Here is a 53,408-nt window from a genome sequence, read left to right as displayed (position 1 = left end):
CCACCAGCGGAATCGAGCAGCGCCCGGAGCTGTGGAAATCGGCGGTCGCGGTGGTCGACGCGAATCTCGGTGAGCAGCTGGGCAAGCTGTATGCGGCGAAATACTTTCCGCCGCAGGCCAAGACGCGGGCCAAGGAACTGGTCGACAATCTGCTCGCCGCCTACCGCGAGAACTTCCGCAACTCCTCGTGGATGTCGCCGCGAACCCGCGAGGCCGCGATCGCGAAACTGGACAAGATCACGGTCAAGATCGGCTATCCGGACAAGTGGGTGGACTATTCGAAGCTGAAGGTCACCCGCGGCCAACTGGTCGAATCCCTGCTCGCCATCGAGGCTTTCGAGGCGAAGCGGTCGATGGACAAGCTGGGGACGCCGGTGGACAAGGCCGAATGGGGCATGTCGCCGCAGACCGTCAACGCCTACTACGAGGCGACCTCCAATTCCATCAACTTCCCGGCCGCGATCCTGCAGGCCCCGTTCTTCGACACCGGCGCCGAACCGGCGGTGAACTACGGCGCGATCGGCGCGACCATCGGCCACGAGATCGGCCACGGCTTCGACGACCAGGGTTCGAAGTACAACGGCGACGGCAATCGCGAGGACTGGTGGACCCCGGAGGACCGGGCCGCGTTCGAGGCCAAGACCAAACAGTTGATCGATCAGTACAACGCGCTGGTGCCCGAGGGACTGCCGCCCAGCGATCACGTCAACGGTCAGCTGACCGTCGGCGAGAACCTCGCCGACCTGCGCGGACTGATGATCGCGCTGGCCGCCTTCCGCATCGAGGAAGCCAAGAGCGGCCGCAACGCCCCGGACTACACCCCGATGTTCCAGTCCTGGGGCCGCAATTGGCGCGAGAAGCAGACCCAGCAGTCGCTGGAACAGCAGGTCGCGACGGATCCGCACTCCCCCGGCGAATTCCGCTGCAACCAGGTGGTGCGCAACCTGCCGGAGTTCTACGCGAGCTTCGGCGTCCAGCCGTCGGACAAACTCTTCCTTCCCGAGGATCAGCGCGTCGCTCTGTGAGCTTCGCGCGACCGGTCAGTGGGTGATCAGTCGCCAATCCTCGGGAAGGTTGGCGGCCGTCACCTGCTCGCCGTCCACCGCCAGATCCACCGCTGTACCGCCGAGGCGCAGATCGGTGAGCTCTACCCTGCCCCAGCGCGCGGGGACGTGCGGCAGGACGGTCACCGTGCGGTGCGGCACATCGGGTTCGAGTCCGAGGAACGAACGGACCAGCAGCAACGGCGCGGCACTGGCCCAGGCCTGCGGGGAACACGAGGTCGGGTACGGCACCGGCGCCGAGAACCGAGAACGCTGGAAGCCGCAGAACAGCTCGGGCAGGCGGCCACCGAAAGCGGTTGCGGCGTCGAGCAATCCGTTGGACAGCCGGGTGGCCAGTCCGACCGCACCCGGGATGTGACGGTAACGCAGCAGACCGGCGACGGCGATGGCGGTGTCGTGCGGCCAGACCGAACCGTTGTGATAGCTCATCGGGTTGAACGCGCCCATCCCGGAAGACAGTGTGCGCAAACCGAATCCGGAGTCCATCTCGGCGGTCGCCAGATGATGCACCAGCTGTTCGGCATGTTCGTCGGTCACGATGCCCGACCACAGGCAATGCCCGACATTGCTGGTGAGCGCGTCGACGCGGCGTTTGTTGCCGTCCAAAGCGACGGCGTACCAGCCCTTTTCGGGAATCCAGAACGCTTCGGAGAATTTCGTCCGCAGTTCGGCGGCGTGTTCGCGCAGCTTCTCGGCCTTGTCCGACTGCCCGAATTCCTCGGCCAGTTCGGCGCGGGCCAGGATCGCCGCGTAGACGTAGCTCTGCACCTCGCACAGCGCGATCGGCGCCTGGGCGAGATGTCCGGCCGCGTCGTTGATGCCGTCGAAGCTGTCCTTCCAGCCCTGATTGATCAGGCCACGGTCGGTCGCGCGCTGATATTCGACGAAGCCGTCGCCGTCGCGGTCGCCGAAATGCGACATCCAGTCGAGGGCCGCGTCGGCCGCCGGCAGCAGCGTCTGCACCGCCTCCGGCGAGGCACCCCACCGCCGGGTCTCGGCCAGCAGCATCACGAAAAGCGGTGTGGCGTCGACGGTTCCGTAGTACACCTCACCGCCCAGGGCCAGTCCACCCGCCGGACCGCGCCGGATCTCGTGCATGATCCGGCCCGGTTCCTCCTCGGTGAGGGCGTCGACCTGCTGACCCTGCATTTCGGCCAATTGCTGCATGGTGCCCAGGGCTAGCGAGGAGTCCAGCGGCAGCGCCATCCACGCGGTGAGCAGCGAGTCGCGGCCGAACAGCGTCATGAACCACGGGGCGCCGGCGGCGACGAAGGTGCGATGGCGGCGTTCCTCGCGAATCTGCAACGCCCCCAGGTCGCTTTCGGTGCGCTGCAGAATGGCGGTGAGCTGCGGATCTCCGGTGGTGAGTTTGGTGGCGGTGTCACGCCACGCGGCCATCTTGCGGCCCGGTTCGCTGCTGCGGTAGTGCTCGCCGGGGCGTAACGCGACATGCACCCGCTGATTGGCCACCGTCGGCTGGGCCAGGATCTCGGTCTGCCAGCGCCCGGTGGCGGGCACGACGATGCGCCAGGTCAGCGAGCCGGGCAGCACAATCGGCAGTTCCGAGGACGAGACCGCCAGGCCGCGTGCGCGATCGGAGCGGTCGTTGAGCAGCAGTTCGTTGTCGGTGACCAGTATCTCGGCCCGGCCGTGCCCGGCGCGGCCCTCCTTGACGGCGAACAGATCCACGAAGTCGGCGTCGGCGCGCAGTTCCAGCACCACGGCGGTGGGTTCGCGGCCGAGATTCTCCAGGATGACCGTCTCCCGCATACCGTCGGCGACGAGGCGTTCGCGCACCACCAGCAGACTGGAATCGGCGGCGCCCGACCGCGGCGGCCGCCGCAGGATGAACCGCGCGGTGAAGGCCTCCGGACTGAGCACCGACAGCGGTTCGAGCCGCTGTCCGTCCACCCGCAACTCCCACCGCGACACCACGCGAGCATCGCGATAGAACAGGCCCTGCGACGTTCCCGATTCCACATCGCCGACCCGGTCGGACAGGCAGAAGGTGCTGCCCTCGACCAGCGTCACCGAACCGTTGAGCAGGGCGGGTTCGCCGCCGTTGAGAGGTGAGGGCCCGGTCATCGCGCATCACCCCCTCGGGGGTGTCGCGGCGCCGCGGCGGGCGCGGTAGATCGTTTCGTCGACTCGAACATCACCATCGCGAACGGCTCCTCCCTGATCACCGGCGACAACCGATCCGGCTCGAGGTGTGCGTGGGCCTATCCGACAACGTTCGTGCGAGAACGTCTCGATCATCGAGAGTAACCGCTGGACCGTGTTCGGCACGGCCGATCCCTCGACCACGTCACAAATCCGTGCTGCGGCCCAGCAGGGTGGATCGCGGACGGGACTCAGCGCGCGCGATCGCCGGCTCCCTCGACGGGCCGTTTGCGCGGCGGTTTGACGTTGACCAGGCTGCGGTCACCTCCGTAGTGGTCCAGCACCCGGGGATCGATCACCGCGCGCCACAGCGGCGGCACCGCGGCCAGCAGGACCATCCCGGCATAACCCATCGGAAGCTGTGGCGCCTGCTCGACGCTGCGCAGGGTCTGGTAGCGGCGGCCCGGATTCGCGTGGTGGTCGCTGTGGCGCTGCAGATGGAACAGGAAGATGTTGGTGACCAGGCTGTCGCTGTTCCAGCTGTCGCGCGGCGAGCAGCGCCCGAATGTGCCGTCGGCGCGCCGCACGCGCAGCAGGCCGTAGTGCTCGACATAGTTCACCGTCTCGAGCAGAAGGGCGCCGATCAACGCCTGCAGGGCCAGCCACGGGATCACCCGCGGGCCGAAGCACAGGATCATGGCGCCGAACAGCACGACGCTCATCGACCAGGCCTGCAGCAGATGATTCTCGTAGCTGAACCACCGCTTGTTCCTGCGTGCCAGCCGGTCCCGTTCGAGCCGGAACGCCGAGCGGAGCCCGCCGAACATGCTGCGCGGCAGAAACACCCACAGGGACTCGCCGAAACGGGCGCTGGCCGGGTCATCCGGGGTCGCGACGCGGGCGTGGTGGCCGCGGTTGTGCTCGACGAAGAAGTGCCCGTACGCGGATTGCGCGAGCGCGATCTTCGACAGCCATCGTTCCAGATGCTCGGACCGGTGGCCGAGTTCGTGGGCGGCGTTGATCCCGATGCCGGACACCACCCCGAGGGTGACGGTGAGACCGAGTTTGTCGACGAACGAGAGCGCGGTGTCCGCCCACAGAAAACCCGCGACGAGCAGGCCGAAGAATTGCATCGGCAGGAACAGGTAAGTGCACCAACGGTAGTAGCGGTCGTTGGAGAGCGCTTCGTAGTCCTCGTCGTGCGGGTTACTGCCGTCGTTCCCGATCGTCCAGTCCAGCAACGGAATGACCACGAATACGATGATCGGCCCGATCCACCAGAACACCGGCGATCCGGTGAGGACCACCAGCGGGCCGGGGAGCAGGGCACAGGCCGGCGCTATCAACCCCAGCATCCATAGGTAGCGCTTGGGGTCGCGGGCTCGGGATTGTTCGAAGATCGCCATGTACTTCTCGCTGTCCAGGAGTGACACCAGATCGAGAATGCGGCCGCGCGAAGCGGCGCCGGCCTGAAACATGAAGCGGCGTAGGCCTGAAACATTCAGAGTAGCCGTTCGTGCCAGGCTGTCCAGAGATCACCGAAAAAGACCTATCGACGTGCAGATACCCCGAAATCGCCAGGGTATGACAGCATTTTTCGAGGCGTTTTCCGATCCGAGACGACACGACGCCGCCCACCCCGGTCGGCGGGCGGCGTCTGTCGGGCTCGCTACGGCAGGGCGGCGCAATTACTCGGCGCGGGCAGACCCGCCAGCCGATCGGTCATCCATGAATTCGCGGTCATCAGTGACGGGAAATAGGCCAGGTCGTGGGTGCCCACGACGCCGGTGACAGCGGGCAGCTGCGGATTCGCGTCCAGCTGAACCGCAGTGCCACCGGCGCACCAGCCGGCGGCCACTGCGCGAACCGGCGGATACGGCGTGCCCTCGTCGTTCGCGGCCGAGGCGATGAGCACCGGCATCGAGGGCGCGATGGTTCCGATGCGCTGCTCGTCGAATGCCGCTTTCAGCGCCGGCGACCGGTCGATGACCGCGGTGAGAGGTTCTCCGCTATTGGTGATTTGGGTGATTCGCCGTATTTGAATGTCCAATGACGCCGCAATGGCGCACTTGCCCAGAGCGTCGTTCATCAGTCCTTTACCGGCATCGTTGATTTCGGCATCGAGAATCGGACGCGTTTCGGGATAGTCGGCGGCGATACCGTTGAGGGTGAACGGCGCGGAGGATCCGACACCGTGCTGGCCGTAGTTGTAGCCGATGAAACTCTCCGGGTCGACGATGGGCCCGCCGATGTAGGCGCCGCGCACGTTCAGTTCGGGCGCGTACTTCGATTGCAGTTCGGCGGCGCCGGCCGAGGCCATGCCGCCCTGGGAATAGCCGAACAGAATGACCGGCGAGTTCGGATTCAGCCCGGTGCCCGGAAGCTGCAATGCGGCACGCGCGGAGTCGAGTACGGCATACGCCTGCGCTTTCCGGTTCAGGAAGTCGTGCACATCGGGTGTGCCCAGCCCGTGATAATCGGTCAGCACCACGGCCATACCGCGCGCGAGCAGCGACGTCAGCGCGATGACGTCGTATTCGGCGATGAGGTCGTACGGCGGCTGGAACTGAGCCAGCTGCGGCAGCACCTTCGACGGCGCGCACTGATCGCCTTGCCCCTGCGAGCCGACTCCGTAGGCGACCAGCGGACGTTCACCCGGGCCGGTCCACGGCAGCGTCGGCTGCAGATAGGTCGCCACCACCGCGGTCGGAGCGTCGTGAGTGTCGCTGCTGATGTACATCATTCGCGTCGACGCCGCCGGCACGACACCCGGCTGACCGGGCGCCGACATCACCAGCGCTGCCGGTTGGGCGCGAAGGATCGCGCCCGGGGGCATCGGCGGTACCGGCGGCGGCATGTAGAAATCATCGGCGGCGACCTCCGCGGCCGGTTGCGGCGACGCGGGTGGCGCGGAGATCGCCGCGCCCGCGATGACGACGAGCGAGCCGAACAGAACTGCGTTCCATCTGCGGATCAAGCCCCTCACGATCGATCCTTCCCTGCGTTATCAGCGGATAGTTGTCGAGCGTCGGGCCGCTACGGCAGCGCGGCGCAATTGCCGGCCGCGGGCGCGCCCGCGAGCCGATCGGTCAGCCACATCTGCGACGCCGCCAGCGACGGGAAGAACGCGAGATCGTGGGTGCCGATGACACCGGAAATCGGTGGCAGCTGGGAGTTCGTGTCCATCTGCACCGGCACGCCACGACTGCACCACGCGGCGGCCACATCTCGGATGGGCGCGTACGGCGCACCCTCGTCGTTCCTCGCCGAGGCGATGAGCACCGGCGCCGACGGCGTGCCGCCACCGACGCGCTGATCGGCGAAGGCCTGGCTCAACGCCGGGGACCGGTCGATCACCGCGGTGAGTGGCTGTCCGCTGGAGGTGAACTGGGCCGTCTGCCGCTGCGGATTGTCGATCGATACCGCGATGGCGCATTTGCTCTCGGCATCGCGCAGCAGCGCCTTACCCGCGTCGTTGAGTTCGGCGTCGATTTCCGGGCGAGTGTCGGGATAGTCGGCGGCGATGCCGTTGAGCGTGAAGCCGACCGCACCGGAAAGACTCGGCTGCCCCTCGTTGAAGCCGATGAAGTATTCGGGATCCACCACCGGCCCGCCGATGTACGCGCCACGCATATTCAGCTCGGGCGCATAGCTCGGTTGCAGTTCGGCCGCACCGGCCGACGCCATACCACCCTGGGAGTAGCCGTACACGATGATCGGCGGCCGCGGCCCCAGGCCGTTGTTCGGCAACTGCTCTGCGGCCCGCGCCGAATCGAGTACCGCATAGGATTGCGCTTTCCGGTTCAGGAAGTCGTGCATTTCCGGTGTGCCCAGCCCGTGGTAATCGGTGACCACGACGGCCATCCCACGCGACAGCAGCGAATACAGCGCCAACACATCGTATTCGGCGATGACGTCGAACGGCGGCAGGTATTGGGCGAGCTGCGGGAGCAATTTCGAGGGCGCGCATTGATCGCCCTGCCCCTGCGTGCCGACCGCGTACGCGACCAGTGGGCGTTCACCGGGTCCGGTCCACGGCAGCATCGGCTGCAGATAGGTGCCCGTCACCGCGGTCGGCGCGTCGTGCGTGTCGCTGCTGAGATACATCATGCGTGTCGAGATCGCCGGGACGACGCCGGGTTGCCCCGGCGCCGAGAACAGCAACGACGCAGGCTGAGCCCGCACGATGGCACCCGGAGGCCCCGGGGGCAACGGCGCCGGGGGAACGTAGAAATCATCGGCGGCGGCCTGCGCCGGCGGCTGCGTCCAGGCATGCGGCGCCGAAACCATTCCGCCTGCGACTGCGATGAGAGCTCCGAACAAGACAGCGGTACAACTGCGAATCCGGCTCCGCACGATTCGTCCTTTCCTGAGCTTCGGGATGCCTATCGGAACGAACAAACGGATCTCGACAGTACCGAAAAAGACGTATCGATCTTCGGGGAATCAGAATGACGGTCGGCGTGTCTCGCTAACGACTGGCTAACGAGTTGTCCGGAGGCGCGGACCGGTCAACTCTGAACGGCCCGCCGATAACCGCGAATGGCCATGGCGCCGAAAACCACGATCAGCCCTGCCGACCATGCGACGGTCTGCAACACCGGCACCAGGAGCGGACCACCGAGGGTGAAGTTGCGCATCGCCTCGATGGCGCAGCTCATCGGCTGGGCCCGCACGACCGGCTGCAACCAGCCCGGATAGTTCTGCACCGGCACGAATCCGGAATTGAAGAACATGCCGACCAGCACGACGATCGCGAACAACTGCACGACTTTGTCGCCGGCGCTGCTCACCCCGACCGCGACGACCAGTGGCGTGAATCCGGCGATCACGATCACCGGCACCAGCAGGACGCCGATCGCACCGGCCCAGCCCTGCTGGAAACGCAGGCCCAACGCCATACCGACGGCGACGACCACGATGGTCGCCGCGAGCGCGCGGGCGCATTCGGCGGCGAGCCGGCCGGACAGTCCGGCCCAGCGATGCGTCGGGAGCACCCAGAACCGGCGCAGCAGACCGCTTTCCCGCTCGGCGTACAACGACATGCCGGTCCCCATCGCGCCGTACATGGCTCCGGCGACGGCGATCATCGGCACGAAACCGTAGATCGGGTCGGCCCCGCCGGTGGCGCCGAGGGATTTGTCGAGCACCAGGTCGTACATGAGCAGCAGCAGAATCGGCAGCACCAGGGTGCTGGTGATCACCTCCGGCTGCCGCGACCAGCGCCGCAGCAGGCGACCGGTCTCGACCAGGGTCTGCGATCCCAGATCGCCGATCCGGTTGCCCAGCACGGGAGAATCGCCCATCACCACCTCGCTCATCCCCGGCGCCCTTCCGCTCGCACCGCGAGAACCGCGGCCACCACGAACAGCCCCGCGATCCAGATCGCCGCCACGCCGAGTTCGGAGGTGTACTCCCCCGCGGCCAGTCCGCGCAGCGCGTCGGTGATCCGGGAGACCGGCTGATTGCGCACGTACGGCTGGATCCAGCCCGGAAAGCCCTGGACCGGAACGAATCCGGTGGAGGTCATCACCAGCAGCAGCTGGGGGCCGAACAAGACGGTGCCGCTGAGTTCGCTGTTGCGGGTGATGGTGCCGAGCGCATCGGTGGCGATCACCAGGGTGGCGCCGAAGGCCAGGACCACCAGCACGAAGACCAGCGCGGAATCCGCGCTGTGGAATCGGAATCCGAAACTCGTGCCGATGACCAGCGCCCCGGCGAAGGCGGCGACGGCACGCGCCAGATTCGCCGACATCCGCGCGGTCACCGGAATCCACGGCGGCACCGGCATCGCCCGCAGCCGCGTGGCCATGCCGCCGAGGACCTCCCGCGCCGCCCGGTCACCGGCGAACATGGAGGTGAAGAACATGGCGAAGACCGCGATCAGCGGAAGCAGATACTGGGCGTAGTCGATACCGCCGGCTTCCATCGAATGCCGCAGCGGCACATAGAAGCAGACGAAGAACACCACGGGCGCCGCGAAGGCCAGCACGAGATCGCCTTCGCGCAGGGCGCTGCGAATCATGCGCCCGCTCAGGGCGGACCACTGCAGACCGGCCGGAACCCGGAACAGTTCCGCCGTTTCGGTGGTCGCCGCGGTCATGCCGATACCTCTTCGGCCGGTTTGGTCAGCTGGATGAAGACCTCGTCGAGGGAGGGGCGGCGCAGCGCGATGTCGATCAATTCGATTCCCGCGGTGTTGATCCGGTCGAGCGCCTCCGACAGCGTCACCGCGCCGCCGGGCGCCGGCACCGACACCCGGTCCTGCGATTCGGCGATCGTGACCTCGCCCAGGTTCGCCAGCGCGGCGGCCACGGCAGGCACATCCGCTGCGTCGACCGGAACGACCTCGCAGTAGCTGTCGCCGGAGCGGGCCTTGAGCTGATCGGCGGTTCCCTCGGCGATCACGGTGCCCTTGTCGACGACGATGATGTTGTCGCTCAACGCATCCGCCTCCTCGAGGTACTGGGTGGTGAGCAGGATCGTCACGCCCTGTGCCTTGAGCGAGCGCACCAGCGCCCACAGGCTCTGGCGGCTGACGGGGTCCAGGCCAGTGGTCGGTTCGTCGAGGAATACGACGCGTGGCGGGCGGACCAGTCCGCAGGCGATGTCGATGCGCCGGCGCATACCGCCGGAGTACTGGCCGACCCGTCGTTCCGCGGCCTCGGTGAGCGCGAACTGTTCCAGCAGTTCCTCGGCGCGCCGCGCGGCGGCCTTGCGCCGCAATCCCATCAGCCGGGCGAAGAGCACCAGATTCTCCCGGCCGGTGAGCATTTCGTCGAGCGCCGCGTACTGCCCGGTCAGCATGATCGACGACCGCACCTGCGCGGCCTGGGTCACCACGTCGAAGCCGGCCACCAGCGCACTGCCGGCATCGGGCCGGATCAGCGTCGACAACACCGACACCGTGGTGGTCTTCCCCGCGCCGTTGGGCCCGAGCACGCCCAGCACACTGCCCGCGGGGGCGCTGAAGCTGATACCTCTCAGCGCGCGCACCGCGCCGAAGGTCTTCTCCACGCCGTCGACGACGATCGCGTCGTCCGTATCCGCCGGACCACCCATTGAATTCGACACCATGCTCTCCGTCCGAGCGCCCACCCGTTTACTTTGGTAAGGCTAACTTGATTTTTCGACGAACTCCACCGCTTCGACATCAGCCGAGCAGCGCCACCACCTCGTCCAGGGAGGCGCCGCCGAGGATGGCGGTGACGGGGAGGTCCCGCCGCAACTCGGCCTCGACCCGCTTGCGCAGATCGAGCGCCTGCAGCGAATCCAGGCCCAGCGCCACCAGCGGAACCGAGCCGTCGACGGCTTCGTCCGGCTCCAGCCCCATCACCACGCGCAGCGCATCGCGCACGGAGTCGGCGACGTCGGGTGGCACGGCCGGATCTTCGGCGGCCGGCTCGGGTTCGGCGGCGGGTTCGGCGGCCGACGGCGCAGGTTCCGGCTCGTCGTCGGGTAGTTCGGCGAACAGCGGCGCGAAACCGAAGACCGAGAACAGGTCTCGGATCCGTCCCCACTGCGCGGCGGCGACCAGAACGTTGGCCGCGCGCGGCGCGAAACCGGCGGCGACCGCCACCGCCGGGTCCATCGGCAGCAGTCCGGTGCCGCTGATGCGGGCCAGCGCTTCGGCGTGGTCGGCGCCGACCGCCCGCCACAGACCCCACTGCACCGACGAGCATCGGATGCCCTCGGCCCGGTAGTGCGCGGCCTGCGCGTCCAGCATGCGGTTGACCGCCGAATAGACCATGTGCCCGCGCCCGCCCAGCGTGGCCGACAGCGAGGAGCACACCACGATGCGGGCGTCGTCGGCGCGCGGGAAGATGCGCGTGAGATTGTGCAGCACAACGAATTTGGCGGTCGCCGCCGCGCGGATGGCGGCCGGGTCCGGATCGGCGGCCGCCGCCTCGTAGTCCACGGCGGCGTGCACGATCAGGGTCGCCGGACTCGCGGCGTATTCCGCCGCCAGGGCGCCGAGCGCCTCCCCATCGCCGGCGTCGCAGCGCCGCAAGACGACCTCGGTGTCGTACCGGGCTCCGATCTCGGCGATGCGCGCCCCGGCGGCCGCCGTACCGCCGGATCTGCTGATCAGCGTGATCCGGCCCGCGCCCGCGGCGGCGAACTGCGCACAGAAATCCAGGCCCAGTTTGCCGGTGCCGCCCACGATCACGACCTCGCGCAACTCTTCCGCACGCAACGGGGCGTCGCCCGCGGTGTCGTCGAGAATCAGCCGTTTGGCGTAGAAGCCGCCGTCGCGCACGGCCAGTTCGGGTTCCGCGGCGATGTGGATCGCCCCGAGCAGCGCTTTGGCCGCCACGGTGGCGTCGACCCCGGCGCCCAGATCGGCATGCCGGAAGGCGACGCCCACGTGTTCGGCTGCCAGACAACGAAATCCGGCTTGCACGGCGGCATGGAACGGATCCGGCAGATCGGATTCGACGACCTGTTCGCCGCCGCTGGTCACCAGCCAGATATCGCCGATACCGTCCAGCTCGTCCAACCAGGTTCGGACGCCGAGGAATTCGGCGACGTCGTGCACGGGTCCGTTCGCCGACGACGGCGGGACCAGCACCACCACGGTGTCCGGCCTGGTGCCGGAACCCGGCTCGACGACCGTGGCGCCCTGGCGCGGCGCGGCCGCGCGGACGGCCGCCGCGAGATCTTCGTTCGCGCCGGCCGGGTCGATCACCACGAAGGTCCGCGGCGGCACCATCGTTCGCCGCTGCAACCGGGTCCAGGTCTCCACCACCCGTTGCGGGGCGACCGTCGAGCCGCCGGAATCGCTGTCGGCGAGCGGCTTGTGCGCGGCGCGTGCGTAATCGAACGGCGCCCACAGCGATTTGGCGCTCATCTGCGTATTGGGGAAGTCGAGCAGCGGCAGTGCGGGCACACCACGCTCGCCTGGTTCGCGCAGCGCCTCCCATCGATAATTCGCGTCGTGCACCGCGACGGTCGCCAGATTGCGGGTGAATTCCCGCAGATCCTCGGCGGTGCGGCGCGAGGTGCCCAGCGCCTGGAATTCCCGCTGCCCCGAAATCTCTCCCAGATTCTCTTGCATCGCCAACATCAGCGTCGGATGTTCGGAGATCTCGAGGAAGGTGGTCGCCCCGGCGTCCGCGGCTTTCCGGATCGCCAGGTCGAAGCGCACCCGGTTGCGCAGATTCAGGTACCAGTAGTCGACGATCGACAGACCCGAATGGATGCGGTCGCCCATGGTGGCGCCGATACAGTCGATTTCGGTGTCGGCGAAGGCATGGTTGTCCATCTCCGGACCGACCGTGGCAGACAGCAATTCGCGCGCCGTACTCACGTAGGAGGTGTGCGCCGGATATTGGACGCGAATTTCCTTCGCGAATTTCCCTGCGGCGTTCAGTGTTTCGACGATGCCCACGACCGCGTCGCGTTCGCCGGAGATCGCGATGATGTGGCGGGAGTTGATCACCGACAGCTCCACGAAGCCGGCCTGCCGCGCGATCAGGTCCTCGCACTCGTCGCGATCGATGCCGAGCACCGCCATGGAATAGCCGCTGAGCTCGCGATCGTCGACGATCTGCGCCCGGGTGGTGACGATCCGCACCGCGTCCCGCAGGGTCTGGGCCCCGCTCACACAGGCTGCGGCGATCTCCCCCTGCGAATGCCCCACCGTCACTCCCGGGGCGACCCCGGCGGCCTGCCACATCGCGGCCACACCGATCATCTGCATGAACAGTGCCGGTTGCACGGTCAGCGCCTTGTCGTCGGCCTGCCGGTCGGCCTCGAGCAGATAGGCGCGCGGCGACCAGCCGTAGAGATCGTGAAAGACCTTGTCGCACTCGTCGACTGCGTCACGGTAGGCCGATGAGTGCTCGTAGAGCATCGCGCCCATGCCCGGGCGCTGGCTGCCCTGACCGGGAAAGACGTATGCCACGCGCTGCGCGGTCGCGGCGCGCTCCGATCGCACCACCGCCGCATGCGGGCGGCCGTCGGCCACGGCGCGCAGCGCGGCGATCACGTCGGTCTGCGCATCGGCCATGACCAGGGCGCGGTGGCGGCGCGGCGATCGGGTACGAAACAGCATGTCGGCCACGCGATCCGGCGACACCCCGGGATGGCCGACGAGGTAGTCCGCGATCGCGGCCGCCTCCGATCCGAGCAGATCCGGGTTGTCGCTGGACAGCAGGATCGGAACGCTGCCGTCGGGCAGGCGGTAGCTAGACATGACTCTCCTCTTCGGCCGGAACGGCCAGCAGCGCATGGGCATTCGTGCCCGAGACGCCGAACGACGACACCGCCGCGTAGCGCACACCGTCGTGCGGCTGCCAGTCCTCGAGCTTCGCGGCCAGCCGCAGGCCGGTCGCGTCCCAATCCACCTTGCCGGTCGGATTGTCGGCGAAGCGGGTCGGCGCGATCTGACCGTGCAGACCGCTGAGCAGCACCTTGATCAGGCCGAGCATGCCCGCCGCCGCCTGGGCGTGGCCCAGATTCGATTTCACCGAGCCCAGGCGCGCGGAGCCCGAACCGTAGACGCGGTCCAGCGCCTCGAGTTCCAGTGGGTCCCCGACCGCGGTCGCGGTGCCGTGTCCCTCGATCATGCCGACGACCTCGGGCGCAATACCCGCTGCCGCCACGGTCGCGCGGATCAGCCGCTCCTGCGCGCGGCTGCTCGGCACGGCGATCGGTGCCCCCGCGCCGTTGTGATTGACCCGGGTGGCGAGCACCCGGGCGTAGATCCGGCGACCGGCCGCACGGGCCCGCGATTCGCGTTCCAGTACGAGAACGCCCGCGCCCTCGCCCCACAGCGTGCCGTCGGCGGCATCGGAATACGGTTTGCACTGCCCGTCCGCGGCCAGCGCGTTGTTCTTGGAGAATTCGAAGAACGCGGCGGGCGAACCCATCACGCACACGGCCCCGGCCAGCGCCCAGTCACATTCCCCGGCGCGGATCGCCGCCGCCGCCATATGCACCGCCGACAGTGACGAGGCACAGGCGGTGTCGACCACGATCGACGGGCCGCCGAGACCGAGACAGTTGGAGATCCGCCCCGCCACCGCCCCGAGCGCGGCACCGGCCGCGCGATAGCCGGAGTAGTCGTTGACCTCGGCGCCGTGCGGACCGTATTCGGTCGGTGAGGCGCCCATATAGCAGCCCACCTCGTCACCGTCGACGGCCGCGGGATCGATGCCGGCGTTCTCCAGCGCCCGCCAGGCCACCCGCAGCGCCACCCGCTGCTGCGGATCCATCGCGACGGCCTCGCGCGGGGTGATGCCGAAGAACATCGGATCGAACTCCGCTGCGCGAGCGAGGAATCCGCCGGCGTCGCAGACCGCCGCCCAGCCTTCGTGGCGCGCCAGGTTCAGCAGTTCGGCCAGCGGCCAGCCGCGGTCGCGCGGGAACGGCCCGGTCAGATCGCGTGCCTGCGACAGCGCCGCCCAGTACTGTCCGGGCGTCTCGATGCCACCGGGCGCCTCGACGGCGAAGCCGCTGACGACGATCGGATCCGCGTCGCTCATGATGTGGTCTCCATTTCCGCGACCAGCAGCTCCGCGATGCCCTCGACGTGGTCGTGCAGATAGAAGTGGCCACCGTCGAACATCGACACCCGCAGGTCCGATTCGGTGTGCTGCTGCCAGCCGTAGAGGTCGCCCATGGTGACGTAGTCGTCGTCGCTGCCGCCCATCGCCTGGACGGGGGCCTGCACGCGCACGTCCGCCGGGCAGGAATAGCGGTCGAAGGCGGCGTAGTCGGCCTTCAGCGCCGGGAGCGCCATCCGCATCAGCTCACGATTGCCGAGCAGATCCGATCCGGTGCCCTCCAGCCCGGCCATATGGTCGAGCAACTGTTCGTCCTCGGTCGGATGGTTCGGCATCTCGGCGACCCGGCCCGGGGGAACCGCACCCGAAACCGCGAGCAATCGCACCGGAACTCCTTCGGATTCGGCGATGCGCACGAATTCGAAGGCCACGATCGACCCCATGCTGTGGCCCAGCACCGTGATCGGCTCGTCGCGATTCCACGGCGAGAGCGCGAATTCGTCGAAGGCGCCCTCGGCGATCTCGGGCAACGTCTGCAACGCGGCCTCGCGAGCCCGGTCCTGACGGCCGGGATACTGCAGCACACCGACATCGAAATATTCGCGCAACTGCTTCGAGAAGGGCCGGTAGGTCGATGCGCCGCCGCCCGCGTGCGGGCAGATGATCAGCGGTGCGCTCGCGCCGCGCGGTGCGTGGAACTGCCGGATCCAACCGGGTGCTGCTGCCATGCTCGTCTGACTCCTCATGTCTGTCACTGCCACATCCGCCGCATCACCAGCAGGCCCTGATCCTCGTCGTCGATCACGGTGGTGTCGGCGACGGCGCGGTCGGGCTGTTCGGCGATGGCGCGCAACGTATTCCGGAAGGCGGTCTCGACGATGCGGGCATCGTCGGCTTCGAAGCTGTCCTCGGCGTAGAACACCACGGCCTGCACGGCGTCGCCGGGCAGCAGGGAATTCGCCGGGAAGATCATCAGCAGCAGGGCGTTGTCGGTGGCGCCGCCGCCCTCGAACGACACCAGCTCCAAACCGCCCTCGCGCAACGAGGTTTCCAGCTCGTCGCGCCCCGGCGGATAGGACTGGAAGACGAACATGCTGTCGAACAGCTTGCGCGCCGCCGGGCCGGATCGTCCCGCCGCCCGCATCGCCGAGGTGAGCCGGTACTGGTGGTACTCCATCAGTTCCACGCGATGACGTTGCATCTCGGCGAGATGGTCGCGCCAGGTGCGGTCGCCGGCCAGGTCGATCGCGACCGGGATGGTGTTGGCGAAACAGCCGACGGCATGGTCGACGCCGTCGAGATCGGCGGGCCGGCCCGACACCACCTCACCGAACACCGTTGCCTGCTCGCCGGTGACGTACCGCAGCGCGTTCGCCCAGGCGAGCTGGCAGACCAGGCTGAAGGTGGCGCCCTGCTCCGCGGCCAGTTCGGTGGCGCGCGCGACCGTGTCGTCGTCGAGGACGAATGTGCGCCCCTCCGGGACACCGCCACTGCCGGGCGTGCGGGCCGGGGCGACGAGGCACGGTCGCACATCCTCGAGATAGCTCTGCCAGGCCGCCTCGGTGGCCTGCTCCCGATCCCGGGTGAGGCGCAGGAAGCGCGCGAAGGTTTCCGGATCGCCGAGCGGCTGCCCGCCGCGACCGGCGTATTCGGCGAAGATCTCGCGCGGCAGCAGCTGACCCGACCAGCCGTCGGTGAGCAGATGGTGCGAGGTCAGTACGACCATGTGGTGGTCGTCGGGAAGATGCACCACCGTCACCCGCAGGAGCGGTCCGTGCGTGAGGTCGAAATGCTCGGCCTGATCGGCGCGGAAGAACTCCCGCAACCGCTGCTGCGCGTCGGGCAGGTCCGCGAAGTCGATCTCGCGCACCGGGATCCGCATGTGGTCGGCGACCACCGCGTACGGCTGTCCGGCATGGGACACCGAAATCGATACGCGCAGGTTGGGATAGCGGTTCAGGACGGTGTCGAAGGATGCGGCCAGCAGCGGCAGGTCGAGTGCGCCGCGCACCCCGATCAGCGTCTGCACGTTGTAGACGTCGTTGCCCGCGGAGCCGAGCGCGGTGAAGTACAAGCCGGCCTGCAGCGGCGCCAGCGGATAGATGTCCACACAGCCGCGATACAGCGCCTGCCAGCGATCCAGGTCCAGCTGGGATACCTCGTCGGCGACCACGTCGCTGGGCGTGAGGCGGCGAACAGGGTTGTCGCGCACCGTCTTCACGAGTTCACCGAGGCCCTCGGTCCACAGCTGGGCCAGTTCGCCGGCGTCGTCGTCGGACAGCGGTCCCGCCGGGAAGCGGAAGGAGGCATGCAATCGCACGCTGTCGCCGTCGGCCAGTGCCACCGTGTTGATGTCCAGCAGGGCGGGGGCCGGCATCGCCGGATCCGCGTGACCGCCCATATAGCCGAATTCCGTTGCGGCATCCCAGGTTCGGACCGATTCGCGGTCGGCGGCGCCGGAGGCGGCGAAGCGGCCCATGTAGTTGAAACTCACCTGCGGCGAGGGCGAACCCGCCAGCTCGGCGCGGGTGCCGGGGTTGAGCCGGCTCAGCAGTCCCCAGCCGATTCCCGATTCGGGCACCGCGAGCAGTTGCTCCTTGACCGCTTTCACCGCGGATTCCACCTGCTCGCCCGCATCCGGGATACACAGCGACACCGGATAGGTGGTGGTGAACCAGCCGACGGTGTTGGCCAGATCGACTCCGCTGAACAGGGTTTCGACCCGGCCGTGCCGTTCCATCGTCACCGCCACCGCCTGCGCGTCCCGGTCGCGGCGGCGGCGGAAGCGATGAATCGCCACGGCCAGCGAGGCGACCTGGATGTCGAGGAAGTCGCAGCCGAAAGCCGTGGTGGCCGTGCTCATCAGGAACGCGGTGTCGTCCGCGTCGAGGGTGGCGGTGACCTCGCGGACGGTCGCGACGGTGTCGACGGCGGGGTCCAGGGCGCGGCTGCCGAGCAGCGGATCCACCGCCTCGGCGGCCGCGCGCCAGTACGGCAGCGTCGCGAGTACGGCGTCGCTGTTCGCCACGTGCACCAGGCTGGTGTTCCAGGTCTTGACCGAGGTTCCCGGCTGCGGTTCGACCGTCGCGGCCGCGACACCCCACAGGCCGCGCAGATCGTCGTGCAGAACCCGCCAGGACACACCGTCGACCACCAGGTGGTGGACGACCAGCAGCAGCCGCCCCTGCGTTCCGTCGGCGGAGTGCACCCAGGCGGCGGCGAGCATGCGGCCCGCGGCGGGGTCCAGCTGCGCGCTCAATTCGGCCAGCTGCTCGTTCAGGCGCGCACCCGCGGTGCGATCCCAGTTCTCGTCGCCGATCACGATCTCCGCGACGGTGGGCGCGGCGGCCGGCTCGTCCGGTTCCGGGACGTAATAGGCCGTGGCGCCCTGTGGATCGGTGCCGAGCCGGGCACGCAGCATCGGATGACGTGCGGCCAGCGCCGAGACCACCTCGGCGATCTGCTCACGTGTGCTGTGTGCGGGGGCTACGACCGCGGTGGCCTGGGTGTAGGCGTGGTAGTCGCCGGATTGTTCGGTGAGCAGGGCCGCGATGGGGTTGAGCGGGATCCAGCCGGCCGGGCTGTCCGCCTCGACCAGTGCCGGGCCGCTGCTCTCGACGATCGGCTCGCACGCCGCGGCGATGCGGGCGATCGTGCGCGCGTCGAACAGGGCGCTGGTGGTGATCAGCAATCCGTACTTCTTCAACGCCGACGCCATCCGGATCGCGCTGATGGAATCGCCGCCCAGCGCCAGGAAGTCGTCGTCGGCCGCCAGCGCGGTGGTATCGCCGAGGTGCAGCACCGCGCGCACCACCTCCGCGACCGCGGCTTCGGCGCCCGCGCGCAGTTCCCGGCCGTGGCCGGTGCTGCCACCGAGATCCGGCTGCGGCAGTGCCCGGCGGTCGAGTTTGCCGTTGGCGGTCAGCGGCAGTGCCGCCAGTTTCACCAGTGCCGTGGGGATCATGTATTCCGGCAGGCGTTGTGCCAGTGCGGCTTTGATGCGCTCGGTGTTCTCGGCGTCACCGCCGGTGGCGAATTGCGAATTCGCTTCGGGCACATAGTAGGCCACCAGCGCCAGGTCATGGCTCTGCGCATTCTGCGGCACGGTGATCGCTACGGCGGAGGCGATCCCGGGTACGCGACGCAGCACGGTGCCGATCTCACCGAGTTCGATGCGATGCCCGCGCACCTTCACCTGATCGTCGACCCGGCCCAGATATTCCATGCGGCCCTGCGAATTCCAGCGCACGATATCGCCGGTGCGATACATCCGGGCCCCGGGCTCACCGGCGAACGGGCACGCCACGAAGGCTCCGGCGGTCAGATCGGGGCGGCGGTGGTAGCCCTGCGCGAGTTGCACGCCGCCGAGGTAGAGCTCACCGATCACGCCGGGCGGGACCTGCCGCAACCGCTCGTCCAGCACGTAGACGGACGAATTCCATTCGGGCAGGCCGATGAGCGCCGGTTCGAGCGCAGCGCCGGCCGTGGCTTGCGTGGTCGTGCGGCCGGCGAAGTCCTCGTGCATGAGGTCCATCGAGCCCTCGGTCGGGCCGTAGAGGCCGAGCACCGTGCCGCCGAAGAAGCGGCTCGATTCCTCGACCAGCGCCGGCGGTACCGCCTCGCCGCCCAGGTACACATAGCGCATGGACTGCAGCCGCGCCGGATCCGGTCCGGCGTCGATGAAGGCGCGAACCACGCTGGGTACCAACGAGATCTGTGTGATGCGATGCCGGTGGATGATCTCGGCGAGTGCCTCCACGTCGGCCTGCCACCACTGCGGCGGCGGCAGCACCGTCGCCGATCCGGTGCACAGCGCGTTCACCAGTTCGAAGACCGAGACGTCGAAGCCGATCGGCGCCTTCTGCAGGATGCGCTCCTCGCCGAAGCCGAGATAGTCGCGCATCCACTGCACGTGGTTGGCGATGCCGCGGTGGTGGATCACGACGCCTTTGGGGCGGCCGGTGGTGCCGGAGGTGTAGAGCAGATAGGCGGGGTCGAGCGGATGCAGAGGCCGCTGCAGCGCGGCAGGCGACAGCTCCGAGCCGTCGAGGGCGGACAGGCGTTCGATCACCTTCGTGTCGGTGAGATCGATTGCGGGCACAACGGTTTCGACGCTCAGCGCCTTGTCGGCCGATGTCAGCAGCAGCGCCGGTTCGGCATCGCCGAGCATGTACTCGATGCGGTCGATCGGGTAGCTGGGGTCGATCGGGAAGTACACCGCGCCGACGCGCAGTACCGCCGCGAACGCGATCGGCAGCCGCTCACTGCGTTCGGCGTGGACACCGACGCGATCACCGGGCCGCACCCCGTCTTCCAGCAGCAGTCGCGCGAGCCGGTTCACCCGGGTATCGAATTCGCGGTAGGTCAGTTCGATATCGCCGAACACCACGGCCGTGCGGTCCGGGTGGGTGCGCGCGGAGGCACGGATCATCGCGTCGGCGGTCTCCGCCTCGATCGGCACCGAGGCGCCGTGCGACCACTGCGCCAGCGCCGCGCGATCGGTCGCCGACAGGGTGGCCAGCTCCGATACCCGCCGATCGGCGGTCGCGGTGGCGAGCACCAGATCGATGTACTCGTGCAGGCGATCGATCGTCACGGCGTCGAAGAGGTCGGTGCGATACGTGATCTGGACGTCGGTCCGATCACCGTGCATGAACGTCTCCACCACCAGCGGCAGCAGGGCGGCGCCGTTGCCCATCAGCTCCCAGCTGGTGGTGACCCCCGGCAACTGGGGGCCGTCGATCTTCTGGTGCAGGAACAGCACCATCGTGTCGAACAGATTCGAGCCGACGTTGCCGGTCGCGGCGTTCACCGCGCGGACGATGCCTTCCTGCGGGAAATGCTTGTGCCCGAACGCGTCGGTGATGACGCCGCGCACCTGTTCGACCAGTTCGGCGAAGCGCTGGTCGTCACGGCCGGCGATGTGCAGCGGGAGCATATTGCTGAGATTGCCGATCAGCAGCTCCATCCCGGACTCTTCGCGGTTGGCCACGGTGGTGCCGATGACCATGTCGCCGCGCCCGGTCATCTCGCGCAGCGCGAGGTAGTAGGCGGCGAGGAATACCGAGAACGGGGTGGTGCGCAGTTCGGCGGTGAGGCGGCGCAGCGCGGTGTCGGCGGCCGCGCTCAGCGGGCGATCGCAGCGGGCACCGCGTTCGGTGGCCGCCACCGGACGGCGATCGTAGGGCAGTTGCAGTTCCGGGAGTTCACCGTCGAAGCGGCTCTGCCAGAAGCGAATATCCTCGGCATGGTCCTCGGCGGCGAACCGGTCGGCCTCCCATTCGGCGAAATCGGCGACCTGCAACCGCAGCGGCTCCACCGTGACCGGGCCGGTCAGTGCCTGCCGGTAGAAGTTCTCCACATCCCGGGAGAGCGCGGGCAGCGTCATCCCGTCCCATGCGATGTGTTGAATCACGACCACCGCGACCAGTTCGGCGGCGGATATCCGGACGAAGGTCACCCGCAGCGAGGATTCCGCTGTCAGATCGAAGGTTTCGCGGGCCGCGGACTCGGTCAGCTCGCGCAACCGCCGCCGGGCCTGCTCCTCGGCGAGACCGGACAGATCCTCCTCCCGCAGCCGGGGCGGCAGGTCGGCGTGGATCCGCTGATAGGGCTCACCGTCCTCATCGGTGTGATAGGTGGTGCGCAGCACCTCGTGCCGCTCGACGAGCGCGGCGAAGGCCGTGCGTAGCGCCGCCACATCGACCGGCTCGGCGTCCACCGCGCCCTCGAAGGTCAGCGCCAGGCACAGGTTGTAGGCGGAGCTGCCGGGCGAAATCTGCTGATGCGCCCACACGTAACGCTGACCGAACGACAACGGCGCCCGCTGCGGATTCCGGCGTACCGGCACGGCCGCGGCGGTGGCCAAACCTTCCTCGGCGAGCCGAGCCGCCATCGCTACCTGCAGGTCTTCCAGCGAACGCATCTGACGAACCAATCTGTCTACAACGAAAACTCGGGGCCCGGGGCTGCGGTCAGTTCCCCGATGGAACGAGGGCCGAATTAGTCTGGGGCACAGGCACTTCGGCCAGCTCCAGCAGAATTCGCGACACCTGCGCCAAGCGCCCCGGGGTGGTCCCGTCTGCCTGCAGCTGCGCGGCGATGCGGCGCACGGTCCGTCCGCCGAACACCGCGGTGACTCCGAATTTCTCGACCGCGAGCAGTCCGCGCACCTTGGCGGTGAGCGTGGTGGCCAGGATCGAGTTGCCGCCGATCTCGAAGAAATCGGTTTCCACACCGACCGTCTCGACACCGAGGATCTGCGCCGTGATATAGGCCAGCGCCGCCTCGATCTCGTTCGCGGGCGGCACCGCGGACGCGCCGGCATCGGGGGCGCCGGCCTCGACCAGCCGCCGGATCGCGGCCCGGTCCAGTTTCCCGTTGGGAGTCAGCGGGATCTCGGTCACGATCTCGATCAGGTCCGGGATCATGTGGGCGGGAAGCAGATCCCGCAGGTCTGCCCGCAACTCGTCGGTGGTGACACCGCCGGCCCGCACCGCGGCGGCCAACCGGCCGGAATCGGTCACCAGGGCGACGGCCTGCTGGACGGACGGCAGTGTGGTCAGCGCGGTTTCGACCTCGCCGAGTTCCACGCGGTAGCCGCGGATCTTGACCTGATGGTCGGCGCGACCGAGGAAGTCGACGGTGCCGTCGGGCAGATAGCGGGCCAGGTCGCCGGTGCGGTACCAGCGCAGGCCGCCGTATTCGACGAAGCGCTGCGCGGTGCGTTCCGGGTCGCCGCGGTAGCCGTCGGCCACACTGGTTCCGCCGATCCACAATTCGCCGACGACCCAATCGGGGCAATCCTCGCCGCGCTCGTTCACCACCCGCATCGCCACATTCGCCAGCGGCGTGCCGTAGGGCACGGTGGCACGGTCGGCCGGGAAGTCGTCGGTCACTTCGCAGACGGTCGAGTGGATCGCGGCCTCGGTGGCTCCGCCGAGTCCGGCGAAACGCAGGCCGGGCACCGAGGCGCGCAGGCGATGCGCGAGTTCGGCGTCGACCCGGTCGCCGCCGGTGACGACCACCCGGAGTGTGCGCAATGCCGCCGCGTCGGCGGCGTCCAGCAGCATCCCGATCAAGCCCGGCGCGCAATTGAGCACGCTCACTTCGTCTTCGGCGATCAGCCGGGCCCACGCCTGGGCGTCCCGCTCGATCTCGGCGTCCACGCACACCAGCACACCGCCCAGAGCGAGCGGAGCGAAGATGTCGAAGACCGACAGATCGAATTCCAGCGACGACAGGCCCAGCAGCCGAGCGCTCGCATCCAGGCCGAAGGAGGCGGCGAGGGCGTCGATGGTGTTGGCGGCGGCGCGATGGCTGACCTCCACACCCTTGGGCTCACCGGTGGAGCCGGACGTGAACAGCACGTAGGCGACGGCGTCCGGATCACTGGCGTAGGCGCGCTCGAGGCGACGGCCGGCCAGCGCGGTGGTCAATTCGACGGCGGTGACATCGGCCGGGAGCTCGAGGGCCGCATCGGTGAGCGCGACCCGGGCGCCTGCGCGTGCCAGAATGCGGTCGCGTCGCGCCGGCGGCTGACCGGTGCCGATCGGCACATAGGCCGCACCCGCGGCCAGCACACCGAGGACGGCCGGAATCTGCCGGTGGCCCTTGGGAATCACCACCGCGACGGTGTCGCCGGGCCGCACGCCGGCATCGGTGAGCGCGGCGGCCACCGCGAGCGCCTGATCGGCCAGATCGCCGTAGTCGCAGGCACCGCCGCGCCAGCGCAGGGCCTCGGCCTCCGGCTTGCGCCGGGCCCGGCAGAAAAACTCACCGTGCAGCGTGCGGGCCTGCCAGTCGGTGAAGGTGTCGTTCACCCGCTCGCGCACCGCGCGCTGCTGCGCCGGCAGCTCGATCGACAGCGGGACGTTCCAGTCCGCACCCGGCTCGGCGAGAGCCAGCAGCAGGCGGCGGAATTCGGCGAACATCGCCGCGACCACCCCCTCGGGCATTGCGTCGCGGCGCACATCCCAGTTGACCAGCAGACCGCCGCCCAGTTCGGCGACCTGCGCGTCGAGATCGACCTGCGGGCCCTGCGACAGAATCCACACCGGCTCGCCGAACAGCGCGGTGACCCGGTCGGAGAAGAGCTCACCCAGGTCCAGGCCCGAGGTGAAGACCACCGACGGCGTCACCGGAGCGCCGCGCAGGCGGCCGAGATCACGCAGCACATCCAGGCCCTCGTACACCGAATGCACAGCGCAGGTGTGCAATTCGCGTTGCAGGCGCTTGGCGCGGGCGACCATCGATTCCGGCGCGCGGGCGTCGACGTCGACCAGGACCGAATTGGTGAAGTCGCCGACCACACGGTCGATGTCGTCGTGCAACGGCTCCCGGTCGAACAGCGGGACGTTCAGCAGGAAGCGCTGCCGCGCGGACCAGCGCGCGATGGCCTCGGCGAACACCGTGGCCAACGCCACCGCCGGAGTGACACCGTGGCTGTGGGCGAGCTTGTCGAATCCGGCCTTGGCCTCGGGTTCGAACCAGTGGTGCAGCCGGATGCTGCGGCTCGGGTCGGCGCGCTCGTCCTCGGCCAGGACCGGCAACGACGGGATATCGGGCAGGTCGGCGAGTCGCTGCTCCCACCAGGCCTGGGCCGCTGAGTTGTCCGGCATCTGGCGCGCTCTGGCGTCGAGATATTCCCGGAAGGTGTAGCCGACGGTATCGGCCGGATCGGCGTCGCCGTCGTAGAGCGCGGCCAGATCGTCGAGAATTCTCCGGTAGCTCAACGCATCTCCGGCGAGCATGTCCACGTCGACGTGCACGCGGTGGGCGTCGTCGGGCAGCAGGGTGAGGGTGATGTCGACGACCTGGCCGGCCTCGACATCCATCCGCTGATGACTCTTGGCCTGGCGCAGGCGTTCCAGTTCCGCGTCCGGATCGGCGGCCGCGCGCAGATCCTCCACCCGGAACACCGGGAGCAGCGGCTCGGGCAGCACGCGCTGCGTGCCGGCATCGGTGAATTGCACGCGCAACTGGGGATGGCGCCGGACCAGGCGTTCGACCGCACGGCCCATGCGCTCGGCATCCAGGCCGCGGCCGTCGAATTCGACGTAGAGATGGGCGGCGACGCCGCCGAGCCGCTGATCCTGGCGGCGGCCCACCCAGTAGGCGTGCTGCATGGTGGCGAGCGGAAATTCCTCGCCGTCGGCGAATGTGGCACCGGCTTCGGGCGAGGCAGGGGTGGCGGCGGGCGCGGGTTCGGGAGTGGCGCCGAGCAATTCGGCCCAGGCGGAGATCGTGGGCGCGAGCGCGAGTTCGGAACTGCGGACCTCGTGGCCCTGTTTGCGCCAGCGACCGGCGAGGCGCATCAGCTTCATCGAATGCATGCCCAGACCGACCAGATCGTCGTCGTATCCGATCGCCTCGGGTCGGATCCCCAGCTCCGCCGCCACGATGTCACGAACGTCAGCCTTGCCGAGCATCAGACAAACTCCTCACCGGCCGGAAATCGGGCCTCACCACCTACTTCAAAGGCTAGGCTTGCCTAACCTCCAAGCATAGTAGCCCACCCGACCCCGACTGCCGTAGGGATGTGGTTTGGCTAACCTAACCCAGCTACCCTAGCCCCATGGGCAAAGGCATCAACGGCGTCATCCTCAAGGCGCTGCGCGCGGACGACTACCGGCTGACCGTCACCTCGGTGCGGCAGATCGGCGACAAGTACCTGCGGCTCGGCTTCACCGGTGGCGGCCTGCTGGCCGACCATCCTGTGCACCCCACGCAGTGGATCCGCATCTGGTTCCCCGATGAGAGCGGCACTCTGCAACAGCGCGGATACACCCTCGTCGACCCCGATCCCGGCAACGACGCATTCGATATCGAATTCGCACTGCACGGCGGTCCGGCCTCGCAGTGGGCCGCGCGCGCCGCGGTCGGCGACGAGATCGACGCCACCGTCATGGGCTCGAAATTCGCGGTGCCCGAACCGGTTCCGTCGGAATTCCTGATCTTCGGCGACAGCGCCTCGCTGCCGGCGATCAATTCACTGCTGGATGCGATCGGTGAGACGCCGGCCCGGGTGTGGCTGGAATGGCAGGAGGAGTCCGAACAGTCGCTGCCGGTGCGCACCGGACCGAAAACCGAGGTGACGTGGGTGCAACGGGTGAACTACGGCCAGTTGCTGCGGCAGGCGGCCGACTCGGTGACCTGCTCCCCCGACGCGTTCGGCTGGGCCGCCTGCGATGCCGCCACCACGCGCGCGATCACCAAATCGCTGAAAGCCAAACTGCCGAAACACAATATCGCCACCCGCGGCTACTGGCGGTGACCCGTCCGGCGCGAAAACCTCAGGCCGACACCAGATGCCAGCCGGTCGCGCGGGACCGCTCCGACCAGAACCCGGCATAGCGGCCGCCGAGTTCGAGAAGTTCGGCGTGCGTGCCCCGTTCGACGATCCGGCCCGCCTCCACGAACAGAATCTGATCGGCATGGGCGATGGTGTCGAGCCGATGCGCCACCACGACGACGGTTTTGTCCCGTGTCAGTTCGTGGATGCCGCGCACCACCGCCGCCTCGCTGTGCGGGTCGAGCGCGCTGGTCGCCTCGTCGAGCAGCACGATCGGTGCGTCCTTGAGCAGCGCGCGGGCGATCGAGACCCGTTGGCGCTCACCACCGGACAGGGCCGCGCCGCCCTCGCCCACCGCCGAATCCCAGCCGTCGGGCAGTTGGCCGACGATCTCGTCCACCCGGGCGATCTCCGCGGCCCGGCGCACCTGCTGGGCAGTGGCGTCCGGATTTCCGATGCGGATGTTGTCGGAGATGGTCTCGTCGAACAGGTAGACGTCCTGGAAGACCAGCGACACCTGGCGCAACAGGGTTTCCGAGGGCTGCCGGCGCACATCGTGGCCGCCGACGGTGATGCTGCCGGATTCGACGTCGTAGAACCGCGAGGCCAGCTTGAGCAGCGTGGTCTTACCGCCGCCGGAGGGGCCCACGATCGCCGTGGTGGTGCCGCTCGGCACGGTGAAAGACACACCGTCGACGACCTTTTCACCCGGACGGTAGCCGAATTCGACATTGTCGAAGACGATCTCGGGCGCACCGGGGGTCACCGGTTCGGTGGCCTCGGCCAGATCGTGCTCGGCGAGGAAGGCCGTGATCCGGTCGGCGGCGTCGCCGGCGCTGCGGATCGCGGTGCTCAGCTGCGCGGCGCGGTTGATCGGTTCGATGAACCGGGAGGTCACCGCGATCAACGCGATCGTGGCCGGAATGGAGAGGTCGCCGCCGGTCCCGCGGGCCACCACCACCGACACCACGATCAGGAAGACGATCTGCACGCACAGTGCGAACACCATCAGCCCCGGCACACTGGCCACGATCATGCGCTTGGACGCGGCCTCCTGGTCGCGCAGTGCCCGGGTGAGTGCCCGGTTGCCCGCGCCCACCGCACCGAAGGCCCGCAGTACCGGCTGCGCCTGCGCGAACTCCACGACCCGCGAATTTGCTTCTACCGCAGCGGCATCGAGCCTGCGGTCGGCCCGGGTGTAACTGTTGTTGGCCCAGCTGCTGACCAGCAGCAGCACCGGCAGGCTGACCAGCATGACCAGCGCGATCCGCCAGTCGATGAAGGCGACCCCGATCGCGACGCCCACCGGAACCAGGACCGCGGTCAGTACCGGTGCGAGCAGATAGTTGACGACGCTGAGGATTTCGCGCACGCCGCCGACCACCATGCGGGAGAGGGATCCGGCGTCGGCGGTGGCGAACCAGCCCAGCGGCAGCGTGCTCAGGTGGTCGCCCAGCCGCGTCTGCACGCCGCGCAGCATGCCCACGCCGATCCGCAGACCCACCAGCAACTGCTGATACGAACAGACCGAGGCGACGACCACCGCGAGCGCCAGCCAGGCGGTCCAGCGCCAGGCGCGTCCGAAATCACCGTCGAACAGCGCCTGCAGCACCGGAATCAGCAGCAGATAGGCCGCGATCTGGCCCAGCGCGCCCGCGCCGATGAGGGCCAGATGGCGCGGCACGTAGCGGCGCAGTTCCGGCGGAATGAGGGCGAAGATCTTCCTGATCACCGCAGTTCTCCTTCGGAGTCGGAAACGCCCAGCACGACCACCGACGCTTGATTCTGTTCCCAGAGGCGCTGATAGAGCCCGCCGGCCACCGACAGCGTCGCGTGGTCACCCGTTTCGGCGAGTTCGCCGTTGTCCAGCACCAGAATTCGGTCGACGCCCGTGATGGTGTGCAGCCGATGCGCGATCACCAGTACCGTGCGCCCGGCGACCAGGACGGCGAGCGCGTCCTGCACCGCGGCCTCGGATTCCGGGTCGGCGAAGGCCGTGGCCTCGTCCAGCACCAGCACCGGGGTATCGGCCAGCAGGGTGCGGGCGATCGACAGGCGTTGCGCCTCACCACCGGACAGCACCGCGTCGACACCGATTTCGGAGTCGTAGCCGCGCGGCAGTTCCAGAATCCGATCGTGGATCTGGGCCGCGCGTGCGGCTCGCTCGACGGCGGCCGCATCCGCGTCGGGCCGGGCGAGCGCGATGTTGTCGCGGATCGTGCCGCGAATCATCCGCACGTCCTGCAGGACGAAGCCCACGGTGCGGTAGAGCTGGGCGGTCGAGTACTGCCGAACATCCTTGCCGCCGATCGTGATCCGGCCCGCGGTCACGTCGTAGAAGCGCGGCAGCAACCGGGCCAGGGTCGACTTTCCGGAACCGCTCGGGCCGACCAGGGCGGTGATGGTCCCGGGCGCGAGTTCGAAGTCGACCTCGCGCAGGACGGTGCGGTCGGCGCGATAGCCGAAGCTCACCTGTTCGAACCGGACCGCGAGTCCCGTGGCGGCAGCGTCACCGTCCGCATCCGCATCGGCGGCCTCGTCGCCGTCGGCCCGCACCTCGAGTTCGGGTGTCTGCTGCAACTGGTGCAGGCGCAACGCCGCGGCACCGCCCTCGCGCAGCGCCTGTCCGCCGAAGCCGATGCCCAGCAGCGCACTGCCCAGGCCGATGCCGAGCAGCAGGAACGGCAGGATGTCGACCGGATCGGTCCAGCCCAGGTCGGCGAAGCCCACGCCGGCCACCACCACGACCAGCATGAGCAGCGCCGGGGTCAGCAGGATCTCTGCGGCCGACTGCAGTTTGGTCATCGGCGTCTTCCACGCCAGCAGGCTCTCGGCGGTGTTGTCGACCGCGCGCTGGAAGGTGCTGTGCGCCTTGCGGGCCCGGCCGAACGCCCGCACCACCTGGATGCCGTCGACGAATTCGATGATGGACTGTTCGATGGCGCGTTCGTTGGCGTCGAAGACGGCGAAGCGCTCCTGATGCGCCTTACCCATCATGGCCGCCAGGCCGCGGGTGTAGAGCACCAGCGGCACCAGCAGGATCAGCGTCAGCCGCCAGTCGACGGTGAACAGGTAGATCAGCGCCACCAGTTGCACCGTCACCGCACCGACGAATTCCAACCGCGCGTGTGCGACCAGATAGTGCAGGGCCTCGACATCGTCCTGCAGGAACTTCTTCACCTCGCCGGAGCTGCGGTCGGTGAACCACCCCAGCGGCACCCGGGTCAGCTTGGCCGCCAGCAGTTGTCGCAGGGTGAGCTGGAATTTCGCGTCGACCATGTGGGTCCAGACCAGCGCCGCGGCCTGCAGCAGGCCGCGCAGCACCAGCACCACGACCGCGGCGATCACCAGCGTCCACACCCGGTCCTTGTCGATCGGCGTGGACAGCAGTTCCCGGCAGGCCTCGACGATCAGGATGAACGGCACCACCGCGCAGATCGAGGAGACCACGACGACCAGACTCGCCAGCGACAGCGCGCCGTTCACCGGCGCGAGCACCTGTTTGCGGGCCAGGCCGTCGGCGCGGCGCTGCTGTTTCAGCGCGACCCGGTCGGGTTCCAGCGGTGCGTCGGGCGTGCTCGGCGGCACCTGCCGCGCCGCCTCCGGCTCGGCCGGATCAACGGTCTGAACCGTCATCAGTCCTTCCCTCCCATAGCTGTCACCCTGCCTGTCGCTGTGCACCGAATTCGGACATTCCGGCGGCGAAATCACACAGTATGGTGCGCCAGCGCTCGGCTCGCGCGTCGGCCCCGGCCTCGTCCAGCACCGCCGAGTTCACGTCGATGTGCGCGACCAGAACCGGACGCGCCTCCTTCGACACCACCGCGGTGTTGAGGTCGATGGTGAAGCGCAGCGGCAAATCCGGATGTCCGGACGCACCGAATTCGGCGGTGAGCTCCGGCAACGGCACCGGCGTCCACGGGCCGCTGCCTAACTGCAGCACGTCGAAGCGGCCCAGGTGGTTGAGGCGAATCTGCCCGCGCGCGTGCGGGGTTCGATCGTGGACCGGCGCCCGGCCGGTCGCCGGCGTCCAGGTCTCGAGTTCGGCCGCCGGCACCAACGCCGTCTCCTCGACGGTGAACCAGCCGACGCGGCGGGTGTCGTCTCCGGGGTCGCGGCCGTGCGATTCGCGGGTCACCGCGATGCGACCGGTGGCGTCGGCGGTGTCGGCGACCAGTCGCGCGCACGCGGCCAGCAACAGATCGTCCAGGGGCACATCGGTGTCCGCGCACCGGGCGAGCAGCGCCTCGGTGTCGTCGGGGCCCAGTTCGACGATTCGCCGGATGGCCTTACCGGCCCGATCGCTGCGCGGATCGGTGTAGCGGCCGCCGAGCGGTGTGCCCAGCGTCGGCGAAATGCCGGACCGGGCGCCGTCGGGGCCGGAATCCGAAACCCGTTCGGCCCCGGTCTCGTTCACCGCGCCATCGCCCTGTTCGAGTCGGCGCAGATCGTCCACGAGAATCAGCCAGGACACCACGTCCACCGCCAGATGGTGGATCGACAGCACCAGTCGCGGCCGGTCGCCGGGCAACAAGGTCGCGGCCACCATCCGGCCGGCGTCCGGATCCAGCCGTTGCACGGTCGCCGCCAGATGATCTGCCGCACTCCGGCTTTCGTCCGGCGCCGCGACGGCGAACGATGCGGCCGCGCTCGAGCGGTCCTGCGCGATCAGGACCGGCCGCCCGTCGTCACCGAACTCCAGGCGAGACCGGAGGGTGGGATGGGCGGTGGCCAAGTCCTCGAGCCGTCGCACGATCGCCTCGGGCGTGATCTCCGGATCGAGCGAGATCACCTGGGTTTGGGCGAGGAAGCGATAGTCGCCGTAGCCGAGGATCTCGTGCGCAAGGGCGGTGAGCGGTAGTACGGTTCCCGCCGGTGTCACCTCGGCATCGGCCTGGGCGTCTTCGGACGGTTCGTCCAGACGCTCGGCGAGATCGCGAAGATCAGCCGCCGCCAGCACTTCTCGGGCCGAGACGCGGTAGCCGGCGCCGCGCAGCCGCGACACCAGATCGATCACGCCGATACTGTCGATCCCCAGGTCCACCAGGCTGTCCAGGATGCCGATCCGCGCCCCTGCGCCCATCGCCTCGATCAGCGCCAGCAGGGTGCGTTCGGTCTCGGTGCGCGGTTCGGCGCGGGCGCCGGTGCCGTCCGGGCGGGCCAGCAGTTCGGTCGCGACGTGCACATCGAGTTTGTCGTTGCGGTTCAACGGAATCTCGTCGACGAACACGATGCGGGTGGGGACCAGGAACTGCGGCAGCCGCCGGGCCAGATCGGAACGCAGCCGTGCGACGGTGCCGTCACCGACCACCAGCGCGCCCAGCCGGGTCCGTCCGTTCTCGGTGAAGGCCAGTGCCGCCGCGTGGCGGACGCCGTCGAGTTCCCGCAACACCACACTGACCTCGTCAGGTTCGACGCGGTACCCGTTGATCTTCACCTGCCGGTCGACGCGGCCCTCGTAGACGACGGTCCCGTCGTCGGCTCGGCGCACGAGATCACCGGTGCGATACCGCCTTTCGCCGTCCTCGCCCGCGACGAAGGCGGCCGCGGTGGTGGCGGGCCGCCCCAGATAGCCGAGCGCGAGTTGCGGCCCGGAAAGGTAGAGCTCGCCCTGCCCGCCGGGCGGCACCGGTCGCAACCGGTGATCGAGCACTTCGGCCGTCATCGCGTCGAACGGACGGCCGATGGTGGGCGCGGCATGGTCGTGCACATCGGCCATCAGCGCCTCGACGGTCGCCTCGGTCGGGCCGTAGAAGTTGATGACCCGGGTGGTCGCCAAGCCCTGCAGGCGCCGCCAGGTGTCCGGGCTGATCGCCTCGCCGCCGAGCGCGAGCACGGCCAGCGGACAGCGCTCGGCGCCGGACGCGGGATCGGTGCGGAACAGTCCGGCGGCGATCAGCCGGTTCAGCATGGACGGCGACGTGTCGAAGATGTCGATCCCGAATTCGCCGATGGCGCCGACGATGCGCTCGGCATCGGTGCGCACCTCGTCACCCAGCAGGACCACGGTATGGCCGCTCAGCAGGGCGACCGTGGGCTGCCACGCGGCATCGAATCCGGTGGACCAGCCGTGCCCGATGCGCAGCGTGCGCCCGGTGGCGGCGGCGATCGGCGCGAAGATCCGCCGCTCGTGATTGCCCCAGTGGTTGAGCAGCGCGCGATGCGATACCGCGACGCCCTTGGGCCTGCCGGTCGTGCCCGAGGTGAACACCACGTAGCACGGTGCGTCCGAATACCGTTGCGCCACAGCGTTTGCCGCGGGATCGACCACATCGGCGACCGGGAACCGGAGGCGGCCGTCGCCGTCGGTGATGCCGTGGCGGCAGTCCACGCCCTGGGCGCGGACCTCGGCCAGGACGTCGGCGCGGTCCGCGTCGGCGAGCACGATGCGTGCACCGCTGGTGCTCAGCAGATAGGCCACGCGGTCCGCCGGTGTGGCCGGATCGACGTGCACGCAGGTGGCACCGGCCAGACCGACGGCGAAGGGGGCGTGCAGGACCCGGCGGTCGCGGGGCAGCATGACCGCCACCGCGTCACCGGAACCGATCCCCGCCGCACCCAGCTCGGCGGCCAATGTGCGTACCGCCGAACCGAATTCGGTGAAGCTGTGCTCGCCCGCCGCGTCGACGACCGCGATCCGATCGGCGGCCGCAGCGGCAGCGTCGAGCAACGCCTCGGGAACCGTCCCGGCGCGTACGGTGGAAACCTCGGAAACCGTTGCGCCACTCGCACAACCGGGTGTCAATGCCGCCGACTCGTCGTCGAGCAGCACGTCGACCGCACTACACTGCCGCGCGCTGACGATCCGGGTGGCGACGGCGAGCAACCGGCGGGCCATTCGGTCGGGGTCGAAGGTGGTGAGCAGGTCGGGGCGGGTTTCGACGCGGCAGATCAGCTCGCCGTGTTCCAGTACCGGCACGACGGCGATCGGATAGTGGCTCGGTGAATCGACGCGGCGGGCGGTCATGGTGGCGCCGCCGCCCATCGGCATTCGCGGTGCGACCGCGCCGACCGGTGAGTTCTCGAAGACGAGCAGGCTGTCGAACAACTGCCCGGCGCCGGCGTGGCGGGTGATCTCCGCGATGCCCAGATATTCGTGCGCCCGCAACTGCGCCACCGAGCGCTGCAGTTCGGCGCCGACCTGGGCGGGCGCGCGTTCGTCCATCCGCACCCGCACCGGAATGGTGGTGACCAGCGCGCCGACCAGGCGCTCCGCATTCGGCAGCGAGGCGTCGCGACCCGAGGTGGTCTGGCCGAAGACCACGTCGTCGCGGCCGGTCAGCCCGGAAAGAATACGCGCCCAGGCCATTTGGAGCACGGTGTTCAGCGTGAGGCCGTTGCTCCGTGCCCAGGTGAGGAGCAGGTCGGTGCCCGCCGCGTCCACGCGCGCCTCGCCCACGACGGGCAGGTCGAGATCCGCCGGAGCCGGCGGCCCGAGCATCGGCATCGGCGCCAGATCCGCCAGTGCCGCGGCCCACGCCCGCGCCGAGGCCTCGGTGTCGCGGCTCGCCAGCCAGGCCGCGTGTTCCCGCAACGGCGGAGCGGGGGGCAGCGCCGCGCCCTCCCCACGGTGCAGGGCGATCAGATCGGAGAACAGCAGCGGAATCGACCAGCCGTCGACGACGATATGGTGCGCGGTGCACACCACTTCGTACTCGCGCTCGCCGACCCGCGCCGCGACGACCCGGAACAGCGGGCCGCGGTCCAGGTCGAGCCGCCGGCGCGCTTCCTGCCAGTAGAGCTCCCGCGCCGCCGCCTCGGGGTCGGGGGCCGAGCGCAGATCCACCTCGCGCCAGCCGATCCGGCCTTCCGAGGTGATGACCAGCACCGGATGCGGCACATCCTCGGCCAGTACCGCCGCGCCCAGATGCGGATAGCGCCGCAGGACGCCGTCGAAGGCCGCGCGCAGTGCCGCCGGATCGGCCAGATTCTCCACGCGCACCGCGAAGGTGACGAGATAGGGGTCGATGCCCTGCGCCATCGAACTGACCGAATACAGCCCGCGCTGCAGTGGCGACAGCGCGACGACGTCGAGAATCTCCACCTCGCTCACCGTGCGGCGAACTTCTTGCCGAGTGCGGCCAGGGCGGCCGGATCCAGACCGGAAGCGCTCATCGGCGCGACGGGGGCGGTCTGTTCGGCGGCCGGGGCCGCCTCGGCCTCGGTCAGCTGTGCGGCCATTTCGTGCACAGCCGGGAATTCGAACACCTTCTGCACGTCCAGCGCATAGCCTCGCTCACCGAGCAGGGTGACCATGCGCAGCGCGGCGATGCTGTCACCGCCCAGGGAGAAGAAGGTGTCGGCGCGGCCGACCTCGTCGTCCGCGTCCAGTTCGAGCACCTCGCGAATGGTGTCGGCGATCAACCGTTCGGCATCGGTACCGGGCTCTCCACCGAGGCCGGTGCCACCGGAATACGCCGCGTTCCGTTCGAACACCACCGGAAGCTCCACATCGTGCAGCGGATTCTCCGAGGCCGCAGCACAATTCAGCAGCCATCGCTCGATTCCGCCTGCGATCGCGTCGAATTCGGCACTCCCGGCGAATGCCGCCGGGAATTCGAGGGTCACCACCACCTCCTCGGCTCCGGTGACGACATCGGCGACGACATCCACGCCGTGCGGCCGCGCCACCCGCCGGGCGATCTCGCGCGCATTCGCGCCGGTCACCTCGGTTCGGTTGATGACCAGAGCCTGGAAGGGCGCACCGGCGGCGACGGCGGCGGCGCCGCGCAGCTGATGCGTGATCCGCTCGATCCGGGCCGCGGCATGGGCGCGGGCGGGCACCGCGAGCTCCGCGACCTGCGCCAGCAGTGCTCGTGGGGTGGCCGCCGCGGCGGTGTCGACGCGCAGCACCAGATGGTTGGCGTAGGCGCCGAGCGCCGAATCCTGCTGTGCGCCGGTGCGTCCCGCGTCGGCGATGCCGATCGGCACGTCATCCCCGAGACCCGCCGCGCCCAGCACCGCGGCCAGCGCGGCGACCACCGCCAGTTCGACGTCGTGGTCGCCGAAGGCAGCCGCCGGGATCCGCAGGGTGCGCGTCGCGGCGGCCGGTCCCGATTTCGCACCGGAGTCAGCGGCCACCGCCACGGTCGCCCGCTCCGGCAGATCGGCCAGCCGATCCAGCCAGTATCCGAGGTGGGGATCGGCGGCGGCGTCGCCGACCAGCGACTTCATCTGTGCCATCGCGTAGCCCCGGTACTGCGTCACGGGCTCGGCGACCGTCCCCTCGACCAGTTCCGCGACCAGCAGTTCGAGACTGCGATCGTCGGCGGCCACCGGATGAGCGGTGAGGGACAGGATGTCTCGATCGGGCGTGCGGTGCAGTCTGATCCGGATCGGCAGCTCGCGCACCGGATCGATGCGGTGCGCGGCGTCGGAGCGCAGCGCGGCGTCGAGGTCCGCGGTGGCGGTCTCGACCGTCTCGACCACCGTCTCGGGCGCGTCGACGACACGCTGGTAGGGAATCCGGCGATCGTCCGGAAAGACCGTGCGCAGGATGTCGTGCCGGTTCACCGCGGCGACCGCGGCCCGGTCCAGATCGGCCGGACCGAGGTCACCGGTGATCTCCAGGGCGAGAAAGAGATTCGTCGCCGCGACGCCGCGTAGTCGTTCCGGCAGCAGGGCGGCCTGCTGGGCCGGGGACAACGGGATGCCCCGCCCGCCCGTTCGCGACTCCGTCCCGGCCGCAGCGGTTTTCGGAGCAGACGTGGCCGGCGCGCTCGTATTCGGCACGGGCGAATCAGACATGGGTAATCAGTCCTTACTTGCCGACGGTCGCGAATGTCGGTTCGAGCTTGTCCAGCAGATACGGCACCGACAGTGCGGTCGGCTGGTTGATGGCGTTGATCGTGATCATGTCCACGAACGAGATGCCGCCCTGGCGCACCGACGGCAGATCCGCGTAGCCGGGCAGCTGGGTGAACTTCTCCTGCAGGCCCGGCGCCGCGCCGCACACCAGCAGATCGGAGGTGAGATCGCCGAGCCGTTCCGGCGAGAGCGCCAGCCGTCCGCCCGAGGGGGCCTCGGCGACCAGTTTCGCAGGCATCGTCATCCCCAGCCGCGTGAACACCTGCGCGGAACCGTCTTTCGGATCCGCCAGCACCATCAGCTGGGTGGGGGTGGTGAGCATGCAGGTGAGGAAGGTCTTGCCCTTCAGGCCCGGATGTTTCGCGGCGACCGCGTCGATCCTGCCGTGCACATCGGCGACCACCTTCTCGGCCTGGTCCTGCTTGTGCAATGCCTTGCCGAGGGCCTGAACCTGGTCCTCCCACGGATCGATCTGCGCCGAGGACAGCGGCCCGATGGTCGGGGCCAGCTTGGACAGCTTGTCGTACATGGCCTTGTCCATCATGTAACCCGGCGCCACGATGAGATCGGGCTCGAGCGCCGCGATCTGCTCGACGACATCGCCGCCCATGTTCAGGGCCTTGGACTGTTGCGGCAGCGACGGCGGCAGCCACGGCACGGTCATCCCGGCCCCGGCGCCGGGCACCAGATAGCCGACCGGGGTGACCCCGAGCGAGACGGCCGCGTCCAGCCAGGCCGGGCCGAGGGTCACCACACGCTTGGGCGTGCCGTCGACGGTGGTGGTGCCCATGCTGTGCTCGATCGTCACGGCCCCACCGGAATCGGCGTCGTCCGAACCGGATCCACAGGCGGCCACGGCCGTCACCAGACCCAGGATCAGCGCCAGCATCGTGGATCGCAGCACCGCGCCGCGTGCGCGCATGCCGCGGCGCGCGGATGTTCGACCTGGGTTCATTGCACAGCTCCTTGTACTTCGCTCCGGGCGACTCGCGATCCCGGCCTCTCGAAATCGTAGCTTAGGCTAAGCTAACACTGTCGTCGATGCCTCGACCCGGGCCGCCAATCCGGCCACGGTCGGAGTCTCGAACAGTGCGCGCACACCGATCCGCACGCCGAATTCGGCTCGGATCCAGGCCAGCAGCCGCACTGCCAGCAGGGAATGACCACCGAGTTCGAAGAACGAATCCTCGGCGCCGATCCGCTCACGGCCGAACATCCGCCCGAACAACTCCGCGATCCGCGTCTCCACCGCGGTATTGGGCTCCCGATACAACTCCACCGGCGACCGCTGTGGCGGCGGCAGGGCGCGGCGGTCGAGTTTTCCGTGTTCGGTCAGCGGAATCTCGTCGATGATCGCGAAGGCGCCCGGAACCATGTACGGCGGCAGGACCGCCGCGGCGTGTGCGCGCACCGCCTCCACATCCACTGCGGCGCTGACGTTCTCGCGGCGCGCGGGCACGAGGTAGGCGGCGAGTACCGTGCCGAGCGTCTCGTCGGCCACCGCGGCGGCCACGCAGTGCGCGACGTCCGGATGAGCGGCGACGGCGGCCTGCACCTCGGCGAGTTCGATGCGGTAGCCGCGCACCTTGACCTGTTCGTCGGCGCGGCCCAGGAATTCGAGTTCACCGTGGCCGTTGCGGCGCGCCAGATCTCCGGTGCGATAGAGCCGCTGCCCGGGCGCGAACGGGTCGGCCACGAAACGTTCGGCCGTGGCGGCGGCCCGCCCGAGATAGCCGCGCGCCAATTGCGCTCCCCCGAGGTAGATTTCGCCCACCACGCCGGTCGGCACCAGTTGCAGCCGCTCGTCCAGCAGATAGAGATGGACATTGCGGTTGGGGCGGCCGATGGGCACGATCCCGGTTCCCTGCGGGCCCTCCACGGTGAGGTGGGTGGCCGAGACGACCGCCTCGGTGGGCCCGTAATGGTTGCGGAGTTCGGCCTCGAAGATGCCGGCGAACCGGTCGGCGACCTCACCGTAGAGCGCCTCACCGCCGACCGGCACATGGCGCAGCGCGCGCCACTGGCTCACCTCCGGCAGCATCAGCAGGGTACTGAGCATGGACGGCACCATATGCAGCACGGTCACGCCGCAGCGTGAAATCAGTTCCGCCACATGGGGTATGTCGTCGAAGGCGTCCACCTTCGGAATCACCAGGCCGGCACCGAGGGTGAGCGTCACGAAGATGTCGAGCAGCGAGGCGTCGAAACCGATCGACGAGGATTGCAGCAGCCGATCCTGCGCGCCCACACCCCACTGCGCACAGAATCCCACGACGTGTTCGGCGATCGCGGCGTGGGGGACGGCGACCCCCTTCGGCGTTCCGGTGGAGCCGGAGGTGTAGATGACGTAGGCGAGATTGCCGGGCCGCAGCGGGCGTACTCGGTCGCTGTCGCGCGGATCGTGCTGCGGCGATGTGCGGGCGGCCGCTTCGGCGGCGCCCAGATCACCGGCATCCAGAACCAGCGCCGGCCGCGCATCGGCGAGCAGGAATTCCACCCGATCCGCCGGATAGGCCGGATCGATCGGCAGATAGGCCGCGCCGGCCTTCAACACCGCGACGACGGCGACCACGAACTCCACCGAGGTATTCAGCCGCAGCGCCACCACGTCCTCGGTGCCGATTCCCTGACGAATCAGGTGATGCGCCAGGCGATTCGCGCGCCGGTCGAGGTGGTCGTAGCTCAGTTCGCGATCTCCGTCGCGGGCGTCGACGAGTGCGACCGCCTCGGGATTCGCCGCCACCTGCCGCTCGAACAGATCGACCAGCGTGGTGGGAGCGACGGCGACGAGTTCGCCGTGCGACTGCTCCAGAATTCCCTCGCGGTCGCGGGCTCCGAAGATATCCAGCTCGCCGACGCGACGCTCGGGTTCGGCGATCGCCACCGCGAGCACCCGCACATAGTGGGCGAGGAACTGTTCGACGATGCGGGCGTCGAATTCGTCTGCCTGATAGGCGATGTCGATGCGCTCGGGTACGTCGCCGGCGGTGAACACGGTGAGCGACAGCGGCATCCGCGTCGTCGGGCTGCCGACATCGACCGCCGCGGTCGCGATGCCGTCGAGAGAGAGCGTCGCGGTACGGCGGACGCCGAATCCGATGCGGGCCAGCTGCTCCAGGCCGTCGCGACCACTGCCTCGCTCGGGGTTGAGGTCGGCGACGACCTGGTCGATCGGCGTGCCGCGGTGCTCGAAAGCCGCTGCGGCGCGGTCGTTCACCGCGCGCAGGCAGTCGAGGAAGCTGTCCGCCGGGTCGACCGTCGTACGCAGGAGCAGCGTATTGCCGAAGTAGCCGATACCGGTGTCCTCGGCGTGCCGCACGGTGGCCGGTACGCAGACGAGGAAATCGGTTGCGGCGGTGTAGCGGTGGATCAGCGCGTCGAAGGCGGTGAGAAGTACGACGAACGGCGTGGTGCCCTGCCGGTGCGCGAACTCCGCTACCCGCGCGGCCACGTCGGCCGGGAGCCCGGCGCGGACGTGGCCGGTGCGCAGCGAGGGCACGGTCGCGACGACGCGGCCGGGCAGTTCCAGCGGTTGCGGCAAGGGTGACAACGCATTTCGCCAATACGTGCGATCGGCCTCGGCCACCGGGACGGGTGCGCCGTCGCGTCGGCTGCGCATTCCGCGGTCTTCGCGGGCCGCCTGCGCGGTCGCCACCGCGGCGTAGCGCTGACCGACCTCGTCGAGGAAGATCTGCCAGGAGTCGTCGTCCCACGCGATCGTGTGCACCACGAGGGTGAGGACATACCGCCGCTCACCCGTGCGAATCAGCAGGCAGCGCAACGGTGTCTCGGACGACGGATCGAAGGGGCGCCCCGCCTCGCGGCGGGTCAGCACCTCAGCTCGGCGCTCCCGACTGGCGGCGGCGAGATCGCGCAGATCGACCTCCTGCCAGGACGGCGTCGCGGCCGTACGCACCACCGCCCGCGGCTCGTCGTCCTCGTCGAGGGTGTACACCGTGCGCAGAACCTGGTGCCGCGCAACGGTTTCGGTGATCGCGTCCCGCAGCCGGGCGGCGTCCACCGCACCCTCGAGCCGGTGGACCGCACAGCAGTTGAGTGTGGTGTCCTCCGGATCGCGGTTCTGCAGGAACCAGATCCGGCGCTGCCCCGCCGACAGCTGCCCCGCCGCCGGCTGCTGCGCCGACAGCGCGGTCATCGCGGGGCGTCGGTGAGATAACCACCGCGCGCGAAGAATTCGGCACCGTCGTGCTCGGCGCCGTCGGCGGTGCGTACCCGGGTGACGACCAAGCCGAGATTGCCGCCGCGATGCGCGTCCGGCCCGCAGATCACCACGCCACCGCCCTCCTGCACGACGACGCGGCCGGGGGTTCCGCCATAGCGGGCCTGCGACAGGGTGGCGGCGGTGATCTCCACCTTCTCGCCGCGATAGTAGGAGAACGCCCGCGGATACGGCTCGGACAGCGCGCGCACGAAACGCTCGAGATCCACCGCGTCCCAATGCCAGTCGATGCGGCTGTCGCGCTCGGACCGCTTGTGGAAATAGGTGCGCTCGGTCTTGTCCTGCGGCCGCCAGACCGCGGTGCCGGATTCGATCGCGCTCAGTGCCTCCTGGAGCGCGCCCGGAATCAATTCCATTCCGGCGAGGACGAGTTCGGTTCCGGTGGCGGTCGGGCCGATCGGCAGCGAGCGCTGCACGAGGATGTCGCCGGTGTCGAGCTGTTCGTCCATTCGGTGCACGGTCAGGCCGAATTCGGATTCGCCGCTGATCAGCGCCCACAGCACGGGCGAGAATCCGGTGAACTTCGGCAGCAGCGAATCGTGCAGATTCAGCGTGCCGTGCGGCGGCATCAGATACAGCTCCGGCGGCATCCAGGTGTACCAGCTGTTGACCACGATGATGTCGGGTTCGGCGCGTTTGACCAGATCGATGGTCTCCGCATCGGCGCGCTCGGTCAGGTGGACCGGAATGCCGTGTTCGCGCGCCAGTTCCTCGACCGAATCGGACCAGATGCCCTTGTAGGCGTGTTCACTCGCGGGGTGAGTGACCGCGAGTACCACCTCGTGTTCCGAATCGATCAGGGCCTGCAGCGTTTTACGACCCCAGGTCTGATAACCGAACGACACGATACGCATGAACCGAACCTCTTCCCTCGAACTAAGGGTAGCCTAGCCTACAGTTTGCCGGGTGATCATTCCGGGCGCTGCCCGGCTCCGATCCGGGCCACCGCGGTGGCCCGGCGAACCGGCACCTCACCCAGTACCCGATCCGAAAGTTCGCCCAGGCAGCTGAGATTGGGGAAGCCTGGCCCCTGCGCCATCCCCGCGAGATTCGGCAGGTAGAGCTTGGCGTCGAGGCCGGACACCGCCAGATCGTGGCCGATGGCCGCCTCCAGCCGGGCATGGGTGACGGGACCGCCCACGGCGAGCTCCACCAGATCCGAGGCATCGGCATCGAACAGATCCAGGAACCACAGCGGCTGGCCACCGGTCGCGTCGACCACCAGATCGAAGGCGTGCATCTGATCGGGGCGCAATTCGTTGCGCAAGGTGAGCGCCACCCCCTCGCCGCGTTCGGCCACCCGCACCACGCGTCCCTGGAGATGATGAACGCGATTGTCCCCCAGCACGTTCTCCTGCACCCGCACCGAGAACACCCCGCGATCGGTGCGGCGGATGACGTCGCGGCGCTCCTGCAGGCTCAGCGCCCGCCACTTCGCCGGATCGCTGAACAGCGCATTCTCGAAATAGCTTTCGCCGCGGGTGTAGATGGTGGCCGCGGGCGAGATCACCGATACGGTGAGGACGTCGTGGCGGACCAGTTCGTCCACCGCCGACCCCGCGGTCTCGCCGCCGCCGATCACCGCCGCCCGCGAGGAGACCGGCAGCCGGCGCTTACCGGCGAGATCCCAGAAGTCCGCGATGCTCAGCACCTTCGGATGTTCGGCCAGCGCGCGCCGGCTGTCGCCCGGGCCGGTGATCATCAGCCCGTCGCAGTCGATTTCGGTCTCCACGCCGGAGCTGTCGGCTACCGCGACCAGCCAGCCGTCGGCAGCCGGGCGAATCCGGCGCACCGCGCCCAGCACCATCTCGACCTCGGCCTTGCGGGCGACCCACTGCAGATAGTTGGCCCAGACGTGGTGGTGCGGACTGGGCCGGCCCCGGTCGACCCATTCGGCATAGGTGCCGTTCTCGACCAGGAACGACGTCCAGCTGTAGGCGATCATCGCCCGGTCGATCGCGCGGTTGTGGCCGCGCGCCCAGGTGGAGTGATACGGGAAGCCGATGTCCTTTTCGGGGCTGGTGCCGAGCCGGTGCTGGCCGTCGGTCCATCCGCCGCTGGGCAGCCAATTGCCGCCCACCGCATGCGGTTCCACCACGACCACGCGCGGAGCGGGTAACCCCAGGTCCCGCAGCACCCGAGCCTTCGCCGCCACTGCCATCGCTTTCGGCCCGGCTCCGACCACGAGAAGCGTCTTCACTGGTACTCCCGTTCTGTGATTCCAGCCACCACCCAGCCGGTCGCCGGGGCGTTCAGCTGCGCAGATCCGACATATCGGGAAGAGCGGATCCGCCCGAAGTCGACTGAGTATTACCTACCTTTGCATAGGCTTACCTTATATTGCTAGGTGGTGCCAGCCCTCGCGGAACGATTGCGAGGCACGGCACTCCTGTCCCCCAACTGATCGGATACGACCATGATCAAGATCAAATCCCGTGCCGTTGCGGCGTTTTCGCTGGCCGCCGTGGTCTTCGCCGGCGGCGTCGCCTCCGTGACCCCGGCCGTCGCCGCGCCGATCGCCGCCCCTGTGCACGCCGCCGCTCCGGGCGTCGGCGAGCTGCAGAGCAAGCTGCAGTTGGTGCTCGACCCGAACGGTTCACGGTCCGCTCGCGCCAACGAGCTGGAGGCCGGCGAGGCCGGTCTGAGCCTGGTCGACCAGGTCGGCGGCGTGATGGCCTCGGTGCCCGGATTCCAATGGCAGGCCGTCGCTCCGGTGAATGTGCAGGGCGACACCCTCACCCACAACCTGCAGATCAACGTCCCCGGCTTCGATGCCATGTACATCGAGCTGAAGTGGAAGGACATCGACGGCACCTGGAAGCTGACCCGCGAATCCGAGTGCACGATCGCCTATTACGCGAACCTGCCCTGCACCGTCTAGTGCACGCAGCGGTCCCGGGCGCCCGCCGTCGTGCCCGGGACCGCCATCGCGGACGCTAGGGCAACTCGCCCGACAGCTCCGCCCGCTCCCGCCGCGCACGCTCCAGTTCCTCCGGCGTCGCGGTCGGTCCGTATCTGCGCAGGCCGACTTCCAGCACTCGCAGCGCCGCCGCGTCGTCGTTCTTGAAATCACGCAGTATGCGCACGTTGTCGAGCACCCGGGCGAGACCTTCGAGCTCCGCGGACCCGCCGTACTCCAGCTCGCGCGGCTCGTCCCGTTGGATCACCAGCACGTGATTGCCCGCGGGATCCACCATCGTGAAGCGGGTCTGCCCGGGCTTGAACCGCGTGATTCGCGGCATCCCCTTGGCCGGCACCGTGCCGAGCCGCGCGCGCAGCGCGGCAGAGAATTCGCCGTGACAGGCGCCGACGTCGTCGACGAGAATCAAACAGCTGAGTTCCGCGTCGACGCCGTCGGGCCGGGCGGTGAAGTGCAGTTCGTACCCGCTGCGCGTGACAGCGCCGTACACGTAGGGGCGAGTCTGCTCATAGGTGACCTCGAAACCGAGGCCGCGGTAGAAGTCGAGCACTTCGGACAGCTCGGACTTACGGCTCCACAACAACGGCACCGCACTCTCGGGCATCCCACATCCTCCCGGTATTCAAATTTGACTAGTGGAGGTTATCATCCATCGTGTCCACAGTGCGATTACTCGTCCTCGGTGTGATCCGGTTGCGGCAGCCGACATACGGCTACGCGGTTCGGCGCGAATTGCTGTCCTGGCGCGCCGACACGTGGACGAATGTGAAGCCCGGCTCGATCTACCACGCCCTCAAACAGCTCACCCACGAGGGCAAACTGCAGGCGAGCGGAACCGAGGCCAGCAGCACCGGGCCCGGCCGCACCCTCTTCGAAATGACCGAGGCCGGTGACGCCGAGTTCCGCACCCTCCTGGACGCGGCGCTGGTCAGCATCGATATGGAGGAACTCGGTGCCGGTATCGCGTTCATGGACACCCTGCCGCGATCGCATGTCATCGGTCTGCTGCGACAGCAACGCGAACGCAGTGCGCAGGTGCGAGACGAACTACTCGCCATGAAGGCCGACTACCCGCCTCGGTACGAAGCTCCGCATTCCGCCGACCTGCTCGAGCTGTGGAGCGGCACATTCGACAACCTGTCGCAGTGGACGGCCGGCGTGCTGGAACGGCTCGAGGCCGGCCGCTATCGAATGGCAGACGACCGACCGGCGGCACGGGACCACGACCTCTGATCCGGGGCACCGCGGCGCTGTCGTTAGGGTCGTTACGTGCGACGCCGGCAACAGCCGCCGCTGCCCAAGCGCCACGGACTCGATCCGGCGCGGCTGCGGTTACCCGAAGACGGAACCTGGGCGACGATTCGCGACCATCTGGTCCATCGGCTCCCCCGGGTCCCCGCCGCGCGCATCGACGAGATGCTCGCCGGCGGTGACATCGTCGACCTCGACGGTCCGATCGAGCCGGACGCGCCCTATGTCCCCGGGGGCGCGGTGTGGTTCCACCGCGATCTGCCGAACGAGACACCGGTGCCCTTCGACGTCACCGTGGTGCATCGCGACGACCATCTGCTGGTGGTCGACAAACCACACTTCCTGTCCACGATTCCGCGCGGACAGCACATCCTCGAGACCGCACTCGTCCGGTTGCGGCGCGACCTGGACCTCCCGGATCTGGTGCCGGCGCACCGGCTGGACCGGACCACGGCCGGACTGATCCTGTTCGTGGTCGATCCGGCGCGGCGCGGGGCGTATCAGACCCTGTTCCACAAGCGCCGGGTGCACAAACAGTACGAGGCGATCGCGCCCTACGATCCCGAACTGGCTCTGCCCCGCACGGTGCGCAGCCGTATCGTCAAGGAGCGCACGATCCTTCGCGCCTTCGAGGTCGAGGGCGAACCCAACGCCGAAACGCTGATCGAGCTGATCGACCACCGCGACGGCCTCGGCCGCTACCGGCTGAGCCCGCACACCGGCCGCACCCATCAGCTGCGACTGCACATGAACGGGCTCGGGGTGCCGATCCTCGGCGACGACTTCTATCCCCACCTCACCGATCGCCCCGTGGACGATTTCACCCGGCCGCTGCAACTGCTGGCCGCGCGACTCGCCTTCACCGACCCGATCAGCGGGGCCGAGCGGGTATTCGAGACCACGCGCACCCTGCGGGCATGGACCGATTACGCGGGCTGGAGCGGCGAACCGACCGGATAGCGCGAATGGTCGTTCGCCCGCGAGCCGCGACACCGGCGTCCGACGCGTCGATCGTGACCCGCCGAACACGGCACGCCCGCCCGGATGAACGTAGACTGGCGACGATGTCTCGAAACGATAACGGGGTTGCGCAGTCCTCGGCCCCGGTCGGCCCGGGGCGACGGTTACACGCTTACCTCGACGTAGCCGTCGTGGTGGCGGTGCTCGCCGGTACGAATCTCATCGCGCATTTCACCTCGCAATGGGCGAATATCGCGACCGTTCCGGCGGCCGCGGTGATTCTCGTGCTGTTGATGCGGCGACGCGGGCTCGGCTGGGCGGAATTGGGACTTTCGCCACGGCAGTGGCGACGCGGAACGCTCTATGCGCTCGGCGCGGTCGCGATTGTCGTGGGCGCGGTGGTGATCGGCGCACTGCTGCCGATTACGCGGCCGTTCTTTCTCGCGAATCGATATGCGACCCTGTCCGGGGCATTGATCGCCTCCATGATCGTCATCCCGCTGCAGACGGTGATCCCGGAGGAACTCGCCTTCCGCGGCGTCCTGCACGGCGCACTGGATCGAGCGACCGGCGCACGCGGTGTATTCATCGTCGGGTCACTGCTTTTCGGCTGCTGGCATATCGCCTCGTCACTCGGCTTGACCAGCGGGAACCGCGGTTTGAGCACACTGCTCGGCGGTGGTGTGGGCGGGCAGATCGCCGGAATCGCACTGGCCGTCCTGGCCACCGCGGCCGCCGGTGTGATTTTCACCTGGTTGCGCCGGCGCAGCGGAAGCCTGCTCGCGCCGATCGCACTGCACTGGTCGCTCAACGGGGCGGGCGCGCTCGCGGCGGCCATTGTCTGGCATACCGCGGTGCACTGAAATTCCGCTGTCGCAGCGCAATTCGGAATCGCCGGGCCGAGCAGCCCATTTGCATATTCACCCGAACTGATGTTCGGTGAAAGCGTTGACCGCGCCGATGGTCCGCGATTACTCTCTCACTTCGATCACACATATGTTCGAGTACTCGGGTAATCGACCTCGGTAGCGCGGCTGCTGCCGGGAAAGGCACGCCATGCTCGACGAGCAGTCGACCACCACGACCGCCGTCCCTCCGGCGGACTCCGCGCACCCTCCGACCCACGGCGCCGCACTCCCCTCGGCCACGCCGAAGGCCGCCCGGCGCCGGGGCGCCACCGAGCACTCCCCGCAGGCGGAGCTCGACGCGCTCGCCCGGCGGGTGGCGACCGCGCGGGACAAGCTGCCCCTGCAGGCGGACCCGGCGTTGTTCGCCGAACTGTCCGATCGGGAGATCGCCGCCGAACGCGATCTCGCCGAATGGATTCGCACCCAGCGCCGCCGGCAGCGCAAGCGCGCGGTGACGGCCCAGATGTCGGCCGAGAAGCGTGATCGCCGCGTCGCTCTCGCCCTGCGCCGGGCCGACGACGCGGACGCCCGCTGGCACCGGCGGGCCCGCGCGGCGCGCATGCGGGTGTCGAATCCCGATGCGCGCCTGGCGCAACTGTTCCGCCGCGCCGAATGGTCCTCGCGGGCACTGATCGGCGTCGTCGTCCTCGGCATGGTGTGGGCGGGGGTGAACGTCCAGCACAACCTCGTGCCCAGCGGCGACATGTCGGATCCGCTGTACTGGCTCAGTTACGGCTTCGAGGCGATGATCTCGATCCCGATCATCACCATCATGGTGGTCGCCACCACCGCCGCCCGGTGGGGCCGCGATATCGACCGCGGCAAGGTCGTCTTCCTGGAAACCGCGCTGCTCGGCGTCACCATCGCCCTCAACGCCGGCCCACATCTGGTCGCGGGCGCACCGGCGCGCGCCGCCGAGGCCGCCGTCGCCCCCGTCATGGTGGGCGTCGTGATCTGGTTGCACGCCTGGGTTTCCGCGCGCTACGCCCAGCTCATCGACGACATACCGATGGAGGACATCGACTCCGATCTGCCGCCGACCGGGTACCGCCCGAGCTACCGCGGCGACGACCTTCCGGACTGGGCGGAGGCGCGTCCACTGCCCGAATCCGCCGGGACCGCGGAATTCCCCAGTTATCCACAGCTCCCGTCGACCACTGCGCCGCAACCGGTTTCGGTGGCGGGGTGGGATGCCTCGCTGCTGCTCGCGGACGCGGTGGAAAGTCGCCGGCCCACGGTGGACGCGGCCCGGACAGCGTCCGAACCGGTGTCCGCACCGCCGCAGTCCGCCGCGCGCACCGCACCGGCCGTTCCGGTGCTGTTCGAATCACCGGTTCCGGCATCCGGCGAAGTGGGCGCGCCGACTCCCGCGGATTCGCCGACCGTCGACTCTCCCGCGACCGACTCCGCTGCGATGGCGTCGTCCCGGGATTCGGCCGCACCGTCCCCTGCACCTGCCATCGCGACCGCGGAAGACGCCGCAGACGAGGTGGTCACCGACGCGACAGCGACCGACGCCCCTACCGCCGCGACAGCGACCAATGAATCCGCCGACGCGACAATCACAGACGGCTCCGCCGACGGGGCAACCGGCAAGGCCGACGAGCCGTCGGTAAATGCCGGGGCGCCAACGGAAGTCACGGAGGCGGAGGAGCCCGTGCGCACCGATGAGCGGTCGGGATCGCACGGTGCCGGGCTCCGGATCGTCTCCGACGAACCGCGCAGGACGCGCACGCGGCGAGCGGTGGACGACGCCGTGCAGTTGGTCCTGGGCGAGCCGGTCGCCGAAGCGCCGCGACCCGTTGCGGCCGCCGCCGAACTCGACCGCACGACGCCGACGGACGAACCCGCCGACCTCACCCCCATCGAAGACACGGACGAGGCCGAATTCGCCGATATCGAATCCGTCGCTGTGGATTCCGTCGCTGTCGATGCCTTAGCTGTCGGTTCGGCGGAGGACGAGGCCGGCGAGGTAGCCATCCGGTCGGTGGCACACGAAATCCGCCGCCGCGGCCTGTCCAAGCTCTCGGTCGACCAGCTCGCCGAAATCCTCACCCTCACCGACGAATCGTGGACCCCCGCCGCGATCGGCGCCGCCATCGGCCTGCCGGGCTCCCGGATACTGGGAATACTGGAGGCGGCGCGCCGCATCAGCATGCCCGTGGCGGTCGGCGGCTGAGCGCCGATTCGCAACGCCGCTACCAGGCGGTTCAGGCGCCTCGAAGGGCCCGATAAGGAACCTCACAGGCTCGGTCGTAATCATGGAGTGCGACGACCGACTCGAGGAAGCAGATGATCGAGACCTTTCCGCGAGCGCATTCGTCGGCGACCTTGCGCGACGGACGGTGCTCCTGCCCACGGATCACGGCACGATGAGTACGGCGATTGCGACCTCGGTCCGCGGTACGCCCACCTCCGTCACGACCGAATCCGGAGAGGCCGCACAACCCCGGCCGTCGCGGCCCTATCTGCATCAGGTCAACCTGTTCCGGATCCTGACCTTCGCCAGTGTGATCGCCGTACACGTGATCGACAGATCCAGTGATCCGAACAATGTGTCGGCGAACGGGGCCATGGTGCTGCTGCACTTTCCCCGCGAGGCCTTCTTCACGCTGACCGGATTCGTGCTGATCTACCAGTACGCCGACCGGTCCTTCGACGCGCCGCATTTCTGGCGCCGCCGCTTCGCCCTCGTCGGCATCCCCTACGTCCTCTGGTCGGTGTTCTACTGGGGCTATTCGGTGGTCGCCGGTATTCATCAGGAGTCCGCGGCGGGAGCGGTACGCCGGTTGGCGGTCGAACTCGTGACCGGAGAGGCCTGGTATCAGCTGTACTTCCTGCTGGTCTCGATGCAGATCTATCTGCTCTTCCCGCTGTTGCTCCGGTTCGTCCGCTGGTCGGCCGGCCACCACCGGTGGGTGCTCGCGACGAGTGCGCTCGTCCAAGCGGGCATGCTGGGGGCGCTCACGCATCCGCCGACGCTCACCGGTATGCCGGGGCAGCTGTGGGACCACCTCTATGTGACGGTACTGCCGTACCAGTTCTACATCCTGTTCGGCGCGGTCGCCGCCTGGCATATCGGCACCGTCGACCGGGCCGTGCGCCGCTTCGGCCCGCTGCTGATCCTCGGCACTGTCCTCGTGGCGGCGGGCGCCGAGTGGTGCTATCAGCACGCCGTCGCGGGCGGAACCACGCCGTGGCAGGCCGACAACGTCTTCAACCCGTACATGGCCGTCTATTTCGTCGCGCTGATCGTCGGCCTCTACACCGTGAGTACGTGGTGGTCCTGGCTGCGTCCGAAGTACCGCGTCGTCGGCCGCATCTCGCGCTACGGCGCCGATCGCTCGTTCGCGGTCTTCCTGATGCATCCGATCGTGCTGGAACTGCTGATCCCCCTCTACCCGCGGCTGCACGACGCGGTCGGCGCCGTGGGCGCGACGGCGCTGTTGTTCGTCGCGGTCCTGGCGGTGACCCTCGCGATCGTCGGCGTGGTGCGCCACGCGCCCGGCAGTATCTACCTCACCGGCCGGCCCCGGATCGAGGGAGCCACCCCGCTCGGACGTCGATTGCGGTCGCTGGGCTCGACAGCGCCGCAGCGCGCGACGGCGTTCGAGACCGGTCACCGCGTCCCTGAGTCGTACGGACGGCCGTCGTCCGCCGAGGCACCGGCGGCATAGGTCGTGGCTTCCGCCGCGACCGCGTCCGATGCGAGGTCGACGGGAACAGCAGCACTGGCATGGCGGTACGCCTCGGCAAGGCCGGCGAGTTCGGCCGCGGTGAGCACCTCCTCGATCCGATCGAAGCCGAGCGGCGCCCGTTGCGCCACCGCGTGCAGCACCCGGTCCATCGGCATATCACGGTTCGCCAGCACGATGGCGTTGACCGCCTTCCGCCGGACCTGCTCGTAGCGCGCCAGCCCGGAGATCGGATCGGCGGCCGCCGCGAGTTCGGACGCCAGAACGCCGGCATCGAGAATGGCTTGCGAGCCGCCGTTGGAGCCGACCGGATACATCGGATGGGCGGCATCGCCCATTATCGTGACGCGTCCGGTCCCCCAGTGCGGCAACGGGTCTCGGTCGACCATCGGATACTCGAGCACTTCGGCGGCGGCGCGCAGCAAGCCGGAAACGTCGACACCGGCAAGGTGCCAACCGTCGTAGTGCGGGAGCACATCCGCCAGCCGCCCGGCGCGATTCCAGTCCGGGCTCTGCGCCGCCGTATCGGGCACGCGCACTTCGGCAACCCAGTTCACCAGCGAACTGCCCCGACGATGCGCGGCGCCGGAAATCGGGTACATGACGAATTTCGCGGCGTGGTTGGAACCCGCGACCACCATCGTCCGGCCGTCCAGGAAAGGCCGAATCTCACTGACGCCCCGCCACATTCGAATGCCGTTCCACAGCGGAGGTCCCTCGGCCGGGTGCAATTGCGCGCGGACGGCCGAATGCAGACCGTCGGCACCGATCAATACATCCGCGGTCTCCTCGACGAAGTGGCCCGCGGACCGGTCGCGGAAGCGGCAGCGCACCCCATCGGCGTCCTCGGTGAACGAGTGCAGCGCCAGCCCTTCACGCACGGCGTCCGCTCCCAGCCGGGCACGCACCAGCTCCACGAGCAACTCCTGCAATTCGCCGCGATGGACCGCATACTGCGGCCAGCGCTGACCGGCGGCCAATCCGCGTGCCTCACTCCAGATTCGATTCCCGAACCGATCCAGGTGCAGCGTTCGCGACGTCGCGATCGCGCAATCGGACAGGGCCGCACCGATTCCCAGCTCGACCAGTTCCCGCACCGCATGGGGCAAGAGATTGATCCCGACACCGAGGGGACGCAGTTCGGTCACCGCATCGAACACCACCGCGTCGATGCCCACCCGGTGCAGACAGGCCGCCGCGGTCAGCCCGGCGATCCCTGCGCCCGCGATCACAACCCGCATCACCGCTCTCCCGCCGGTAGTCGCAGCGAATCGAAATTCCCTACACCCCACACCTTCTCGTTCCTCCCGACGATGTCCGGAGGACGCGACCAATCTACCGATTCTCGGGTGTGGGCAGCCCAGTCAATCACCGTCGGTGGGTATGTCCCGATCGACGGCCTCCCGCGGCCGGCCGGTTATCCGCGCGGTGGCAGCAGACGTCCGGTGAAGCCGGCCGCCACCAGCCGCTCGTACGCGACGCGAACCGCGTCCGGAACATCCTGTTCGATCGCCCATCCCTCGGCCGCATACCGCCACACCCGTTGCGTATCCCCCACCAGCATCGTGACGACCCGCTCCGCATCGCCGATCCGCGCCACATAGTCGTCCAGCGACTCCGGCAGCGATCCGCACACCACCTCGACCTCCGGCCAGCGCTTCCGGCAGGTCGCATAACTGCGCCGCTGTTGATACGGCCGGCAGATCAGCAGAACCGACCGCACGACGCGACCTGAGTCGCGCAGCAACGCACGCGAAAGGTCGATGTTCTCAGCGGTATTCGTGGCGCGCGGCTCGACCAGGACAGCGTCGTCCGGAATCCCCTGCGCGACAGCGTGTTCCCGATAGTGAACCGCTTCCCCGTCCGGAAACTCGGCCACCGTCGTGGGCGCGTTGGCGCCACTGAACACGACCGTCGAAAAGATCCCCCGCCGAAACAACTCGACCGCATACACCGCCACCCCGATGTCGTGACTCCCCAGCCCGATCCCCACATCCACCGGCCGCACCTCATGCCCCATGAGGTTGTACTCCCACAGGGTGCGGACATCTGGTCGAATACGCTCGGGAATCCGCATCCGACGATCATACGAACGCAGCGGACACTCGCCGGCCGGTGTGGTCGTGGCAGACCCGTCGCGTACGAACGAGCTGCCGGTCCGGCGAAGCCGCAAGCGGAATGCCCGGCCTCGGATGCACGAAGGCCCGCTTCCCGGTTCGGGAAGCGGGCCTTCGTATTTCGACTACACAGCCGAGGCCGGAGAAGAAGGAGTCTTGCTACTTCGCCTTCTCCAGGACCTCCACCAGCCGCCACCGCTTGGTGGCCGACAGCGGACGGGTCTCCATCAGCTGCACGCGGTCGCCGACACCGGCGATCTCGTTCTCGTCGTGCGCCTTCACCTTCGAGGTGGTGCGGATGATCTTGCCGTAGAGCGGGTGCCGGTTACGGTCTTCCAGCTCGACGACGATCGTCTTGTTCATCTTGTCGGAGACGACGTAACCGACACGCACTTTGCGCGAGCCACGTTCGGTCTCCTTGGCCGGCGTCTTGGCCGGGCCCTTTACGTCGCTCATGCGGCGTCTCCCTTGCCTTCAGGACCGGAGGCCAAGCCGAGCTCGCGCTCACGCATGACCGTGTAGATGCGCGCGATCTCGTGACGAACCACACGCAGGCGCCGGTTGTTCTGCAACTGGCCGGTCGCCATCTGGAAGCGCAGGTTGAACAGCTCTTCCTTCGATTCACGCAGGCGGGCGACGAGCTCGTCCTCGTTGAGCTCGCGCAGGTCTGCGGCCGGAGTTCCGGTAGCCATCAGAACTGCTCCTCCCTGGTCACGATCCTGCACTTCATCGGGAGCTTGTGCATCGCGCGGCGCAGCGCCTCACGAGCGGTCTCCTCGTTCGGGTAAGACATCTCGAACATCACGCGACCCGGCTTGACGTTCGCGACCCACCACTCCGGCGAACCCTTACCGGAACCCATGCGGGTTTCGGCCGGCTTCTTGGTCAGCGGGCGATCCGGGTAGATGTTGATCCAGATCTTGCCGCCACGACGGATGTGGCGGGTCATCGCGATACGCGCCGACTCGATCTGCCGGTTGGTGACGTAGGCCGGCTCCAGAGCCTGGATGCCGAAGTCACCGAACGCCACCGAGGTGCCGCCCTTGGCCATACCGGTACGACGGGGGTGATGCTGCTTGCGGTGCTTGACCTTGCGGGGCATCAGCACGGGTCAGCCCTCCTGGTTCTCTGCCGGCGGCTCCGCCACCGCGGTGGCGGCCCGACCGGCTTCAGTGCTGGTCGCGGTGGTGCCGGACGAACCGGACCGCCGCGGACGGCTCGGCCGCTCCCGACGCTCGCGACGCTCGGGCTGCGCTGCGGCGGCGGTGACCTCACGCTTGCCGCCGACGATGTCGCCCTTGTAGATCCACACCTTCACGCCGATGCGGCCGAAGGTGGTGCGAGCCTCGTACAGGCCGTAATCGATGTCGGCGCGCAGCGTGTGCAGCGGCACCCGACCCTCGCGGTAGAACTCCGAGCGCGACATTTCGGCGCCACCGAGGCGGCCCGAGCACTGCACTCGAATGCCCTTGACGTTCGGCGAACGCATGGCCGACTGGATGGCCTTGCGCATCGCGCGACGGAACGCCACACGGTTGGA

35 protein-coding genes are annotated in these 53,408 nt (G+C 68.7%); 8 read left to right on the top strand and 27 right to left on the bottom strand.

The window, feature by feature from the left end; genetic code table 11:
* A partial coding sequence (locus RJ03_RS04115) for a M13-type metalloendopeptidase (RefSeq protein ID WP_036498202.1) occupies positions 1–1,025 on the top strand: 1,025 nt, incomplete at its 5' end.
* 15 nt (positions 1,026–1,040) lie between these two features.
* On the opposite strand, the gene RJ03_RS04110 is transcribed toward RJ03_RS04115, so the two are convergent.
* The 12 genes from RJ03_RS04110 to RJ03_RS04055 form a co-directional block, all read right to left on the bottom strand.
* Positions 1,041–3,149 carry an amylo-alpha-1,6-glucosidase gene (locus RJ03_RS04110; RefSeq protein ID WP_036498201.1) on the bottom strand — a complete coding sequence of 703 codons (2,109 nt, stop codon included), beginning with the start codon at positions 3,147–3,149 and terminating at the stop codon, positions 1,041–1,043.
* A 269-nt stretch (positions 3,150–3,418) separates the two neighbouring features.
* The gene (locus tag RJ03_RS04105) at positions 3,419–4,573 is read right to left on the bottom strand and encodes an alkane 1-monooxygenase (protein WP_442789559.1); all 1,155 of its coding nucleotides are present in this window, start codon (positions 4,571–4,573) and stop codon (positions 3,419–3,421) included.
* Between the two features lie 263 nt (positions 4,574–4,836).
* Complete coding sequence (locus RJ03_RS04100; RefSeq protein WP_157121661.1) at positions 4,837–6,153, bottom strand: lipase family protein; 1,317 nt, start codon at positions 6,151–6,153, stop codon at positions 4,837–4,839.
* A gap of 50 nt (positions 6,154–6,203) precedes the next feature.
* Positions 6,204–7,352, bottom strand: a complete 1,149-nt coding sequence (locus RJ03_RS04095) for a lipase family protein (protein WP_157163327.1) — start codon at positions 7,350–7,352, stop codon at positions 6,204–6,206.
* A gap of 326 nt (positions 7,353–7,678) precedes the next feature.
* The gene (locus RJ03_RS04090) at positions 7,679–8,488 is read right to left on the bottom strand and encodes an ABC transporter permease (protein WP_245552178.1); all 810 of its coding nucleotides are present in this window, start codon (positions 8,486–8,488) and stop codon (positions 7,679–7,681) included.
* Entirely contained in the window at positions 8,485–9,270 is a 786-nt protein-coding gene (locus RJ03_RS04085; RefSeq protein WP_036498198.1) for an ABC transporter permease, read from the bottom strand. Before RJ03_RS04085 ends, RJ03_RS04090 begins: the two co-directional genes overlap by 4 nt.
* Positions 9,267–10,244, bottom strand: coding sequence for an ATP-binding cassette domain-containing protein (locus tag RJ03_RS04080; RefSeq protein ID WP_245552177.1), 978 nt, complete (start codon positions 10,242–10,244; stop codon positions 9,267–9,269). Before RJ03_RS04080 ends, RJ03_RS04085 begins: the two co-directional genes overlap by 4 nt.
* Positions 10,245–10,320: 76 nt before the next feature.
* Positions 10,321–13,365 carry a nocobactin polyketide synthase NbtC gene (gene nbtC, locus RJ03_RS04075; RefSeq protein WP_036498196.1) on the bottom strand — a complete coding sequence of 1,015 codons (3,045 nt, stop codon included), beginning with the start codon at positions 13,363–13,365 and terminating at the stop codon, positions 10,321–10,323.
* A complete protein-coding gene (locus RJ03_RS04070) occupies positions 13,358–14,656 on the bottom strand; it encodes a beta-ketoacyl [acyl carrier protein] synthase domain-containing protein (protein ID WP_036498195.1) in 1,299 nt (432 codons plus the stop codon). Before RJ03_RS04070 ends, nbtC begins: the two co-directional genes overlap by 8 nt.
* On the bottom strand, positions 14,653–15,405 hold the full coding sequence (locus RJ03_RS04065; RefSeq protein WP_036498193.1) for a thioesterase II family protein: 753 nt from the start codon (positions 15,403–15,405) through the stop codon (positions 14,653–14,655). The genes RJ03_RS04070 and RJ03_RS04065 overlap by 4 nt, the downstream gene beginning before the upstream one ends.
* A gap of 23 nt (positions 15,406–15,428) precedes the next feature.
* Positions 15,429–21,602 carry a non-ribosomal peptide synthetase gene (locus RJ03_RS04060; RefSeq protein ID WP_036498191.1) on the bottom strand — a complete coding sequence of 2,058 codons (6,174 nt, stop codon included), beginning with the start codon at positions 21,600–21,602 and terminating at the stop codon, positions 15,429–15,431.
* A gap of 49 nt (positions 21,603–21,651) precedes the next feature.
* Positions 21,652–25,107 carry a non-ribosomal peptide synthetase gene (locus RJ03_RS04055; RefSeq protein ID WP_036498190.1) on the bottom strand — a complete coding sequence of 1,152 codons (3,456 nt, stop codon included), beginning with the start codon at positions 25,105–25,107 and terminating at the stop codon, positions 21,652–21,654.
* A gap of 146 nt (positions 25,108–25,253) precedes the next feature.
* On the opposite strand from RJ03_RS04055, the gene RJ03_RS04050 reads away from it, so the two are divergent.
* On the top strand, positions 25,254–25,952 hold the full coding sequence (locus tag RJ03_RS04050) for a siderophore-interacting protein (RefSeq protein ID WP_036498189.1): 699 nt from the start codon (positions 25,254–25,256) through the stop codon (positions 25,950–25,952).
* A gap of 19 nt (positions 25,953–25,971) precedes the next feature.
* Here the strand turns inward: RJ03_RS04050 and RJ03_RS04045 are convergent, their stop codons facing one another.
* From RJ03_RS04045 to RJ03_RS04010, 8 genes are all read right to left on the bottom strand, one after another.
* A complete protein-coding gene (locus RJ03_RS04045) occupies positions 25,972–27,702 on the bottom strand; it encodes an ABC transporter ATP-binding protein (RefSeq protein ID WP_036498187.1) in 1,731 nt (576 codons plus the stop codon).
* Entirely contained in the window at positions 27,699–29,606 is a 1,908-nt protein-coding gene (locus RJ03_RS04040; RefSeq protein WP_083870592.1) for an ABC transporter ATP-binding protein, read from the bottom strand. Before RJ03_RS04040 ends, RJ03_RS04045 begins: the two co-directional genes overlap by 4 nt.
* Positions 29,607–29,628: 22 nt before the next feature.
* Positions 29,629–34,023 carry a non-ribosomal peptide synthetase gene (locus tag RJ03_RS04035; protein ID WP_245552176.1) on the bottom strand — a complete coding sequence of 1,465 codons (4,395 nt, stop codon included), beginning with the start codon at positions 34,021–34,023 and terminating at the stop codon, positions 29,629–29,631.
* Positions 34,020–35,717 carry a condensation domain-containing protein gene (locus RJ03_RS04030; RefSeq protein ID WP_036498186.1) on the bottom strand — a complete coding sequence of 566 codons (1,698 nt, stop codon included), beginning with the start codon at positions 35,715–35,717 and terminating at the stop codon, positions 34,020–34,022. The genes RJ03_RS04035 and RJ03_RS04030 overlap by 4 nt, the downstream gene beginning before the upstream one ends.
* 13 nt (positions 35,718–35,730) lie before the next feature.
* The gene (locus RJ03_RS04025; protein ID WP_051024280.1) at positions 35,731–36,732 is read right to left on the bottom strand and encodes an ABC transporter substrate-binding protein; all 1,002 of its coding nucleotides are present in this window, start codon (positions 36,730–36,732) and stop codon (positions 35,731–35,733) included.
* 66 nt (positions 36,733–36,798) lie between these two features.
* Positions 36,799–39,933: a non-ribosomal peptide synthetase gene (locus tag RJ03_RS04020; protein WP_051024278.1), complete on the bottom strand. Its 3,135-nt coding sequence runs from the start codon at positions 39,931–39,933 to the stop codon at positions 36,799–36,801.
* Positions 39,930–40,871 (bottom strand): methionyl-tRNA formyltransferase, encoded by a 942-nt coding sequence (locus RJ03_RS04015; protein ID WP_036498184.1) that lies wholly within the window; start codon positions 40,869–40,871, stop codon positions 39,930–39,932. Before RJ03_RS04015 ends, RJ03_RS04020 begins: the two co-directional genes overlap by 4 nt.
* 56 nt (positions 40,872–40,927) lie before the next feature.
* Positions 40,928–42,217, bottom strand: coding sequence for a SidA/IucD/PvdA family monooxygenase (locus RJ03_RS04010; protein WP_036498182.1), 1,290 nt, complete (start codon positions 42,215–42,217; stop codon positions 40,928–40,930).
* A 216-nt stretch (positions 42,218–42,433) separates the two neighbouring features.
* Here RJ03_RS04010 and RJ03_RS04005 point away from each other — a divergent pair, with 216 nt between their 5' ends.
* Positions 42,434–42,898, top strand: a complete 465-nt coding sequence (locus RJ03_RS04005) for an MTB12 C-terminal domain-containing protein (RefSeq protein WP_036498181.1) — start codon at positions 42,434–42,436, stop codon at positions 42,896–42,898.
* Positions 42,899–42,953: 55 nt separating this feature from the next.
* Here RJ03_RS04005 and RJ03_RS04000 read toward each other — a convergent pair whose 3' ends face one another.
* On the bottom strand, positions 42,954–43,541 hold the full coding sequence (locus RJ03_RS04000) for a DUF8817 family protein (RefSeq protein ID WP_051024276.1): 588 nt from the start codon (positions 43,539–43,541) through the stop codon (positions 42,954–42,956).
* Positions 43,542–43,591: 50 nt separating this feature from the next.
* Between RJ03_RS04000 and RJ03_RS03995 the strand changes: the two genes are divergently transcribed.
* The 5 genes from RJ03_RS03995 (at position 43,592) to RJ03_RS03975 (ending at position 49,733) form a co-directional block, all read left to right on the top strand.
* Entirely contained in the window at positions 43,592–44,170 is a 579-nt protein-coding gene (locus RJ03_RS03995; RefSeq protein ID WP_036498180.1) for a PadR family transcriptional regulator, read from the top strand.
* A 36-nt stretch (positions 44,171–44,206) separates the two neighbouring features.
* On the top strand, positions 44,207–45,148 hold the full coding sequence (locus RJ03_RS03990; protein WP_036498178.1) for an RluA family pseudouridine synthase: 942 nt from the start codon (positions 44,207–44,209) through the stop codon (positions 45,146–45,148).
* Between the two features lie 104 nt (positions 45,149–45,252).
* Positions 45,253–46,011 (top strand): CPBP family intramembrane glutamic endopeptidase, encoded by a 759-nt coding sequence (locus RJ03_RS03985; protein ID WP_036498206.1) that lies wholly within the window; start codon positions 45,253–45,255, stop codon positions 46,009–46,011.
* A gap of 193 nt (positions 46,012–46,204) precedes the next feature.
* On the top strand, positions 46,205–48,235 hold the full coding sequence (locus tag RJ03_RS34785) for a hypothetical protein (protein WP_051024274.1): 2,031 nt from the start codon (positions 46,205–46,207) through the stop codon (positions 48,233–48,235).
* 193 nt (positions 48,236–48,428) lie between these two features.
* Positions 48,429–49,733: an acyltransferase gene (locus tag RJ03_RS03975; RefSeq protein ID WP_157163326.1), complete on the top strand. Its 1,305-nt coding sequence runs from the start codon at positions 48,429–48,431 to the stop codon at positions 49,731–49,733.
* On the opposite strand, the gene RJ03_RS03970 is transcribed toward RJ03_RS03975, so the two are convergent.
* The 6 genes from RJ03_RS03970 to rpsC all read right to left on the bottom strand — a co-directional run.
* Positions 49,676–50,992 (bottom strand): flavin-dependent oxidoreductase, encoded by a 1,317-nt coding sequence (locus RJ03_RS03970; protein ID WP_051024270.1) that lies wholly within the window; start codon positions 50,990–50,992, stop codon positions 49,676–49,678. The two genes, RJ03_RS03975 and RJ03_RS03970, sit on opposite strands and share 58 nt — an antisense overlap.
* Positions 50,993–51,168: 176 nt before the next feature.
* Positions 51,169–51,828: a YdcF family protein gene (locus RJ03_RS03965; RefSeq protein ID WP_036498177.1), complete on the bottom strand. Its 660-nt coding sequence runs from the start codon at positions 51,826–51,828 to the stop codon at positions 51,169–51,171.
* Between the two features lie 199 nt (positions 51,829–52,027).
* Positions 52,028–52,324, bottom strand: coding sequence for a 30S ribosomal protein S17 (gene rpsQ / locus RJ03_RS03960; RefSeq protein WP_036498176.1), 297 nt, complete (start codon positions 52,322–52,324; stop codon positions 52,028–52,030).
* Complete coding sequence (gene rpmC / locus RJ03_RS03955) at positions 52,321–52,560, bottom strand: 50S ribosomal protein L29 (protein WP_025347181.1); 240 nt, start codon at positions 52,558–52,560, stop codon at positions 52,321–52,323. The genes rpsQ and rpmC overlap by 4 nt, the downstream gene beginning before the upstream one ends.
* Positions 52,560–52,976 carry a 50S ribosomal protein L16 gene (gene rplP, locus RJ03_RS03950; protein WP_030513364.1) on the bottom strand — a complete coding sequence of 139 codons (417 nt, stop codon included), beginning with the start codon at positions 52,974–52,976 and terminating at the stop codon, positions 52,560–52,562. The genes rpmC and rplP overlap by 1 nt, the downstream gene beginning before the upstream one ends.
* 3 nt (positions 52,977–52,979) lie before the next feature.
* On the bottom strand, positions 52,980–53,408 hold a 429-nt coding region (gene rpsC / locus RJ03_RS03945), incomplete at its 5' end, for a 30S ribosomal protein S3 (RefSeq protein WP_036498174.1).

Source organism: Nocardia aobensis NBRC 100429, from assembly GCF_000308375.1.
Classification (GTDB): Bacteria; Actinomycetota; Actinomycetes; order Mycobacteriales; family Mycobacteriaceae; genus Nocardia; species Nocardia aobensis.
Note: the sequence above shows the minus strand (reverse complement) of the source record. Positions and strands in the feature narration are given on the sequence as shown.

What these genes read in the sequence shown, in the direction of transcription:
- RJ03_RS04110 (WP_036498201.1), bottom strand. Translation starts at nt 3,149, where the DNA reads ATGACCGGGCCCTCACCTCTCAACGGCGGCGAACCCGCCCTGCTCAAC.
- RJ03_RS04105 (WP_442789559.1), bottom strand. Translation starts at nt 4,573, where the DNA reads ATGGCGATCTTCGAACAATCCCGAGCCCGCGACCCCAAGCGCTACCTA.
- RJ03_RS04090 (WP_245552178.1), bottom strand. Translation starts at nt 8,488, where the DNA reads ATGAGCGAGGTGGTGATGGGCGATTCTCCCGTGCTGGGCAACCGGATC.
- RJ03_RS04085 (WP_036498198.1), bottom strand. Translation starts at nt 9,270, where the DNA reads ATGACCGCGGCGACCACCGAAACGGCGGAACTGTTCCGGGTTCCGGCC.
- RJ03_RS04080 (WP_245552177.1), bottom strand. Translation starts at nt 10,244, where the DNA reads ATGGTGTCGAATTCAATGGGTGGTCCGGCGGATACGGACGACGCGATC.
- nbtC (WP_036498196.1), bottom strand. Translation starts at nt 13,365, where the DNA reads ATGTCTAGCTACCGCCTGCCCGACGGCAGCGTTCCGATCCTGCTGTCC.
- RJ03_RS04070 (WP_036498195.1), bottom strand. Translation starts at nt 14,656, where the DNA reads ATGAGCGACGCGGATCCGATCGTCGTCAGCGGCTTCGCCGTCGAGGCG.
- RJ03_RS04065 (WP_036498193.1), bottom strand. Translation starts at nt 15,405, where the DNA reads ATGGCAGCAGCACCCGGTTGGATCCGGCAGTTCCACGCACCGCGCGGC.
- RJ03_RS04060 (WP_036498191.1), bottom strand. Translation starts at nt 21,602, where the DNA reads ATGCGTTCGCTGGAAGACCTGCAGGTAGCGATGGCGGCTCGGCTCGCC.
- RJ03_RS04055 (WP_036498190.1), bottom strand. Translation starts at nt 25,107, where the DNA reads ATGCTCGGCAAGGCTGACGTTCGTGACATCGTGGCGGCGGAGCTGGGG.
- RJ03_RS04050 (WP_036498189.1), top strand. Translation starts at nt 25,254, where the DNA reads ATGGGCAAAGGCATCAACGGCGTCATCCTCAAGGCGCTGCGCGCGGAC.
- RJ03_RS04040 (WP_083870592.1), bottom strand. Translation starts at nt 29,606, where the DNA reads ATGACGGTTCAGACCGTTGATCCGGCCGAGCCGGAGGCGGCGCGGCAG.
- RJ03_RS04030 (WP_036498186.1), bottom strand. Translation starts at nt 35,717, where the DNA reads ATGTCTGATTCGCCCGTGCCGAATACGAGCGCGCCGGCCACGTCTGCT.
- RJ03_RS04025 (WP_051024280.1), bottom strand. Translation starts at nt 36,732, where the DNA reads ATGAACCCAGGTCGAACATCCGCGCGCCGCGGCATGCGCGCACGCGGC.
- RJ03_RS04020 (WP_051024278.1), bottom strand. Translation starts at nt 39,933, where the DNA reads ATGACCGCGCTGTCGGCGCAGCAGCCGGCGGCGGGGCAGCTGTCGGCG.
- RJ03_RS04015 (WP_036498184.1), bottom strand. Translation starts at nt 40,871, where the DNA reads ATGCGTATCGTGTCGTTCGGTTATCAGACCTGGGGTCGTAAAACGCTG.
- RJ03_RS04005 (WP_036498181.1), top strand. Translation starts at nt 42,434, where the DNA reads ATGATCAAGATCAAATCCCGTGCCGTTGCGGCGTTTTCGCTGGCCGCC.
- RJ03_RS04000 (WP_051024276.1), bottom strand. Translation starts at nt 43,541, where the DNA reads ATGCCCGAGAGTGCGGTGCCGTTGTTGTGGAGCCGTAAGTCCGAGCTG.
- RJ03_RS03985 (WP_036498206.1), top strand. Translation starts at nt 45,253, where the DNA reads ATGTCTCGAAACGATAACGGGGTTGCGCAGTCCTCGGCCCCGGTCGGC.
- RJ03_RS34785 (WP_051024274.1), top strand. Translation starts at nt 46,205, where the DNA reads ATGCTCGACGAGCAGTCGACCACCACGACCGCCGTCCCTCCGGCGGAC.
- RJ03_RS03975 (WP_157163326.1), top strand. Translation starts at nt 48,429, where the DNA reads ATGAGTACGGCGATTGCGACCTCGGTCCGCGGTACGCCCACCTCCGTC.
- RJ03_RS03970 (WP_051024270.1), bottom strand. Translation starts at nt 50,992, where the DNA reads ATGCGGGTTGTGATCGCGGGCGCAGGGATCGCCGGGCTGACCGCGGCG.
- RJ03_RS03965 (WP_036498177.1), bottom strand. Translation starts at nt 51,828, where the DNA reads ATGCGGATTCCCGAGCGTATTCGACCAGATGTCCGCACCCTGTGGGAG.
- rpsQ (WP_036498176.1), bottom strand. Translation starts at nt 52,324, where the DNA reads ATGAGCGACGTAAAGGGCCCGGCCAAGACGCCGGCCAAGGAGACCGAA.
- rpmC (WP_025347181.1), bottom strand. Translation starts at nt 52,560, where the DNA reads ATGGCTACCGGAACTCCGGCCGCAGACCTGCGCGAGCTCAACGAGGAC.